Origin of the sequence: Paenibacillus sp. PvP094 (assembly GCF_040546835.1) — a bacterium.
GTDB lineage: Bacteria > Bacillota > Bacilli > Paenibacillales > Paenibacillaceae > Paenibacillus > Paenibacillus illinoisensis.
On sequence record NZ_JBEPOM010000001.1, the window covers coordinates 5,310,072 to 5,367,742 of the forward strand.

Consider the following 57,671-nt stretch of genomic DNA (forward strand, 5'->3'; position numbering starts at 1 on the left):
TGGAACCGACAATGTTGACGTTCACGCCGGTGTCCTTTCCTTTGGTTCCAATGACATATCCATTCCCGAATTGTTCTGATTCTACAATAACGCCGGATTTACTAGGGTGTGCCGCCTGACCGGTCGTATTCCAGAACACACTTTCAGTGGTTACCACCCCATGACGATTCGTTTCGGATGATCCATAATCCCGTGTAATGGCAGAGATCCCGTCCCCGTTAACGACCAGGTTATCGATCAGGTTCGCCATGCTTAAATACATATGAAAATCAGTCAATAATGAAGGCTTCTCAGAATACGAACTTTGCAGGACATTCCCGTTTGCAGAGAAGTTAGCATATGTGAAGCTATGTCTAGCTCCTATTGCCTTACTATTCTTAATGAGATTATCATTGCCAATAAATTGATATAAATAACCGTTTCCATTCGCCCCACGATACTGCGGGTACTGGATAGTTACATGATCCACAGTTACATTCTTCGTACGATCCAGAATAATCCCTTTGGATAACAGGTGATAATCTGCATTGCCAGCTGGTTTATAGGTGTTAATATTTCGAATCCAGCTGTTCGCCACTGCAATCACATTAACCGCTTTGGCATTATCGGCTTCATACCCAGCAGTCCCAACGACTTTGAAGTCATCTTCACCAAGCCCCGATTTCGCATTTTGAATATTTGCAATCGAGAAATCTTCCAAACCTACCTCAACAATCGGATCTGCGGTCTGACTAATCGTAATATCATCGCGCAGCTTCATTGGATAACGCGTCGGAATGTCTAGCGTGATCGTATGGTTCTCCGGATCTACGCCTACAATTTGGCGATAGAATAACGGTTCTACTTTCCCGAGACGTGACGACCACTTGTTTTGCATGCCAAGCTCACGCAAGAAACCCGGCGTCGTTTCGAATGAAATGACCACGTAATCATTCACCGCAAACCCGCTTGTGTCCTCAACGGGTAGCAGGACGGTTGGATCAGTAACGGATTTTCGAAGTTTCGTAGAAATTCCGGTTTTCTTCCAATCTCCGTTACCGATCCGGATAATATCCTTGTTTTTCATATTTTGCTGTGCATTATAGATATGAGTCTTGTTCATCCCGTCACCTTTCAGGACCACACGACTTGCAGGAATGTTTAGTGAATAATCCTTGCCATCCTGAGGGTTAACCTGATATGTACCCTTGGGAAGATACACGACACCCCCACCTAACGCAACAGCGGCATCAATTGCCTTTTGAATAGCCTGTGTTGCATCTCGATTCCCTGAAGGATCGGCAAAATAAGGTGATTTGGTAACGTCAATACGTTTGTTTTTAGCCGTTTTAGGTAGTTCTGTTTCTCCGCGCCGATAACCGGCATACGAAAAGTCATGCAGAAACCTTCCCTGTTCATCTTTAAATCCAGGATACCAATCTTTTGGATAGAGTCTGCTTCTGCCATCCGTACCCAGAGACAGATTCTCACCGACACGATCAATAGATGGCTGTGAGTCGCCCTCTGACGCTCGAACTTCCTGGGTTCCAGGTACAGACAATCCAACAGTCAACGTAAATGCCAACAATAAAAAAGGCCACTTTCTACGCATGCTTTCGTTCTCCTCCTTTTTGGATTTCAGAGTATGTTAGCGGTTTCAAGAAACCCTACAGTCACCTCCGATCCTGCTCAAACAAGAATCATGTGCATGCTAACTCAGCATGTCATAACCGATTGTAGAGCACGAGGGAACGAAATTACATGAACAAAAACGACACTTCAATGCCCACTTTATACAATATAAGGATTTATTTAGAGGATACAGCGCGATTATATCGCTCTAACGCCTGCTGTTGAATCTCAATCGCACGATCAATCTGTAATGACTTAATTTGCTCGACATACGTATCGAAAGCATCTATCGGCTCAATGCCAAAAATGATTTTAAGCGACATCTCGTCCACCACTTTGTTCACTTCTTGCATGATGACTGACATCTCCGTGCTTTCTTTCTCGGTTTTGGGCAGGGTTGGTACCTGATGCAGAACAGCATCCGTGCTGGACCATAACTGCACCGCCTCTTTCTGTTCCGGTAAAATATAATATTGTTCCATATATCGCGTATCCTGGACAAATGGACCGAAATAACTCGCTCTCGTGTACATCGCAAGCGCTTGTGCTGGCGACCACTTATCAGGGTTTTTCAAAATAGTCTCGGTATACGTCGGATACCCGTCCTTCATCTTAAAACTAACACCTTCAATACCAAAGTTGAACAGCAAATGTCCCTCAGGCCCATACCCGTAGTCCAACATCCGTGCTGCTTCTTCTACATGATGACTGTTGCTGGATATGGCGACTCCACTGGAACCGATAGCGGGAGCAAGTTGACCAAATTTCGGGCGATCTCCTTTGTTCATGACAGGATATGGCGCTGGCACAAGCTTTGCTTGGGGATCCGTCTCCTGCAAGATGGGTAGCCATGTACCAATTCCCGCCCCTGCATTCCAGATACTCGCGCCGCTGCGTCCTGTGGTCATGTTTGTATCCTGAGTCTCCGAATCGACGGCAGCCAGATTCTTGTCAATGAGACCCTCCGCATACCATTCACGAAATAAGGATAGGAACGCCTTATATTCAGGTTCTTGTGCCCCAAACTTAATTTGGCCATCGTCCACGTAGAACCCCTTTTTAATGCCAAAAGCGCCAATAAAACCGCCACCTTCAATACCGAACAACGGATTCGGAACACCTAGAAAAGTAAGCGGGGCGTCAGCTCCCTTTTTGTCCTTAAATGCCTGAAGTATCGTATGCCATTCGTCAATCGTGGTTGGCACATCAAGTCCAAGTTCATCCAGCCAGTCCTTCCGGATAATCGGGCCTTGATAGGTTCGCAGCTTATCATCTCCTTGAATAAAAGGAAACGCGTAATAACTTCCGTTCGCTGTGCGAATCTGCATATCAATGTCTGGATGCTCGGTCAGGTACTGTTTCAGATGAGGTGCGTATTGATCAATAACATCGTTTAATCGCAGAATATATCCATCTTTGATCGCTTTCTCCGGCCCACCGGGATAATTGCTCCACTCGTATTCAATCATATCCGGCAGTTCTCCGGACGTAAGCAGCACATTAATCGCTTCTTTGGCCTGATTGGCGGGAGGCCGGATGAATTGAAGGTTGACTCCGGTTCTCCGCTGCCACTCCTGAAAAAAAGGAACTTCATTGAAGCTGGACTTAATGCTCGCTGCATTGCCATTCAATTCTGCCCAGTAGGTTAATTTCCCATCGTCATTGGGTGAAGCAATTGAGACGGTCTGGTAATCTGATGAGCCGGAACGTTCATCCAGCTTGGCATCCGAATCTGTCCCGTTCTGATCGCAAGCAGTCAGCATGCCAAGCAGTAGGATGAATCCTGTCAACTTTGCTATGAATGCCAACTTCCTCTTTACGTTCATGTTCCGGTCTCCTTTCAAATCAATCAACTGATTTCTTTATATTTACCTGGCGTAATGCCTTCGTATTTCTTGAATACCCGGATGAAAGTTGCTGCATCGTTATACCCGACCATTCGGGATATTTCTGTAATGGATTCCTGTTTATGTTCAATCATTTCTTTAGCCTGTCGGATACGGCACTTATGAATGCAGTCCAGCAGACCCTCACCAGTCTGATTCTTGAAGAGTTTGGACAAGTAACTGCCCTTCAGCTCAAAATGTTCACCAATGGCGTTGACGTTCAAATTCACGTCTGTATAGTTATTCTCAATATACTGCGTGACTTGGGTACTGAGATGACGCAGGGAATCCTCACGTTCTTGTGATACATTCGTTGCGCGTTTGTCAGCGGCATAGGAACATACCTCCTCAAGCAAGTTCTGCAATGCCTCCTGCATCTCCTGAATGGTATCCCCAGCAATAATGTCCTCAATCCGATGCGGGTATTGGGTTAGCGTATGGTTATCCCTGTCTCCCAGATCATTGATAGCCTTGATCATTGTACCTACAAGGTTAAAAATCAGGCAACGTGCAAGTGTGAGCGACATAATCGGTTTATCAAAATTTCGCTCTGTAATCTCGTTCATATAAGCGCTGGCTTGGTCGGTATCTCCCGCTTTGATGAAATTAAGAAGCTGCTGTTCCACCTGAAGCGGATAGTAGTAGCCAAACGGGTCATCCGCCATCGCATCGCTGCGGACATCGCCATAGGTAATGATACCTTTTTTGCCAAGCACCATTTTGTATTCCATCGCGTCTACAGCTTCTTGGTATGCTTCGGCGATACCAATCCATGACGTATGGCGTCCACTGATGGAGATCGTCAATTCCATATCATAACGTTCCAGGAATCGCTGCGCATCTGCCGCAATGTGATGAAGATCCTGGTTCCAATCCGAAGAATCCGCTTTCATATTTACAAGGCAGACCATCATATCATCGACTTCTGCCACATATCCGACGTGCTGACACTCTGAAGCCAGTTCTTCAACCACATTGGAAATAATGAGATGGATTAACTTGTTTCGTTCGTTGATATCAATACCCGGCAGTTTTCCATAGAGATTCTCTTCATTCTCAATAACAAATAAGATAACAGCAAATTCACTTGAATACAGCGGCATATGAAAGGAACGGAATGCATCTTCATAGGGCACGAGCGTATCCTGTTTGCCTTTGAGAAGCCGATTAATCATATTGGAGCGCAGCACCTGCTGATGTTTCTGCAGCTGCTGAGCAATCTCATTCTTTTCTGATCGTGTGTTCATAATGACCTTCTGAATAAATCGAAGTTCGTTCCGATCAGCGGGTTCGTTCTGCGAATTTTTGTCTTTGAGTGATTCCACGAGCTGCTGGATTGGAGAGTAATTCCGGCGCATGAAGAACCAGGTCAGTACACCCGCACTAATGAGACTCACCACGATGCTGATATACGTAAAATTGCGGACATATACTGCCTTTTCCCAATACAGGCTGCTGGGAATAATCAATGCGTACTTCAGATCGGATACCGCAGAGTCCATGTAGAACATCTCCGACTTGCCTACCTTCGCGTTATCCAACTGAACCTGATTGCCATTCATGAATGGCTTCAATTCCTCTGACCCGGGATGATTGCTCATCAGAATCTCGTTATACTGATTCAGAATCAACAGCGTGGCATCACTAAAACCTGAAATGCTCTCAATTGCTTCCTGGAATCTTCGCGTATCCGCCATGACAACAACCGTACCGGTCTCCTGACCATTCAAATCATCAGGCAGGCGTGTAATGTATGCAATGGAAGACTCCGCCGGAGCTGCATTCTGATGTGGCAGTATGACGAATTGATTCGTCTCTGTACCCAGAATCTGATCCCGCCACGTTTCGAAAGACATTGCACCTGTGTTATGTATAGTATGAAATGCCGTTCGCATATCCCGAATATTACCTGAACGGAGAATGGATTGATCTTTTTTCCACACGACGTAGAATTCATCGATGGATGCGTAGGATGTTTTATAGAGACGGAGTTCCTTTACCAGTTGGTATGCCGTATACGGCGCCTCTTTGGCCGGCTGATTGGAATACATCAGCGTTTGTAGATTTGGGCTCCACGTCATCTCCATGTTTAACCGCTTCATCAGATCAACTTGTGTATCGATCGTATATCGCATCTGCTTCAATAAAGAATCGTTGGCCCGATGTATTTCACTCTTCAATGTCTCATTTGCTTGCATGTAAATAACCAAACTGATCAGAATCGGCACAATCAAAACAGCACTGTAAGAGACAAGCCAGGTCACAATTATGCTTTCTCGTTTTTGCCACAAATATCGAATGTTTAGCAACAACTCATCACCCAACTCTTCGTAGATTATCGATGTTTGGATCAGGAATTTATTATAACGGTCAGAGCGCGATTGGGATATAGATAAAAAGTTCAATTCGATTGACAAAAAGGATAGCAACCACCGATTTCCCCCGTCAAATCAAGCACAAATAGCCCGAATAGACTACTTTCGTCTATCGGGCATTCGGTATCAAGTGGAGAATGTTTTTAAATATTCTTATACATTTTTTAGAAAATACGATGCTTCCAACCGTTTAATTTGGCACTCGCCTCGACGTAGAAATAGTCACCGTAAATGAGGGAGACGTTTACGTTCTGACCTGCCGGTTTATGACCGGTTCCCTCGAGAAGCATACCTTCGTGCTCAGGAAGATCCCATGTTCCATAATGATCCCGCAGGGAACTCAGGATACGTTTGGCAACGGTAGCATAGAGTCTGCCTTCCGGATCAGGAAGTACATCTACAAGCTCAAGCAATCCGGAAGCAGCAATGGCACCAGCGGAGCTGTCTCGTGGGATCTGCTCCCTTTCTTCGGGCTCAGCACGGAAATCCCAATGTGGAACGCTATCCTGAGGCAGGCTGGAAATGAAGAAGTTCGCCACACGCTGTGCAGCATCCAGATATGCCGGGTCCTCTGTATACCGATACGTATTCGTTAATCCATATAAAGCCCACGCCGCTCCCCGACTCCATGCCGAATCCGGCGCCGCTCCCTGACCCCCTATCGCTTCTGCCCGTTCACCTGTCTCGGGATCGAATCGAATGATGTGATGCACAGAACCATCTTCCCGCACAAATTGCTTCATGACCATATCCGCATGAGCTTTGGCGATATGACTGAAACGAGGATCTCCACTTTCCTCAGATGCCCAGAAAAGCAAGGACAGGTTCATCATGGTATCGATGATCGACCAGCCCAGCATATCTCCATTCCAAGCCCGGATGAAGCTGCCTTTGGTATTGAAGCGGCCAGCCAGGAAGTTGGCGGCAAATAAGGCACGCCTTGCGGCATCGGCATCTCCGGTGAGCTTGTATTTGATGACAGCCGTAGGCAGGAAATGAAAGCCCACATCGTGATCAAAGTAGTTGTTTTCTAAAAAACGTTCCGATAGTCTCTCATCCCAATTCCATGCAGCCTCTTTATATTTCTCATCACCCGTCATATCGTACACAATCCATAATATGCCCGGCCAGAACCCCGAGGTCCACCAATCGATTCTCATGTCGTCATAGATGCCATTTGCTCCAGCGACATGCGGAGACTTTTCACCTATGGCAGCAAGCATCTGATCGGCTTTACTTTTAATCTGATCCCATACTTCCTTGTTCACTTCATTTAATACGCTCATGTAACCTCATACCTCCTTACCGTTCTTTAATTCTCTAATCTAACCTTTCAATGAACCAACCATGACACCTTTCACGAAAAAGCGCTGCAAAAACGGATAGATGCACAGGATTGGTATCGTCGCTACCATAATCGTTGCATACTTGATGGTTTCCCCGATCTGGAAACGATCCCCAGCCGATGCACCGGCTGACATGCTCTCTGTAGAATTGGCGATCAGAATCTCACGCAGCACCAATTGCAATGGGAACAGTTCTCGGCTTTTGATAAATACAGATGCATAGAACCACCCGTTCCACTTATCGACCGCGTAATACAGAATCATCACGGCAATTACTGGCATGGACAACGGAATAACAATACGGAACAAAATGGTGAAGTGATTGGCTCCATCAATCTTGGCCGACTCTTCCAGGCTGTCCGGTATGCCCATAAATGACGTTCGCATGATAATCAGGTTAAACGTGCTGATGGCAAAAGGCAAAATGGTCGACCACAATGTATCTAACAGGCCAACGCCTTTTACGACCAGGTACAGTGGAATCAACCCGCCGCCAAAGAACATCGTGAACACGATAAAGAACATGAACACCTTGTTCCACATCACGTTTTTACGGGATAGCACATATGCACCAAGCGCAGTCATGAACAGGTTGACGATAACGCCGAACACAAGAATAAACAATGTATTACGGAAACCTGTGGCTATACCTGGATTGGCAAGTACACTCTTGTACGCTTCCAGACTAAAGCCGACCGGCTTCCACAGGAGACCTTTGTTTGCTAACAGCTGCGCCGAGTCACTTAAGGATGCGAATAACACGTAGAGCAGCGGATACAATGTGACGATGACGAGCAGGATTAGAAACGTATAATTGAAGATTGTAAAGATTCGGTCAAACCAACCGCTTTCCTTTATCAAAGTTACCACCTCACCATAAGCTGTTTTGACTCACTCTGCGGCTGATATAGTTCGCCGAAATCAGAAGAACGAGATTGATCACCGAGTTAAATAGACCAACTGCCGAGCTGTAACTCCATCCGAACTCCAACAATCCCTTTCGATATACGAAGGAGGAGATTACGTCAGCCGTTTCATAGGTCACCGGATTATAAAGGAGAATGATTTTCTCAAACCCGACATTCAGCATATTACCCATCCGGAGAATGAACATGATCGTAATAATAGGCAGCAATCCGGGTAGCGTAATGTGAAACATTTGCTTGAGACGGCTTGCTCCGTCTATCTTAGCCGCTTCATACTGCTCCAGGTCGATGCTCATCAACGCAGCAATATAGATAATGGATTCCCAACCGATCCGCTGCCATATTTCAGACAGAACATAGATCGGACGGAACAGCTCCGGCTTTTGCAGCATCGCCTGACCGTCATATCCAAGCATCATGATCAGGCGGTTGATTAGACCATCCGCGTTCGTGAAGTCTGTAATAATACCGCATATGACGACGAGAGAGATGAAATAAGGCATATACGTTATCGTCTGAACGACCCGCTTGAACGTGCGCTTGCGTACTTCGTTAATTAGCAGCGCCAGAATAATCGGTGCGGGGAATTCAAAGACCAGTGTGTACAAACTGATAAGAAGGGTGTTCTTCAGAACACGCAAGAAATAATAACTGTTGAAAAACTCTTCAAAGTGTTTCAGCCCAACCCAATCACTCCCCAAAATGCCCTTCATCGGAGAATAATCTTTAAAGGCAATAATTGCGCCGTACATCGGACCGTAATGAAATATTAAATAATATCCAATAACGGGAATCATCATGATGTATAAATATTTGTTCATCATGAAGTCCCGCACGAACCGGCTTCTAAAGGATTGACGATTGCTCATGATGTACCTTTTCACCTCTTTTCAATCGGGAGGGCTAGAGCCCTCCCCTTTTACAATTACCGGTTGTTGTAGCGTTCGAGTGCTGCTGTCTGGATTTCAATCGCTCGATCCAGATGTAACGATTTCATTTTCGCGACATAGCTCTCGAATTGATCCACTGGTTCGTTACCCAGAATGATCTTGATGGTCATCTCATCAACGAGGGTGTTGATATCGTTCATGATGGTCGCGTATTCGGAGCTTTCTTCAGGTGTAGGTGTGATTGAAGGCAGATTATATTTGGCAGCCTGTGTATTCTTCCATACATCAATGGCATCACGCTGAGTCTGTAATGCAAAGAACTGCTCGGCATAACGTTTGTCTTGAACGAATGGACCGTTATAGCTGCTGCGGGCATATAGTGAAATCGCTTGTGCAGGAGCGAGTTTATCCGGATTCTTCAGCAGCAAATCCGTGAATTTCGGATAATCTCCTTCCAAGTTATAGCTGACACCCTCTTCACCAAAGTTGAAGAACATGTGCCCTTCCTCACTGTAACCGTAATCCAGCATGCGAACGGCAAGTTCCGGGTCCTTGGCTGCTGTTGTGATGGCAACCGTACCTTCCGAGGCATATCCCTGGTTAAGCTGGCCGAATTTAGGAATATCCCCTTTTTTTAGCACTGGATATGGTGCGGCGACCAGAACGGCATCCGGATCATTTGCTTCTACGAGCGGCTGCCATTTGCCGATACCTCCGCCTGCGTTACCGACACTAGCGCCCGTAGCACCCGAAGCGAGGTTACCGTCAACGGATTTGGTATCCGCTGTTGAGATGTTTTTATCAATCAAACCTTCTTTGTACCATTCCTGGAATAACGTCAAGTATTCTTTAAAGCCTTCTTCCGCAGGACCAAATTTGATCTGTCCGTCTTCCTGATAGAATCCGCGGTTTACACCGAAGGCGCCAAGGAAAGCACCATTACCGGAATCGTTAAAGAATCGAGGCTTACTTACAACAGAGAACGGAGCGGATGCGCCTTTTTTCTCTTTAAAAGCTCTCAGGGTTGTAGTCCACTCATCAATCGTTTCCGGAACCGGTAGTCCCAGCTCATCCAGCCAATCCTTACGAATGATTGGACCCTGGAAGACACGAAGGTACTCATCTCCCCGAATGAACGGGAATACATAATAGCTGCCACTGTCCGTTTTGACCATCTTGTCGATGTCCGGATTGTCCTGCAGGTATTTCTTCAGATTCGGAGCATACTGGTCAATTAGATCATTCAGCTTGAGGATGTAACCATCATTGATGGCTTTCTCCGGTCCACCAGGGAAATCTCCAATAAAATTGTACTCCAGCATGTCTGGCAAATCCCCGGATGCCAGCATTACGTTAAAAGATTCTCTGACCTGACCTGTCGGTGGTGCCGTGAATTTGAGTGGCACGCCGGTTTTTTCCTGCCATTTTTGAAAGAATGGAATTTCGCTGTGCGAATTTTTGACCCCGATCAAGTTTCCGTTAATTTCACCCCAGTACGTAAGCGTCTTATCCGTTTGAATTGGATAGGTTGTTGCTTCCGTTGATCCGCTTGGTGTCCCTTTTTCAGCATCGCCCGTTTTACTGTCTCCGGACGAACACCCCAGGATCGTTGTACCTAATAACAGAATCATCAAACTCGTAGATAACACTTTTCTTCTCATGGACCTTATCCTCCACCTTTTGGAAATGTCTGTGCTCTACCTCAGAGTAAGGGAGAGCGCATTGTAGCGATATTCGCAAAAGATGAAATGACATTTTGATTTCGTCAGAACCAAATGATCATTTAGCCAAAACGATAGACGAATTCTCTATATAATCATCTGCAATGCCTTTAATTTGCAGTGTTGGCGCGGGTTTGTGACTGTACTTATGACAGCACAAAAAAACAGACGATGAACACTGTTCATCGTCTGTAACGTGGGTGAATATGAGTGGATTGGAATATAACGAATATATTACGCCAGGGCTCGCTTTCTCATTTTTTAGTCCCAGACAACTTCGGTACCTGCGATAAAATCATGTAAGGCACGTTTGTCTTCACGTACAGCAACCATGATGACACTTGCAATAAAACCAATGCCAAAAGTTATTCCATATACAAGTCCTGCAACAACTACTCTCATCAGCATGGTTACAATTCCAGGGGGCTCATGTGTATCGTATCTTTGAATTCGAATTCCGCAGATGCGTTTTCCTAAGGTTCTCCCATACCAGAAAGCGGGTAATAAAATGGAATATAATGCACTTAATATTTTCGCTATAGGTTCATCGTTGTCAAAGTTTCCTGTAATGAGCCCTGCGATAACCATCAACGGCAGCGCAATAATGATACCATCCAAAATACTTGCACCGAGCCTTATCCAAAAACCAGCTTTATACAAGATGTTTCCTCCAAACTAGTTCAAATTGATAAAACTCCTTTACCAGGACATCAATTCAATCTATGTGCTTAAATCTCCAGATAGTATAAATAAACGCTCCCTTAAATCATCAAATAAAAAAGAAGCCATAATTAGCATATGGCCTCACATATATACGCTATGAATTTAAAATTACATATGGAACGCTTTCCAGAACGAACCCTCGGTATTAATGATATCCCTAATCTGCACAAAAGGAATTGTAAACGTCGGAAATCCAGCTGCATAGGGAGCGATCTCATAAGGATTGAAATACAGATGCAGCGCGTCTGCCGTCACAAAAAATGGCTGATCCGGACTAATTCCTTCATAGGTATCCGGAAATACATATGAATACTGAGGATCATTTTTGATCTGATCTCCTACGATCTGGCTTAATACTTTCACGTAGTCACTATTCGGCTTAAACAAGTCCTTTAATTCATACAGCTGCCCGCTGCTTAGATTAATAATGGCATAGATCATCGTAGGCATACCGTGTGCAGCACCAAATGGATAGTTATATCCCGTAAGCTGCAGCTGAAGCAGCTGTTGCTGATAAAATGTAATATCAAAATCCCCTGTGTAGCTGTAATCCAGCTTTTGGTCTGGAGGAATCGGTTTGACTTGAGACAAGTTCCTCAATTTCAAATTAAGTGCCAGTTGTGCGGCCTGGTCAGTTAAACCTTCCACCTGCGGATAATAAACCAGATAATCGATATTGGGTTTATACTTCTCTTCACGAACACGGTAAGGTGGCTGAAGGGGAACGATCGTATTTTGCCGCCAGATGATCTGTCCGGCTCGATTGACATACAAAAGACGCTGATCAACGTTTGCTTTGATCAAATCGGGCGCTACGACTTCAAGTGTACCGGAACCTTCTACACGGGGATATCCTGGTGCTGGGCGTCCGCTCAGGTCAAGCAGAACCGTCTGTCTTCCATCCGATGCAGAAGCGAGCCCCCCTTTGTAATCGCCTACATCCCGGTAAATAAACTCTGTAAGTCTCCTGCCATTAGCATCTGCAATCGCATACAATGAGCCAATGAAAGGTTGCTCCGGATCGATTGCCTGCCCCAACGCAAAACGCTGCTCCCCTAAATCTCGGATATCATTGTAAGCCGGTTGAATGACAAAAGCTCCTTGCGTGTTAATGACACCATAAGTGGATTTATAGTCCTCTGCTGTATTCACAATCGCGTGCCCACCATTGAAAGGAAGTGCTGCAGTAAATTCAGGTTCAATTCGGACCTGACCTCGTTCATCGATATATCCGTATTTTCCGGGTGTCTCCTTCTGGAAAGCAAGTAAACCGTCTCCTAGCGGTCCTACATACGCGTAAGGGTATGTCGCCAGTCGGTTTCCATTACGATCTATGAGTGCGAACTCATTGTCTTTGATCTGAACAACGGCTTTTCCGTTGCTGAAATCGTAGGCTGAGACGAATTGTGCTCGGATCACCTCATTGCCAGCAGCGTCCAGGTAGCCGTAACGACTGACATCTCCACCTGCCTGACCTCCGGAAGTATCATAGAAAAGCGCTCGCCCATCCTTCATATTTGCGATAAAGGGATAAGCCCGTTTCGTGAGCACATGACCTTGTTCATCGATCATTTTAAAGCCTTGAGCGTCAATCACAATTGCCCGATCTTCTTCGAATGAATTAATGGAATCATATACAGGCTGAACAACATACTGGCCATTCAGATTAATCACACCAGCCTTGCCATCTTTCACAACTACAGCCAGGCCATTCGGCTGAAAATCACGAGCGTCATCAAGTACGGGTTCCAGCCGGATCCGACCCTGTGCATCCATATAGCCCCACCGGGTTCCCTGGATCGTTCTTACCGAAATGGGGAATAACCAGGTGATTTCACGTACATGACTACCTCCCATACTTTGTTTAATCTGCTTCTCCAATTCAAGCAGCGCTTCCCGCGATGGGTAAGGCTCGTTGAAACTTAGCGCTTTCTGAACTGAAATCAGAGCAGCCGGTAATAACCCGGCGCGATACTGCGCGTCGGCAAGATAATACCAGTAAAAGGTGTAGTCCGGATAATGATGAGTTAATTGTTCGTAGTACTGCACAACCTTGGGAAAGTAATACATGTATACGTCTGTGGCAGGTACCCATTTCCCATTTTGCCACCGGATAATATCAACCTGATAAGCCTCCCCGGTATCATGTGTCCAAAGGGCTATCTCCACTTTCCCATCTCTTCCATGCTGACCGGGCATATCAATAATCTCGGCATGACTGAAATATAGATCAGCTGGTGCTACGTCCGTTAACCCTGCTTCTGTCCATTCATATACAGCAAGTTTGGACCAGATGGAACCGAGCTGCCATCCGACAATAAGATTGTTTCTTGCCGTGGATGTTACAGGTGCAGCTGTCAGCAAGGTTGCGTTATACCCCAGTCCTTTGGTGACCGACATCTTCGTCCATTGTCCTTGCACAAATTTCAAAATCAACAAGGTTAATTCTCCATCCAGTTTATATACCGCAGCGATCTCCGGCATACCGTCTCCGGTCAGATCTGCCGCGTAGATGGCTGGATGTTCCACAGGTTTAAGTATAGTGACGACATTAGCGCCGGCCGGAAGTTGTTGTTTTACGATTTGAGTTAACAGTGGCTCGCTCATCGACATGTCTGTTTCCTCCCTTATGACCGCATTCGCCTAATGGTATGCGTCATAAACCGGGATATGACATCTAAGCGAATATTACTACTGAATCGTGAGCAACAAGGTGTTTGGTATACGGAGTTGTATAAATCCAGTGAAGTAAACCAAGTAATGCTCTCTCCATAAAAAAAGATTTGCAGAGGCACTCGCTTCTGCAAATCTTTCGCAATGCTTCAGGATGTTTCCTGAATGCTTAGTTGTACATACTGGGTTAAGCGGCAATAATGGTTCAGCAGAAGCTCCTCGTTGCTATTACCAAGAGCCAGGCTGCGTCCTTCCGCAATCAATAGCCCTACAATTTCCTCAAGGAATGTCAGTTGAAACCGTTTGATCTCCACTAGAAACTGTTCTAACACGCCTACATCCTTCATGGTAAATTGGGATATTCCGCGCAGTAGCAATTCTTCTGCCCAGCCGCCGATCTGCTGCATGAACTGACTATAGTCTTCCAAGTCTACCCGTCCTTCCATAGCCTATATCCAATTTCAGGCTGATTACCCGTTGACCCTTCAAAAAGCTGATCGGGTAAAATTTGCTCTGTTCAACTCGAACAAAAGCATAAAAGTGTTCGAGCGAGGCGGCTCCGTATCCTGACTCGAGACGCTGGATCATCATGTGCCAGTCCATGGAGTAAGGAAGCGTCAGAGGAAGCAGTTCCCCTTCTTCCGTTTCAATGGAAAGGATAAGTTGTTGAGTTCGTTTGTCAAAGCTGTGATCTACGATCCGGGCAACCCGAAGAATGGCAAAACGCTCCTTCGGATTGGTAAATAGCTCAAATGTCCTTGAATCCTCAAGAAGTAGAGAAGGAACATTCTGCAAGTATTTACCCAGATTCACATCTTCCACTTTCGTTCGCGTCATAAGTTCCAGCTTCGCACCCTCCCCTGAAGAGAGCCTGCGGTCGTTGTTCACTTTTACCGTTTGGAACTGCAGCTCCTCCCCGGCAAATTGACGGAAGGTCACGTTGGTGTGCCAAGGCGTAAACGCCCCATAATGCTCTGCGTAGGAAAATGAATTGTCGTCATAGTAAACAGCTCGCACATCACTGTACGTGTATATTTCTTCGTCTTCAAAACAGTAGAAATAATACGTAATGCCCCGGTAACCGGACCTGGTTTCCCATGCATCTGCTCCTAAACCATACAGATGTAGCTGCGGAACTGTGTAATACTTACTGCGAAAACTGCCAATAAGCTGGCTCTGCATATAAGCTGAAGTACGCTCTAGCTCCAAGACCTGCAATGCGAGATACAACTTGGACACCCGATCAAGCATGGTATGCATGGAGAAACGAATATGTCGATTGAAAAATAGCTCTAATTCACCCTGAATTCCCCGTAAACTTCGTTCAACATCAGGGAGGTTACCACTATGCGCAGCTACAGCGAGTGTCTCCAGCTGGGCCATATAGGACTGTGGCAGCCTGGCAAGCCCCGTTTTTAACAGATCGGCAAGCATGCTCCGGCATTCACGGACGGTTTGAATGGAGAACTTGGTATCATATACTCGTCCACTCAAGACATTCTCATCGTCCACATGTTGTTGTCTGCGATATCGAAGCAAGGCTTCCAGCTTCGCCATATTTCCAGCCGTTTGTTTAACCTTACACAGCGCCTTTGCGAGACTGGGTTCCTGAGTGAATGAAACCTCGATGTTTTGTCTTACAAGTCGCACGGTAAGAAGGGAATCTTCCAGAACTTCGATCTGCTCGGGATACTTCAACCGGAACCAAACCTCTTCAATCATCGAGGAGCTATACGATTGGATTAACGTAGACAGGTCAGACTCTGTCATCCAGCGGAAACGGGATTCATCACCCGGTGTTAACTCCTTTGCATCCATAGCAATCGAACTGGAATTCGAGTTATTGTCAGTCGCTTCAGTTAATGGAACTGTCTCGGCCTGAATATCTTGCCCCGCAGCATTTTCATCCGTCTGATATTCACGCTGATAATACAGAATCGAGATCAGAACATGTTTGCAGATGTGCTCTGACGGACAGGAGCAATCCCAGTGATCGAGCGTACTTTCCAGCGTACAGAGAGTTCCATCACTCAACTGACAGCTGACTGAAGATTCATTCCACGTGTATTCCACACTCACATCGTTATCTATTTCTTTCAAAGACCTCTTGTACAATCCCTTATTTGCATGCCTTATGAGGTAGTCTTCCGTGCACAATTTGGAAAATGTCCTGAATTTATGTTCAAATTCACTCACGCAATCAACGCCCCGACGCTCTTAGGATATCGTAGAGCGTTTCACTGAAGACGCGTCCCGGAATCTGACCCAGAGCAATGCTTTTGTTATTGCTGTAGTAATAATTTCTCTTGTTCTCCGGTCTGAAGAAATGGAGAGATTCCAACGTAATATCGTCCATCCCCTCATAATACGTAATACTGGTACCGCTGAAACGCAGTTCAGCTACGTATTCATCGTACTCCTTGTAAAATTCATGATACCAGCCGCCGTCCATTGCCGGCCCTTTGATCCAACCGAATTTCTCCAGTGCTTTTGGGAAAGCGGTCGGTGAAAATTCCGATTCCGGAAGTCGGGAGTACTCCTCAAGCTTGGTGTCTTCTTCCTCAGGCAGGTGAATTTCTCGGTTAAGCTGCTCGAAAGGCTGCTTCACTTCGTAGTCTTCGAGCTGTGTTTTCCAGCCGTCCAGGGTGGATGCTTCAAGTTCAAGAGGGTGTATGAGTCCTACCTGTATATTCAGAGGCAGCTCATATTCATCCTCATCCACAGTATTAAAGGTGCCATCTTCCATGTAGCGGAATGTGCTATTCAGCTGACCATCTTCATATGTGCCCCAGATCAAACCTACAGCGAATTTTTGCATGATCACATTTTCAACAAAGAGTGCTTTCCACTCTTCAGCGGACCACAGACGCTGCTTGGACAATGATTCCTCCAGGCGCTGTGCCTGAATGCCCACCATTGTTTTGAGATCTTTCTTCAGCTGCGTAAAACGTGCTTTGGATTGCGCAGCGAGCTCTGCATCATCCTTCTGTGCTGGTGCGGGCAAGCTTTTCACTGTTTTACCCGTTTCTTCGTTCAGAACGACGACCTGCAAATCCCCATTCACTTTAATGAGGAATGAACGCTCACCGTAACTCAGCCTCATCGTTCCTGACTCGTCAAAACCAAGCGTAGTTACAAGCCGGTCTTCTAACTGTTCCGGTGTAAGTCCCAAGTTGTCGGCCGCAAGCTGCAGCGCTTCTTCTGCCGCGCCTTTCACCTGACGGTTCTTGACGCTGCGTTTAATTTTATCAATGGCCATGAGAGCAGATGGCTCTTTCAGGTAAGCGAGTACTTTCACAGCATCTGCCGCAATAGCTCCACGGCTGTTTTCGGTCCATTCCTTGATCTGAGGCGTCAGAATGTGAACGATTTGCACACTGCCAAAGAGCGCAGAGATATACATCACCCATTTCTCCTTCGCAGGTGCACCGTCCTGAATCCATAACTGGAGCAGCTCAGTCGCGAATCGAGATAACGATTCTCCGTCTACATACTCCCGCAGTTCATTCAGCCTTTCGTTCGGTGCAGATGTATGATCTACCGATTGGACCAGAATATATTGCTTGATTCGATCATCCAAAGGTTGATTGTCTTCGGAACGAATAAGAGAAGGCAAGTCCTTCAGGGATAACCAACTAAATCTAGCCAGCTTTTTGGCATCCGCCTGATCAGCAAGTGCAGCATGGGCATATTCCGGGCTTTGATCTGCGGTATCCAGCAGAATTTGAATCAAGTTCTTCCATTCCGCCGACTTCTCACCCTCGAGAAGCTCACGATATAGCTCTTTATTATGATCCAGGCTGCGTATGGCGCTTAGCGCCATTTCTTTCACGCTTGCTTTTTTCTCTGAACGATAGATCGTTGTAAACAGTTCCGGATCAGGTACACGATTGAATTCGGATAATGCGAGACTGTTGGCTTTTTTGGATGAATCCTGCAGTCCCGCGCGAATCGCCTCGGCCAGTTTCTCCGTCTTGAGTTCACTTCGCTCCTCGAAGGTAATCTCCAAAATTAAAATACGTGTGTCCGTTGGGAGCTTTTTATACTGTCCCAGAGCATAGTCGAGATTTTGCTGAATAATCCGGCGGTACTCATCCTGAGGCATTGCTTTGTACCTGTAATCCGTCATACCGTTTAGCGAGATCAGACTGGTCAACAGCTTATCCTGCAGTACCTCCGGATCTTGCCCATAATGCTGCAGAAGCTTCTCTCCGCTGAAAGCGTAGGAGCGATACATATCTGAGACGATATCCAGCGTCCAGTCCGGATAGGTAGCCAGAATTACAAACCGGCGCATTGCCTCTGAATCCACTGGCAGGAAGCTGATGGCAATCAGAGTCTGAATACGTTTTTTGTCACGATTCAGATTGTTAAACAGACTGCGGCTGTTGGAGTCTTTCCAGTAATCTTCAAATGATGTCTGACCTTCGAGATACCGTGCGATGGCAAGACCACTGCGACCACCATCTAATGGCTCCCGGAGTACTGCATAGACGGCTTGTTCAAGCGTACCGTCCGCATCAGGGATTTCTCTACCGTGATCTTCCAAAATCTTTTGGATAACCAACTTGAGGTAAGGGGTTTTGAGTATATGATAAGCTCGTATGGATTGTTCCGGATCACTCATAATGGCCGACTGAATTGACTGCCATGATATCGTATACATATTCAATTCGTTATTCATAAGCTCGATCAGTTGGTATGGTTCATCCAGAGGAAGCAGCCCAGCGAGCAGCCCGTCGGCATTTTTGGCTCTGGAATCCATGCTCATCAGATACATGCGCGTCTCAAACGGATAGATTTCATGCAGCTGAGTAATTGCCTCCAATAGAGCTTGACCTGTTTCGCCTTTGTTCTCGAGGAACCGGTCCTTCCCGCCATGGACATTGATCAGATACAACAACGAGCTGCTTATCAAGATCATGGTCTGATGGAACACATTCTGAGACAATTGTTCTTTTTTATTCAATGAAGTGTCCGGATAGAGCTCTTCCATCAGGCGATTTCGTTTTTGCTGAAGAAATTCCGGTTTCAGATCATGCACTGACCGATTAGATCGGCTCTGCATGGAGCACACAACCAGTGGCTCAATAAGCTTATGTAACGCCGGGCGGAGCTGCCCTGCATCATCAGCAACGACCAGTTGAAGTAACTCAGGCAGGTGATTGCTTAGTAATTGCAACTGTGCTGCCTGTGAAGGAACTCCGTTCAGCTTGGAATACAGTTTCAGGAGAAGCAAGGCGTCGATAATTTCCCGCTCATGGTTACCATATCCGTTGCCTTTTTTGGACTCAACAAATACCTGTACACGGCTTAGCCTGCTTTTGAGCTCATCTACAATTTCTTTTTCTCCGGCAAACTGACGTATTTTCTCCAATCGGGACAGCAGACCACCGATCCGATCTGGGCTTTTGCTCTTTCCACTCAAGCCGTAGGCTTCAGAGTCATTGCCGAGACATATGGTGAAGCCATCAGTAGCCCACGAATTGCGTCTGGAGTAGTGGGATTCCAGGTGAATGACAATAGCCCCTGCCCGGAAAAATATATCTCCATCATCTTTCTTGGCAAGCTTCATGAGCGCATCAATTGTATAGTAGACATAATGGCTGGAATTCCCTATCATTTCGGGAAACTTGTCCGTGTTTCCCAGCACATAATCAATGATTTCCTGACTCCGATCTGTTTTTAGGGAGTAATCCTTCGAGCACATCTCAGCAAACTTCTCAACTAACGCCTCAACAGCGCGATCTGTAGTAAGCATTACACATTCCTCCTTAAATTTTGAGTGAAAAACCTTGTTATTAACTCATTACGTGATAATCTCGCCGATCCAGTCTGCGAGCTCGTTAGGGGTAATTGCGGCGACATGCGCTCCCATATTGGTTAAGGTTTGTGCGGCATGTTTGTTATAGACGGTATCCCCATTAAAATCGAGTGCAGTGAGCACAAGCAGTTTACAACCGGCATCTATAATATCCTTACACGCTTTATACATTTGTTGGATCGGATATCCCTCTTCCAGATCACTTACAAGGATGTAGATCGTTTTGCCAGGATTATCAATCAAGGTCTCACCATAACGCAGAGCCTTGGTAATATGAGTGCCTCCGCCGAGCTGTACACTCATGAGCACGTCAACCGGATCATCCAACCTGTCACTTAGATCGACAACCTGGGTATCAAATATAAACAAGTGGGTGCGCAGCGCATTCAACCGATAGAAGATACTAGCCATTACTGAGCTGTAAATGACCGAGTCCATCATGCTGCCGCTCTCGTCAACAGCAATGATGACGTTCCATTTATTATGCGGCTGGATATTACCGTCGAAATAAAGACGATCAATCACCAACCTGCGGTTAGTTCGATCAACATTTTTCAGATTCTTGGTAATGGTTCGTTTGAAATTAAGATTACGCAGGGACTTTACGGAACTTGGTGTGTAACGGCTGCGTTTTCCCATGATGCTGGCTCTGGTCTGGGACTCCAGTTTACGCTGAAGGTCCTCAACTACAGTCCGTACGATCTCCTTCGCACTCCGCAGGACGTCCCCTTTCATTCGTCCTTTGAATTGCATGATGTTTTTCAGCAGGTTCATGTTGGGTTCGAGAGACTCAAGCAGTTTTTTGTCAGTTAACAGCTCCGTTAGACCATAACGATCCAGTGCCTGTTTCTCCAGCAGCTCCACGGTTGGCTTGGGGAATAATTCCCTGACCTTATGCAACCAGTTTGGAACCGTAAGATTAGAGGTGCCTCGTCCTCCTTCTTTTCGGTATCCCTGTTCTTCGCCATATTCCCGATTGTAGAGGTAACCCAGAATTTCATCGATTTCGGTATACTTGAAATGCTCCGCGTCGTATGCATCCGTATTCGATAACCCTTCTTCAGCAGATTCTCCCAAGATCAATCGCCATCGGTTCAGCGTTTCAGCCTGATTGGAATCAGGAAGGGACTTCAGGGGATCAGGAGTTCTCTCCCCTCTGTTCAGATCAGCTTCCATGTCTCAAACTCCTTCCGGATGGCTTCATCCCAGGATTTCACCTGAATCAGTGTGTGTTCGTCGATCCCCGGTATCGCCATCTCTTCAGATTGAACCTGATGCAGCTTCGCAACCCGATCCGCAATCAGTGTTGTCTCCATAGGTGTAAAGTAGGTGAATGCAAGCCTTAGTTCCGGGATCATCAACATAAATTCATCATGATCCAGCTGCTCTATCATGTAATTCAGCTCGGATAACAGCTGATCTTCATATAAAAATGCGTCTCGTGCCACGGAAAACACGCCCTGTAAATACAGCGCTGTCTGCCGCATTTGATCCGGCGTTCCGCGAATGTATCCCCGAGCACGATCAACGATCTCTTCCCTTGACCGATCACCAAGTCCCGAGGAAATGGCCAGGCATACACCTTCGAGTTGAGCCGGAAGGTTGTGATCTGCCAGCAGCTCATTCAGATGAGCTCTGAAGGTTTCATCGCGGTAACGTTCTTCGGAAGATTCCGCCAGCATCGCGAGCAGCTTCAGCCCCTGTATAACAGGCTGATGCTCATCAGGATTCGTTCTCGCGAGCTGAAGCAATTTGTCCACTGCGTTATTGTAGGCTTCGGCAACCAGCTCGGGAAGATGGCTGTCATCCGACAATCCAAGTAATCTTCGGTGCTGGTGAATTCGGTCCAGAATGTGCAGACTCCCGCATAGGGATAGGAAATTTCCATCTTTCCTCAGTGCTGAGCGGACCTGATCATACAATTGCGCTGCTGTATCCTGTAAACCCATAAGCAGAGCCTGGAGCATGGATCTAGCAAGCTCACCGCTATGATGATCCGGAATATCCTGCATGTGTTCTGCCATTTTTCGGGTTGCCGCTTCCTGAATGGTACCACCATAGAGTGAATTTTCGATTAATCTTGCTTCAATCCTTGATGAATAGGTATAGACCCAGGTTTCCCTGACCAAATTCATATCTCGCTGGGCAATCCAGTCTGGTCCGGATTGACGTTTCGCGAATTCGGGAACCAGATAGGTAATGCATTGGAACAATTGACTAAGCTGCCGATGCCCTGGTTTGGCATATAGATCAAGGACCTTCTTGTGCTGACCAGTCGTACGAATCTGCAGCTTCGATACCGCACAGCGGGCTTTGAAATCCTCAACAATCGGAATGTTGAATGAATTGGGGGCCACACTTCCTATGGCATCTCCGGTCAGAAGAAGCTGGAGCTCTTGCAGCGGTTTTTCTGTAGCCAGTGTAAGCTCACCTTTGACAAAGGAAGATGTTGCCGCGTCCATCAGTTCATAGACTCCGCCTTCTTTTTTATCCCGAAGCGCTGCAAGCCCCTGAACCATGCTGTATGCCTCAATCGCGTCACTGGTCGATACGTGCTCATGGCCCTTACGGAGTGCACGTGTAAGCTTGGACAGCAGATTTACTGCCGTTACGTTGTATGCGGTACTTTTCTTGCGGAGCAGCTCGCTCCATATCATGTCGTAGTAATTCACATATGGCATTCCACTCGCGTAACCATTCAGACGGTCCGCTTCTGCAAAGGTGTACACCATGGGATACATCTGCTGATGCACCGAATTCCTGGTTTCAGAGCTTATATTCTTCTTCCCAGGCTTCTCTGAAGACTTCTGCGAAGCCAAGTCTGTTTCCAAGCCCAGTAGCCCGTACGTATGGAATCCACCTGTAATGACGAGCACGCGATCATATTTCAAGGAAGCCTCACGTATGCAGCTTCGCATGTGTTCTTCTCTCGCAAGGTCACCGGAACGGTGTAACCGATCAGCTGTGTAACACATACGAGATAACGTACAATAAGTGAACACATCCTTTACAAATTCCTGTGTGGATTTCTCCAAGCCACCGATCTCAAACACTTTCTCCCATAGCTCGTCGAAGCTGCGGCAGTTCATTTTTTGACACAAACGGTTGATAAAATCCGAACTGGCCAGCAGCGTTTCATCCTGAACAGATATTTCATGCTGTTCCGCTTTCTCCTTGTTGGCGAAATGATAGTAATCGAGATCAATGAACTGTGCAGGAATGCCAAGCCTCGATGCCTCCCGTAACGCTACATATTCTGGGGAATAACGCAGCATCGGATAATAACACGCCGCGCGGTCATCCTCGCTCTCATAGGTATAATACAAACTGACTGGAGGGATCGTTGCTTCATCAGCCAACACGGAGAGAAATGGATTCCCGCTCTCGGGTCCTTCGATCAGAATACTGTCCGGCTTGTATTCCTCAATCAATTGCAACAAATGATAAGAGCAAACCGGGCTATGGTGCCTTATAGGAAAATAAACCGTACCATTATTCAGGTTATACACCTGAGACTCAAAGAGGGGTTGTAACTGGGTAACATCCGGCTCCACTTGTGGCGCTACCCGATCCATTTTTTCTCCTCGTAATAGTCCTTCCAAATTCCCTCTTCTTTGGAGCGCTCCTTCACAACCTTGGAGAAGTAGGCTTTGAGAACGGACAGATCCTTGTCATTTTCTTTGGCAATGGTTCCAAGCATGTTCTGAACCAGGCGATCCAATGCAATTCCCTTATCCTCGTAATAATATGAAGTCATTGCACTCTGTACGTATACGGAAACGGCTTCTGCAGTACTCATGGAAGCTTGGGGCGTGTCCAGCTTGTATCCCTCGCGGCTTATTCCGGTACGCAGCTCCATGAATGTCGTCGCAAGAAGCTCGACCACATCCGGATTAATTTCAATATCAATATCACTATGTAATAAAAGGCTTCGTGCCTGGGATTCAATAATTTTCGCTTCCATCTTCACACTGCTGATCGGCTTGATCGTTTCGAAGTTGAAACGGCGTTTCAGCGCACCACTCATCTCGTTAACACCCTTATCACGAATATTCGCTGTAGCAATAACGTTAAACCCCGGCTTGGCAAACAGCACGCCACCATCGAGCTCAGGAATACTCATGACTTTGTCGCTTAGAATACTGATCAGACTATCCTGCGCTTCAGCCGGACAACGTGTAATCTCTTCGAAACGGGTGATGATGCCTTTCTTCATGCCGCTGTATAACGGGGCTGGAACAAGAGCCGCTTCCGATGGACCTTTATCAAGCAGCATCGCATAATTCCAAGAATACTTGATCATGTCCTCCGTTGTGCCTGCCGTACCTTGAATGGTGTTCAGACTGGTTCCCGAGATCGCAGCTGTCAGCAGCTCACTGAGCATCGTCTTCGCCGTTCCCGGTTCTCCCACCAGCATTAAGCCGCGATTGCCCGCCAGCGTTACCACCGCACGTTCAATTAAGACGTCATTCCCATAGAATTTACGAGTAATCGGAATGGCTTCTCCATCCAACATGGCGGGTTTGTCCCTGCCAATAATGAAATCTCGCACATATGCGGGGGATAATAACCAGTTGGGGGGCCGTTTCCCCTTGTCTTCCTCCCGAAGTGCGCGTAATTCAGTCTCATATAATGTCTCAGCCGGCGGCTTAAGCATTTCCATCGTTATCCTTAATCTCCTTCCACAAAACAGATCGTATGTTCTTATTCCTCTTATTTTATCACAGTGGTTTCTGAACCACCTTAGAAACCGGGAAAAATGGTTGAAACGTCCCTCTTATCAGAACTCTGAACTAAGTCTATGGACATGGAATATAGCGCATTTATGTATTCATTAGACGACTAATACCCGTATTGAATCTATCAATAAAAAGACAAATAAAAAAACACAGACCGCCGGCCTGTGTTTCGTTCTCATTTAAGAGAAAATGTTTCCGCTAATGGGGAATCCATATGTTTCCTGCTTACATTCTTCTTCCACAGGACGCTGAATATAGCTCATACCATTCATGTCGTGTTAGTTCAATCCGGGTAGCATCACGGCAGGCTCGGATACGTTCCGGACGAATTGAACCAATCACAGGTTGAATGCCCGCGGGATGTTTCATTAACCAAGCGAGTACAATGGATTCAGCCGTTACGCCCCGTTCCCTGGCAACCTTATTCACGACCTGGACGGTATGTTCAATCTCGGGTCTCTGATCTTCGACTACCCTGCCCGTAAATCTCCCTTGCGCAAGTGGCCCCCAAGCCTGCAGCTGGATATTCTCGGCCTGACAATACTCCATCGTACCGTAAGGGAAGACTTGGTCCTTGGCTTGTGGACGGTTCACGGTAACCCCCGCTTCCACGAATCCGATTTTGTCCAAACTCATCTCGAGCTGGTTCACGATAAGTGGCACCGAACTATTGAGCTGCAGCAGACGAATCTGTTCCGAACCCATGTTGGATACACCAAAATGTCTGACTTTTCCGGATTGATGTAGTTTCGCCAGTGCTTCACCAATCTCCTGAGGGTGTGCGAGAGGGTCAGGACGATGAAGTAACAGAATGTCTAGGTACTCCACGCCGAGCCGGGATAAAATACCGTCAACACTAGCTTGAATATGCGCACCAGATGTATCGTAGCGCTGCGGACCCTCGTCTTCCAGGGCAAGACGTATGCCGCATTTGGATTGAATGATGATTTGATCTCGCAATCCCTTTTTCTCTGACAGAATTCGTCCAAATACATGCTCTGCTTTGCCACGTGTATAGATATCAGCCAGGTCATAATGATTAATACCGATCTCCAGAGCAGCCTCGACTGCCTCGTGACCTTCATGTACTAGATCATCGGTGATAGGAAGTCCGTCCCACTCGCCTCCAAATCGCATACAACCTAATACAAGCGGACTCGCTGGAATTTGGTGACGATTCAGAGGAAGCCGTGTTTCATTCATGATAGATTGCTCCTTACTTAGAAATTTTCACTAGTATTGATTCACTACTGCTTCTCTCTTCAGTCTGAATTTTCCTTCTCCTTCCAATAAAATCTTCCTCTCCATGGTTATGTCTTCTTCTCGGCTCCTCTACAGGAAAACCGATTTCAATGAAAACAAGGTTTCTACGATCTTCATATTGAATATATAGAGGGTGCAGGCATTAGGTATCAAGCCGCAGAAGCATACATATGATCCTTTTAGCAAAGGACTTCATATTTGAGCTCTTGGATGAGAGGAGAGAATTGAATTGAATACGAATGAAACGTCACAAACGGCATTCTTTACCAAGGAATTCACTCAAAACCCCTACCCCGTGTACGAAAAGTTGAGAGAAACAGACCCTGTTTTCAAGGTCATGTTTCCTCATGGCGAGTTCGGATGGATTATAACCCGGTATGAGGATGCGGTCGAAGTACTCAAGGATCAACGCTTCAGTAAGGATGTAGCCAAACGATATGGACCCGAAAATCAAACGGTTTTTGTGAATAACATGCTATTTTCTGACCCGCCGGATCACCGCCGCCTGAGAGGACTTGTACAGAAAGCGTTCACGCCCAAATTGGTTGCGGATATGAGAAGCCACATTCAGGACATCGCCGATGATCTGCTGAACAAAATAGGCTCCAGAGATAAAATGAATTTGATTGATGAGTATGCCTTTCCACTTCCGATTATTGTCATTAGTGAGATTCTGGGTGTACCTGTTGAGGATCAGGACAAGTTCCGCGTATGGTCCAATTCGATCATTGATGCATCAAGTTCGGATCACGCGGAGATGTTTGAACAGCATGCGAAGGAGTTTACCGAGTACCTGACCGACTGGTTTGCCAAAGTGCGCGAGAATCCAGGTAAAGACCTGATAAGCCAGCTTGTGATCGCAGAGGAATCCGGACAACAACTCACTGAAAATGAATTACTTGGTGTTGTCTCCCTGCTTATTATTGCTGGCCATGAAACCACGGTTAATTTGATTGGCAATGGTGTATTGGCCCTTCTCGAACACCCCGAGCAGCGAGATCTGCTGATTCAAAAGCCGGAGCTTATCCATAACGCAGTTGAAGAGATGCTGCGGTACAATGGCCCTGTAGAATTCAGTACGTCACGATGGGCGCTGGAGGATGTTGAATTCCGTGGACAGAACATTGCCAAAGGTGAGCTTGTGATTGTGGCGCTTGATTCTGCCAATCGGGATACTGAAAAATTCAAGGATGCCGATATCTTCGACATAACAAGGGAGAAAAGCCAGCATCTCGCTTTTGGTAAAGGCATTCATCTCTGTCTTGGAGCGCCTCTGGCACGTCTGGAAGGCGAAATCGCCATCAGTACATTGCTAGCCCGTTATCCTAAGATACAGCTTCAGACGGATGTTACTGAACTGGAGTGGAGACCCGGCATGATTGTTCGGGGACTGAAGGAACTCCCGGTTCAACTTAAATGATAAAATGATTCACACGTAATGAAAGAGAGGCACTCTACATCATGGAAATCAACACCATTATTTTAATCGTTGTATTACTTCTAATTGTAATACTACTCACCAGAGTAATCAGTCTGCAAAGCCAACTGAATGAACTTAAACGGGATGTGGAACGCATTGAGAATGGTGCTGGCATAACGCAACAAATGCCACGTTCCTCATTGAATTATCCTGTTTCATCATCTACCCAGTCATCTTCGTCCGAACATCCAACGGAGTGGTCAGAGCTGGATCAGGAATTGATCCTAATGATTCAACAAGGCAATAAGATTAAGGCCATCAAAAATCTTCGTGAAGCCAGAAACCTTTCTCTTAAAGAAGCCAAAGATTATGTAGACGCATTAGATCGTACTTCATCCTGATCTGCTTGCTTGTTAACTCTTGAAGCCGATGCTGCTAACGTTGCATCCGCAACGTGGTGACAAATATAAACTTGGAGAGGGAAGACAAAAAAGAGGCCCTGTGTATGACAGGCCTCTTTCTCTTTATGCGATATTATTGTGCAGTTACTGCGCCGTCAATCGGATACACAGCACCATTGATATAAGGAGCTTCATCACCCAACAGGAAGGCAACGAGATTCGCGATCTCTTCCGGCTTACCAAGACGTCCGGACGGAATGCTGTCCACGGTTGCTTTGAACACTTCCGGGTTGTCCTTGCCGAATTGAATGACCATTGGCGTCTCGATTGTTCCTGGTGCAATCGCATTGACACGAATATTGTCTTTGCCATACTCAATGGCTGCTGTACGGGTCAAACCAACTACACCGTGCTTGGTAGCCGCGTAAGGAGCAACTGCCGGAACACCGACAATACCTGCCGTTGAAGCCGTGTTCAGAATGGCACCGCCGCCCGTTTTCAGCATTTCGGTGATGACATATTTCAGTCCATAAAATACGCTTCTAAGATTAATATCGATAATCTGGTCGAACTGCTCAATTGTGTGTTCGATGAGCTTAATACCAGGCCCTGCGATCCCTGCGTTGTTGAAGAACATATCGATTCGTCCGAACTCTTCAACGGTTTTTTTGACATAATTCTCAACGTCACTCGCCTTGCTAACATCGGCCTGTACGAAAATGGCTTTGGCACCAAGCTTCTCAATCTGCTTCACTGTTGCTAGACCAGTCTCCTCGACGAGATCAACAACCACAATGGATGCGCCCTTTTCTGCCAGCTTCAGTGCAGCTGCTTGACCCAATCCACTTCCTGCTCCGGTAATAATGGCTACTTTACCTGTATGACTCATTCTGATCTCCTCCAGTTGTGTTAGTCATCTTGTCATCGGATCGGCTCATTGCGATAAAATGTAATTCAACAATTTGCGACATATGTAGGTTAAATCTGACATAAATCCTGCCTGACTTTATCTATTTTAATGGACTTACGACGTAAAAACAAACCATTTCATATAAGTACATACCATGATTTGGATCACAACCTTGCCATCTCGGGAAGGAGAGGATTCACCATTTGGTGAATTTACCCTCTCCATCCATGTGAGATGTACTATAGAGCAAGTAGATTACGCATTACACGCACATTATCTGAGCAAGTTGGTTTTGGCAAGCTCGATCAATTCATCGCCACGCCCGTTGAGCACCGCCTTCATCATCCACAACGTGAAACCTTCTGCCTGTTTTATATTAATCTTAGGAGGTAAGGACAGCTCCTGACGATTCACGACAGCATCGATCAGGACAGGTCCATCATGTTGAAGTGCACGTTCCACCGCTCCCTCCAGTTCTGCGGGGTCTTCTACCCGAATACCTTCGATGCCCATCGCTTGTGCAACCATGGCGAAGTTGGGATTCACGAGTTCGGTGCCAGATTCTAGGAATCCTGCCGCTTTCATCTCCAGCTCCACAAAGCTCAGCGCACCGTTGTTGAACACGACCACTTTGACCGGAAGATTATGCTGTTTGAGCGTCAGCAGGTCCCCCATTAACATCGCAAGCCCGCCATCTCCGGACAGTGAGATCACTTGTCTTCCCGGATTCGCTACCTGTGCACCTATCGCCTGTGGAAGTGCATTTGCCATGGTACCGTGATTGAATGAACCCAGTAATCTTCGGTTACTGCTCATCTCCAGGTAGCGTGCAGCCCATACCGTAGGTGTACCTACATCACAGGTGAAAATGGCATTCTCCCCAGCAGCATCACTGATTACTTTGGTTAGATACTGAGGATGAATCGGTTTCTTTCCAGGTTTACCGACAGCAAGTTCATCCAGCTCCTTACGTACCTTCAGATAATGGTCCACACTTTTACGCAGATGTTTGTCATGATGCTCGTGCGTCAGTAAAGGCATCAAAGCCTCAATGGTCGATTTGACATCTCCGCACAACCCATAGTCCAGCTTCGTACGCCGACCAAGATGGGATGACTGTATATCGACCTGAAGCACGATCGCATCCTCCGGATAGAATTGACGATAGGGGAAATCTGTTCCAAGCATTAACAAAACATCACAGTCCATCATGGCATGATAACCGGATGAGTACCCGATCAAGCCGGTCAAGCCGACTGAATAGGGATTGTCGTACTCCAGATACTCCTTACCACGCAAAGCGATAACCATTGGGGATTTCAGACGATCACACAGCTGCATGAGAGATTCCCGCGCACCAGCACATCCCGCACCACAGAGTAATGTGATTTTTTTGTCCTGATTCAGGTAATCGGCCAATTTCCGCAATTCCTGCTCAGAGGGGTGAACAACAGGCTGTGTCACATGGTAAACATGCTCGGGGACAGGCAGATTCGCTGCCTCAAGACCTGCCACGTCGCCTGGAAGAACAATGACTGATACGCCTGAACGCGAGACCGCAGTTTGTAGCGCCATCGTAACCGATCGAGGCATTTGCTTGGCAGTCGTAATGACCTCGCAATAATGACTGCATTCCTGGAAGAGATATTCCGGGTGAGTCGATTGAAAATAATCGCTTCCGATCTCATCACTAGGAATATGAGCAGCAAGAGCAAGTACAGGCACACGGTTTCGGTGACAATCGTACAAGCCGTTAATCAGATGCATGTTTCCTGGCCCGCTGCTGCCAGCACAGACTGCGATACTTCCACTGACCTGCGAATCAGCTCCAGCGGCAAATGCAGCTACCTCTTCATGACGAACATGAATCCATTCGATTTTACCCGACCGCCGGATGGAATCCAGTACGGCATTCAGAGAATCACCCACGATGCCATAAATTCGTTTAATTCCTGCATTTAATAATGCTTCTACCAGTACATCTGCGATTGTTTTTTTCATAGCTGATCTCCTTTAATCGCTTATTTTGAGTTATGTTTCCACCCGGTTAATATACCTATTCTAATACCCCAATCTTTCGAAAACCGAATCAAAATCATATGTATTTTTAGATATATAAAACAAAACACCCCTAAGCCATTCCGTCTACACGGAGCTAGATAGGGGTGTTTCAATGATTCTTTCTCAAACAAGATATAAATATATAAGTGTTTCAATTAACACATCTTTAACACATCTTCAAATTAAATAGCTGGCATCACGTTGCCGCCATTGACCGGGATATAGGCACCTGTAATAAATGAGGACAGATCCGAAGCCAAAAAGGCTACCGCATTGGCAATCTCCTGATCTTCACCCCTGCGTTTCAAAGGAACTGTACGCGTGTAACCCTCATCATGTCCAGGCTCGCTGTTACGATCACGATCGCTTATCGTCCAGCCTGGAGCGACTTGGTTGACGGTAATTTGATACTCTCCCACTTCCTTGGCAAGAACCCGATACAGTCCATCCATCCCACGTTTCCCAGCGGTATATGCCGATTGTGTCTCAAAGTTCTGCATGGCACATTCCGTGTTAATGCCGATAAATCGACCACCTCTAGCTTCCTTCATGTACGGAATGAATGCCTTGGCGAGATACACACTTTGTAGCACACAAGATTCGAACTGGCTGATGTAGTCTTCGGGAGATTGTTCGAGCACCGTGGTCCATTCATATTGAATAACTGCATTAGCCACCACAATGTCAACTCCAGCGACGCCAAGACCAGCCTGAATCTGATCCCGCATTTGCGTAGCCGTTTCCTGTTTCGTAATATCTCCCTGCACGATAACTGCCTGTCTACCACCAGCCTCAATCTCTTGCTTAAGTTCGAGAGCTTTCGTTTCATTGTTTATGTAATGCAGCGCGAGATCGGCACCACAACGAGCCAGCGTACGGGCGATGACTCTCCCGAGTTGTCCAGTGGAGCCAGTGACCAGCGCGGTCTTGCCTGTAAGATCCAATTGCATGGCGACAGCACCTCTCTGGTTCTATATCAATGAATGAAAACACTGCAAATGCAGCATGATGAACTAAAACGGTTTCGAAACGTGTCATTCCCTGACCTAATAATTAAAGGCTTATATCATATTCCGTGATTAATCAGATCAATTTCCTGAAAACGACTAACTTCCTTCTCCCAACGTTCCTCCACGTATTTGCGGTGAACCGGGTGCTCATTGTAAGCTTCATAAGCTGCTTGATCGGCGAAAACCATTGAGAAACCGTAGTCAAACTCATTTTTGGCGCTTACCTGACGCAGTACCTGAAAGTTCTCCACGCCCGGAATGACTGCAAGTGCATCCGCACTTTCCTTCAGAAAAGCTTCTGCCTCTGCTGTATCCTTGCCAGCGTAAAGTGTAAACGTAACCATATGTGTAATACTACTCATCTCTATTTCCTCCTCCAATATGATTTCACTCATGTTCTAGTTTACCTCTGAATGATATGTAAGCGCAATCCTTAATCAAATTTGTCAGCGTTTGGAGCCTTGGTAGACCTGCAAATGATGTTCAAGACATAGAAAAACCCCGGAAACGAATTCCCGAGGTTGATCTTGTCATCTATGGACAAACTAGTTTTTGAGGTTGTATTTACGGTTGAACTTGTCAACACGACCACCGATGTCCACGTTTCTTTGTTTACCAGTGAAGAAAGGGTGGGATGCGGAACTAGTGTCCACACGGATTACAGGGTAAGTGTTACCATCTTCCCATTCCATTGTCTCGTTCGAGAATTTAGTCGAAGAGCTCAGGAATTTGTAATCAGCACTTGCATCGTAAAAAATAACCGTTTGTGTCTTTGGATGGATATCAGCTTTTGGCATAATCTATTTACACTCCTTTAAATGGGTACTTCCTTGGATAGAACTAAATTTTATTATACTCTTTTTTTGGACAAAGTACCAGCAGGATTTGAAGAAACGATAAATATTTACCTATTCGCCACAATCTGCACCTGATCTCGTTCTAAGTTATTCCCTTCTCCAGTACATCCAGCATGTACTCCAGAGCCTCCAATTCATCTCTTCCTCGCGTCTGCAATCTGACTATACTGCCATGACGAATCGGAAGAAGCGCCATACCAAGCAGGCTTTTGACATCTACACGATGCTCATGCTCAGACTCAACAAACGACAATGAAATATCCGAGGCAAAACGTGACGCTTCAGAAGATATAGACATCAGATCATCCCGGTGAAAATCAGAGTGAATCGTAAATTCATGTGTTCTCACAACCTTCAGTTCCTTTCGCTAAGTAGCTTACCAACCAGAGTGGTTTGTATCCATTTATATATTAAAATCTTCATGAATTATACCATGTTATGGGAGCTTGTATAATCATTTATTTAGTAAAAATGAAAAAAAGAAGTCCCTGAATCGGGACTTCCTGAGTAGAGAATTACATGCCGTTGGGATAGACCATCACTTTAAGACTGCCGCTCTTATTGTTAAGCGCCCGTTCCATCGCTTGTTGAGTTTCATCCAATGAATAACGATCAGTGATCAAGGACAATACATCGTGCTGACCGGAGCTCAGGAACTCAATTCCAGCTGGATAGGTGTTGGCATAGCGGAATATCCCGTATATATCAACCTCGTTATCGGCGATAAAAGGAACATTCAGTGCGATCTCATCCTGTGCCGGCAGGCCCACAATGGCAAGTTTGCCTCCCCGCCGCAGTGAATACAATGCAGATTGGAGCGCTTTGGGGTTCCCTGCAGTTTCCCAAGCCGTATCCACACCGATTCCATTCGTTAACTCTCGAATGACCGTCTGTGCATCCTCGTTTCTCACATTGATCGTATGCGTGGCTCCCATACGCCGAGCAGCTTCAAGTCGAACTTCCTCCAGATCCGTAACGATAATTTTGTCGACTCCAAATGATTTTGCAGCAGCGACAGCCATCAGTCCAACAGGTCCCATGCCCATGATCGCCAGCGTGGTTCCTGGAGCAAGTTTACTACGACGCGCCGCGTGAATACCTACCGAAAAAGGCTCGTTCAAGGCAGCTTCCTCAAAGGACAGATGATCCGGGATTGGAAAAACCATATCCTCACGAATGGTCATGTATTGTACAAATGCACCATCAACAGGCGGGGTAGCAAGGAATTGTACATCTGGACACAGATTATAGCGACCTTCCTTACATGCCACGCAGCGTCCACAAGTAACGCCTGGTTCGATGGCAACCCGGTCACCCGCCTTCAAGCGTGATACGTTCGAGCCTACTGCAGCTACAATACCTGCACATTCATGCCCCAGAATAATGGGCTTTTCCACTACAAATCTGCCGATTCTTCCGTGTTCAAAATAATGCACATCCGACCCGCACACGCCCACTGCCATGACCTGAATCAGAACTTCGTCCTCGGCAGGCTTCGGTACAGCCTGTTCTTCGATGATGATTCGTCCAGGTTCAGTCATTACAGCTGCTTTCATAGTCTGGGGTAATTGATGCTGTCCCATTGGGTTTTCGCCTCCTCTTGGTTGCCAATGCTGCTCTTTCATTTAATAAAACAAGGTGTGTGTAGCTGAATTCTCTATTAATAAATGGTTCTTCCCTGCTCATCCTCAATACCACTCTTGCGATAGAAGTACGTATTAATCATGTCCCGCCATTCCTTGGCATGCTCGGCCTGATTGTCCTGACGCAGAGCTACGGTTTCGAAAATTTCCGGGTCCACTTTACCTTCGAGCTTACTCCAGGTTTCCGCTAAAGCTTGCGCCTGTTCCGCACCCTTGAAGTGTGTATCATAAATGTGCTGAATGACGGTCTTGCCAGAATGCAGCACATGCGTATAAGGAACATGGTGGAAGAATAACAGCAGCTCATCCGGACAGGTCGTGACATTTTCATATCGTTCCGCATTTTCAGTATGATACTGCGATGTATAACCTGTACCGCTCTGTACGGTCCGATCTACTCCAATGCCCTTACAATCCGCGAAGTGATACGTTCCCCACTTGGAATATTCATAACCGTCCACATTGGGGCCATAATGATGATCCGGATTAACCATCCAGCCTACTCCGAGCGGCGCCGTATAATTTTCGTAGATGCCCAGAGAGTCCAGAAGCATGCCAGAGATGAGACGAACAACCTCTTCGTCGTGCCCAAACGTGAGTCTAACCCATTCGTCCGCAATCTTTTCCGAAGACAGTTCGGGATTCCAGGCGAGTCTACCATAACCGTACAAATTGGCCTGAGCAAGTGGATGTCCTGTCCAGCATGCATCTGCACCAATATTCGAAACAGCAGCAAAACCGCTATGAGGTCTGTTGTACAGGGAACCATCCGCAATACGTTTAACTTCCGATCCTTGTCCCTTCGCATAGGTGTCGAAATCCAATACTTCTTTCCACTGTGGAATCAGATAACATAAATGCCGCTGCTGACCTGTATATTCCTGTGTGATCTGAAATTCGAGTACCTGATTGGTCTTATCCATCGCTCCGAACAGCGGAGATACAGCTTCCCTGACCTGAAAATCCATCGGACCATTTTTGATCTGCAAAATAACGTTATCTGCAAACCGGCCATCCAAAGGCTTAAAGTGGTCATAGGCAGCACGCGCACGGTCTGTGGAGCGATCACGCCAGTCCTGCTTGCAGTTGTAGACGAAACAGCGCCAAATAACCAATCCACCAAATGGACGAAGTGCTTCAGCTAGCATGTTCGCCCCGTCTGCGTGATCCCGATTGTACGTAAATGGACCTGGTCGATTTTCGGAATCCGCTTTGATCAGGTAACCACCAAAGTCAGGGATGGCCGCATACACTTTGGCAGTCTGAATGTTCCACCATTCTCGTACTTGCTCATCCAGGGGATCTGCGGTAAGCAATCCGCCGATCTCCATTGGGCTTGCGTAGTTGGCGCTTAAGTAAAGTCGGATGCCGTACGCTCTGAATGCAGAGGCCACACGAGCTACATCACTCAGAAAGCGTTCTGTCAGAAACAATGTTTCGCGCTGATGCACGTTGACATTGTTGATGGAGATGGCATTGATGCCAGTCGAAGCGAGCAATCGTGCATAATCCCGAATGCGTACGATATCTTGCGTGAATTCTCCATTTTCATAAAAGATGGATTTACCGGCATATCCGCGTTCAATGCTTCCATCCACGTTATCCCATTGATTAATCATCCGCAGCGCATTACGTGGCTGCTCAATCACATGACTCCATTTATTCGGGGATGTATCCGCCTCACTTGAACTCCCCTGTGCCAGTACCAGCTCTCTGAGCAAATGGAATGTACCATACAGTACACCTTGAGGTGTCTCAGCACCAATGAAGAGTCTGGCTAGTTCCTCGTCTTCACGGATGACGAAGCCTTCACCTTGAACAGCGGCACGTTCACTCTCGCTGAACGCCTCTGCAAGAAGTGAATTGCCTGCCCACGTACCAATCCAGATACCAGGATCATGGGAAGACTGTTTATCCGTAAGGTCGGTACCGGATAAGACTGTTATTGGTTTCTCACCGAACAATCTCTCCAATCCTAGTGTAAGCTCCTCCAGAGCTGTAGCAATGACTTCATGCTTCTCTATAGTATTTATACGTTTCACCCAAGCAGGAACCGTCTGACTTGCAGTACCCTTACGACTGTATTCACCAGAGAGATATCCAAGCCACGCATCATACTGCGGGCCAGCTAAGTTTTGTTGAACGATTGAACGATTCATCGTATCGCCTCCTTGCTAGCATAGATCTGTTCCAAACGTGTACCTTTGCCTTCCAACAGCCAAAGGATGGATGTTACTCCGCGCGGGTAATATTTGCTGCCTACGGCAACGCCCGACAGGATCTGGTCACTCCAGCACCAGTAAGACTCTTCGGGGTGCAGCAGCCAGTTCACATGCGCGGCATCGGATGCCTGCCCTGATTCATCCCATTCCATGCCCAGTATTTCTCTAGTGATAAACTGGGACAGATAGATTTTGCTTAACCACGAGTTATTACTTGTCGAGGACAGCTTCCATCCACCATCTTCGAATAGACAAGTACCTGGTACTAGAACGGTCTTCAAATGGGTTCGGAGTGCCTGCAGGTAAGAACCAAACCGGCCGTGTTCATCCAGTGCACCTTCACAGCCTGTAAAGTAAGGGAATACCAACCCCTCTATAGCCGGGATGATACGGGAATCGTTATTCTCTGCAATAACAGCCGGGATGTAGCCTCCTTCCGTCAACTGGGCTGCAACACTCGCGGCACAGCGATCAGCCTGACGTCCGGCCTGAAGGGATAAATCCGAGAGTTTCTCCGCGGCAAACAGCTTTTCAAGAGCCACATATACAGCCCAACATTTCCCTGCCAGATAAATATTGTTACGGGATTGACCGAGTGACACATCAAGGCTGTCATACGTCGTAATTTCTGCTCCGCCCTTCGTGCGGCTGCTATCCAGTCCCATCAGACCGTTACGCTGATCTTCATCCGGGTGATCCCGGTTCAGCAATGCTTTCGAAGCAATCCTGAATTACAGGTAGCATCTGCTTCACAAATTCCTGATCCTCGGTTTGTTCAATGTAGACGGTTGCACAGCACAGCCAGTTCACAAGCTCTTCATGACTCATCTGGGAAAAGCAATCATCTATTCCCACTAACTCATAGGCAGAATGTCCTGGACGGGAGAACACATTCGCCACACCAATATCATGGGTGAATGTCAAGCCACCTGGGTACAATTGATCTTCCCCGGGGAAGCGAACCTGATCGGTGTAGCTGTAACGTTTCACAAACCACTCAAGCTCGTTGCGTACGGTCCAAGGGTTCAGGGCAAGTTCAAAATATAACTGATCTGCTGTCAGATCAAGGGTGTTCATCATCCGGTACTCGCCTTCATTGACGATCCAGAACGGTTCTCCATCTGCGTCCAACAGCTGCGTGCTTGCATAATAACTATGAATGGAATGCGCGAGCATAAATGCCTGATCATCCGTCAGTGAGCTGGTACCCAGACGCTGTTCTGCTTCCACGCAAGATGATGTCAATGCGTCGAAACGGTCGAGGGCATACTGGCCAGCTTCCTGGATATCCGCGAAATATCGGGTATACCAGTACGTCGTATCCAAACCGGAAGTGACGATGCCACCGCGGTAAAAACAAACTGCGAAGTGATATGTACGTTTCTCTCCAGCAGGGACTTCCATAAGCAATGCAGCTGTGCGACCTAATCCAAAAGCCAGATTCTCCAAATGTTTTTCCTGCAGGATTTTATCTAACGTGAACCCAAGTGCAGGGTACAGTCCATCATCTGCAGACATAATCGCTGTAAGCCTTCCCTGTCCGACACCTGTGAGCTTTCCGCCCTCGGGTCCGCCGATCATGCGCATTGCCGAATACGGATCATTACCCTGGTATCCGAAATATGCTCTTCGTGACTGCTGTCCTTGCGTGTTATCAATCGTCATCTCCACGAGAACCGCTGGAACCAAGGCATCTTTTAATTGTTCAATATCACCATGCTTCGGTTCAGGTACAGGGCGAACTGGCGAATAGATCCGGAAAGTCAGATCTCCCGCTGTCCAGGTGTCTGTACCGGACTTGAATTCACGTGTAATTTCTTCATCACGAAATGCTGCAATGAGCGGACGCTTCGATCGGGTTGAAGTATGTGCCTGGGACTGAGCCAGTGTTTCGGCTCCCTCTTCTATTCCGCTTTCTGCATTGTCCAGTTTCTCTACATCGTAGCGCACACTCTCATCCTCGGTCGCTGCAAAAAAAGGCAGTGCCTCATAATGTTCGCCATCGCGAGATTGTAATCCTATATATATATTTTGGTCTGCAGGTTTTCCCAGCTCCAGGCCGAGTCCCCCCTTGGCACCTTTGTATCCAAGTGTAAAACTTGCAAAAGCTCCGATCGGTGAGTGGTGGGCGTTATAAAAGATTGATTTGGATGTGCTCATGAACGATGACCCCTCTCAATATGGTTTGCATACGTTTTCATAGCCTCATCCTAACATGCTCATTCCGCCCTAGACCATGGACAAATCAATCGGATATTTACCCAAATCAAGCTGAGCGTTTATAATGGATTAAAGCGATTACATTTAAATTTGATCACGCCAGCCATATAAGGCTGACTGCCCATATTAATAGTTTCTATTATAAAGGAGGTCTCCGATGTCTTCTACTTATTTGCCTCCCGCTCTGGGTGAAAGTGTACATGAGGTCTTCTACCCGGATGTACAGACCACCGTCAATCTCTTTGCCATTCATCTGCGGAGTGTTGGTGCGGACTGGAATTATCCGGCACATGAACACCCGCAGTATGAGCTGAACTATGTGACAGAAGGTGTGCAGCTCATGTCGGTGAACGGACAAATGTACACACAAAAGGCTGGCGAACTGCTCCTCATTCCTCCAGGAAGCGTTCATTCCAGCCAGAGCCAGGACGGTCAGGGATTTACCTATTTCTGCATGCACTTTGATATCGATGATCAGTTGTTCCTCTCCTTGCTTGCCCGAATCAAGCAGACCCTCTTCCATGCAGACAATCCGGTTACATTAAAAATTGAGCCGGTTCTGAGCAAATTAATGAATTCTGCAAATGAAGAATCGATACCGAATACAATGGTTCAGCGCATGCAGCTGCAATCCGCTGTATTCGAATTATTCGGGCACTTGTGGGAAGCCGTCTCTCAGGAGGCAGCGCATCTGTTCTCCGAAGGATATGAACGGATTGAGCTTGCTCATCAGATCCGGAATCGACTCCAAGGGCTGGTAAACCAGCAATTTAAGCAAGGCAATGAAACTGACAGCCACTATGGAATTGATGACATTGCTGCTGAACTGGGGATTAGCTCCTCTCATTGTAACCGTGTGTTCAAGCAGGTATTTGGTCAGTCTCCGCGCGTGGCGCTCTCCGAGATGGTTTTGCACGAAGCAAAGGTCCTGCTTGGTAATCCGAAACTGTCCGTTCAAAGTATTGCTGCAATGCTCGGTTACAAGGATATCGCTCACTTTAGCCGTCAATTCAAGCGTTGGTCAGGCATGTCACCGTCTCGATTCAGACAGGAACAGCTTGCTCCACAGTGAGTCTGTCAGAATGTAGAGCGAAATAGATGAATATGAAATCCCTCTGCTGATGCAGCAGTACTTATTGCAACAAACTATTTCAACAAACGCTTGATTGTCTTCAGCTTGCCATCGTACGGCGGGTACAAAATGGACAAATTCAGTTTGGTGCTCTTTTTGAGCACGCTTTTCATATGTGAGAAGGTTTCGAGGCTGTACCGCCCATGATAAGAGCCCATACCGGAATGTCCTACACCGCCAAATGGCAGCCGTGGATTCGCTACGTGAGTGATCGTATCATTAATACAGCCGCCTCCAAAAGAAACCTCGCTGAGCACTTTATCCTGAAGCTGTATGTCTGATGTGAACAAATAAAGTGCCAGCGGCTTCGGACGCTTCAAGATCGCCTCAATGGCTTCATCAATGCTGCGGTAACTGATTATAGGCAATATCGGTCCGAAGATCTCATCTTCCATGGTGGCTGCGTCCCAGGATTCAGCGTCAATCAGTGTCGGTGCAATGTAGCGATCCGCTTCATCAGAGTGACCGCCATAGATCACTTTGTCCTGGTCCCGTTCGATAAGCTTCGTTAATCTTCTGTAATGAGCCTGATTGACGATGCGCCCATAATCGGGATTATGCTGAATGTCTGTACCGAAGAAGGACTCCACAGCTGCTTTCATCTCCGAGATCAGCTGCTCCTTCACTCGTTCATGCACAAGCAAATAATCCGGAGCGATACAGGTCTGTCCCGTATTGAGCAGTTTACCCCATATAATGCGTTCAGCAGCAACTTTAATATCTGCTTTCTCGTCGACAATGACAGGACTTTTCCCACCAAGCTCCAGGGTAACAGGAACGAGGTTTTTGGCAGCAGCCTCCATGACGATTTTACCAACCGGCACACTGCCCGTAAAAAAAATGTAGTCAAACGGAGCATTAATCAGTGCTGTCGTTGTGTCCTTGGCGCCTTCTACGACTTGCACATAACCCGGCTCGAATACCGAGGCGATTATTTCACGAATAACGGCCGAAACGGCAGGTGTGTTTTCCGAGGCTTTGAGCACCGCGGTGTTCCCAGCGGCAATCGCACCAACCAGAGGTTCCATCAGGAGCTGAAACGGATAGTTGAAAGGTCCGATAATGAGCACGGATCCATATGGCTCAGGGATAATGTAACTTTTGGAGCCGATCAGAGCCATCTGCGTTTTTACTTTAACGGGTTTGACCCAATTTTTTATTTTTCGTATCGTGTGTTTGATGCTGTCCATCATAAAACCGATTTCGGTCGTGTAGGATTCAAACTCACTTTTACCCAAGTCCTGATGCAGCGCTTCGGTGAGTTTGGACTCATAGTTCTGAATAGCCTGCTTCAGCTGGGTTAAACGCTCAATTCTAGTCTCCGCTGAACGTGTGGCCCCGGAACGGAAAAACTGGTGCTGCTGCTCTAAAATCATCTTAACCGCATGACGATCTAATTCCTGCAAGGTGCTCATATCGTATATCTCCTCTACTTATATTGATGAAACGTTTAAACAAACCAACGTATTGAACGGAAGACTTTGGGCTTCATCGTTGTGATTCATTAGTTGTCTACAGACACTCTTTCTCCAACGCAGCAACCAGTTCTTTCAACAGTTCAACGGATGGCTTCAGGGAAGCGGAATAATACCGCTGGGTACCCTTCTGTTCCACGGATATAAGCCCTTTCTCAAGCAGTAACTTGAGATGGTGAGAGATGGCTGGTCTCGACAGACTGGATTGCTCTGTAATCTCGTTTACGGTCATCTGACCTCGCTCGGTTAGGATTAACAAAATATTTTGACGGTGGTTATCGCTTAGCACCTGGAATAATGGAATGCAGGACTGGAAAATACTTATCGCTTGTTGACCCATATGTTCACCTCAATCTGCTCAATCATTGTATACATTCATATGCATTGGTTTAAGAGTTTAAACCTATCGACCTATATTTTACATCTACTTCAGATAAAACTCAATTATTCATTCATTATTCCATTTGAAATGTAATAAAAGCGCTTCCATACTACCATACAAGTATGGTAGTATGTCATTGAAGGAGTTGAAGTTGTGGAATATATCCCCAAGTTTTCGTCCAAAGCCGGTTTGTCGTCTTCCATAAACGGTCTTTCGTCCAAGAATAAGCAAGCCTCCTCAACCCGGGATATCGTCTATGCTACATTGAAGCAATTGATTCTAAGTTTAAAATTGCCTCCCGGTACGGCTATCTCCGAGAAGGAAATATCGCTGGAGTTTCAGGTAAGCCGTACTCCTGTTCGAGAGAGTTTTGTAAGACTTGCACAGGAAGGTTTGCTTGAAGTGTATCCGCAGCGCGGTACATATGTTTCTCTTATACAGGTAGACCTCGTTGAAGAAGCACGCTTCATGCGTGAGCAGCTGGAACGGGCCGTGATCCGGCTTGCATGCGAGCATTTTCCGGATCAGGAGATGATTTTATTGGAGCAAAACCTTGCTCAGCAGAAAGCGTGTTTGCTGCAACCGGACGATGAACGAATGTTTCAACTGGATGAGGAATTCCATAGCACCCTTTTTGCAGGATGCAACAAAAGCAAAACATGGACCGTGATCCAGCAGATGAATGTACACCTCAATCGAAGCCGGATGCTTCGTTTGTCTTCGGATCATCAGTGGGATCATCTGATCCAGCAGCACCGGTCCATGGTGGAGGCCATTCAGCAGCATGATGCCCAGACGGCTGAACGAATTATGCAGGAACATCTTCACCTGACCGTCACAGATCTGGCCATCCTTCAGGATACATATCCTTCCTATTTTCAACAATGACATGTCTGGGTTTTTCTAATTACACTTGATGAGGTGAACGTGATGAAAATGGTTTTTCGCTGGTTTGGCGAAGGCAATGATACGGTAACGCTGGATCATATTCGGCAGATTCCGGGAGTGGAGGGCATTGTGTGGGCACTGCATGATGTTCCGGCAGGCGAAGAATGGCCCATGGACAAAATTCTGGCTGTCAAAGCGGCAGCCGATCGTGCAGGAATGCATTTGGATGTAGTAGAAAGTGTCAATATTCATGAAGATATCAAACTGGGCCTGCCTACTCGGGACAAATACATCGACAATTACAAAAAAACGATGGAAAAACTCGCTCAGGTCGGCGTAAAAGTAATCTGTTACAACTTTATGCCCATCTTCGACTGGCTGCGTACGGATCTTCATAAGGAAATGGAAGACGGATCCACTGCCCTCTTCTATGAAAGCAGCAAGCTCGCAGATATTGAACCACTGGAACTTGTGCGGCGCATAACCGAAAATTCCGCTTTAACGATGCCAGGCTGGGAACCGGAACGATTGCAGTACCTGACTGGTCTGTTCGAAGCTTATAAGGATGTGACCGAGGAAGATATGTGGGAGCATGCCCGATATTTTCTACAGGAGATCATTCCTACGGCTGAGCGGCTTGGCATTCGAATGGCGATCCACCCGGATGATCCGCCATGGCCTATTTTCGGTTTACCAAAGATCATTATCAGCCAGGATAACCTGCGTAGATATCTGAATCTTTATGATAGCCCTTACAACTCTGTAACCCTGTGCAGCGGATCTCTTGGAGCTAACCCGGATAACGATATTATTGGTATGATTCATGAATTCCGTGACCGGATTCCGTTTGCCCATATTCGTAATGTCAAAGTGTATGATAACGGTGACTTCATTGAGACTTCACATCGAAGCCAGGATGGGAACGTGGATATTGCAGGTGTAGTTGAAGCTTACCACGACATTGGATTTGAAGGTTATGCAAGACCCGATCACGGGCGTCACCTCTGGGGCGAACATTGCAGACCTGGTTATGGTCTATACGATCGTGCTTTGGGTATCATGTATCTCTGGGGTGTCTGGGATTCGCTACAAAGGAGGACAAAAGCATGAGTGACTATGTATTTGAAACATCTTCACGTCTGGAAGGCAAAACAGCGGTAATTACAGGTGGTGCCGGTGTCCTCTGCCGATCCATGGCCGAAGAACTTGCTCGTCACGGGGCCCGTGTGGCCATTCTCAATCGTACGGTTTCCAAAGGAGAAGAAGTTGTTGCCGCAATTGAAGCTGCTGGCGGAACCGCCATTGCCGTTGCTTGTGACGTAACCCAAGTGGACAGTGTGAAGGCCGCGGCGGCAACGGTACAGGAAAAGCTGGGTCCATGCGATATCCTGATTAATGGCGCAGGCGGTAATCACGCCAGTGCCAATACCACGAATGAAATTTTCAGATTGGAAGATCTCGAGCAGCCTGATGTCACCACGTTCTTTGACGTCAGTGTGGATGGGTTCCGTCAGGTCATGGATCTGAATTTTGTGGGCTCCCTTATTCCTACCCAGATCTTTGCAAGACAAATGATTGATCGTGATGTGCCTGCAACAGTCATTAATATCTCGTCGATGAGTGCACCTTCGCCGATGACCAAAGTGCCTGCGTACAGTGCAGCCAAGGCTGCAATTAACAATTTCACGCAATGGCTGGCAGTCCATCTTGCCGAATCGGGAATCCGGGTTAATGCCATTGCACCAGGATTTTTCCTTACGGAACAAAACCGGAATTTGCTGCTTCATCCAGATGGCTCTCCTACTGAACGTTCCAGCAAAATCATTGCACATACGCCAATGCGCCGGTTTGGGAAGCCTGAAGACCTGCTGGGCACGCTCATGTGGCTTGCGGATGAGAAGCAGTCTGCATTCGTCACCGGCACGGTTATCCCCGTTGACGGAGGATTTATGGCTTATGCTGGCGTCTAATGGCCTGATTGATCCTTCTATATAGGCTACCTTAATAATAAAGCGCTAAAATTAATTATTAACATGTAATAACGACCCGTAATCAGGAGTGTGTATCCTGGTTTCGGGTTTTTTCATTTTCCGAATAAGATCATCCAGCCGAGAGAAAAGCTTGTACTAGTCAACAATAACCATTGGCAGCTTGAAATGATGTTGAAGTACGCCAAGTGTAGGAAGGTGATACATACATGATGGAAGAAACATGGGTTGTGGCTGTACGCTCCATAATTGCTTTTTTGACCCTGATCATCTATACAAGAGTGCTCGGCAAACAACAAATGGGTAACCTTACGTATTTCGATTATATTAACGGTATTACCATTGGTTCCATTGCGGGAACCTTCGCTACTGATTTGTCTTCCAAGGCTTGGATTCATTTCGTCGCGCTAACCATTTTTACAATCATTACGATTATCTTTCAGTACATAACACTTAAAAATCGAACGATCTCCAAGCTGATGGATTCTGATCCTACCGTTGTCATACAGAACGGTAAAATCCTTGAACAGAACCTGCATAAAATGCGAGTGAAATTCGATGAATTGACCATGATGCTGCGTCAAAAAGACGTATTTGACATCACGACACTGGATTACGCAATTCTTGAACCGGACGGCAGTCTCTCCGTCGTTTTGAAACCCGAGAATCAACCAGTTACAGCCAAGGACATGCATATGCATCCTCCAAAAAGCAAACTGATGACCGAGCTCATTATTGATGGTGTCTTGATCAAGCAAAATCTGAAAGAGAGAAACAAGGACATGAATTGGCTAACTGAACAGTTAAAAAAGAAAAACATTACGATCCAGGACATTGCTTTTGCGGCAATCTTGCCTAACGATAAATTGTATGTCGATCTTTTCGAAGACCAATTCTCAGAAAAAACGGATATGGGTGATTATAAGGGACCCTTCTAATTTTCTTTTACTATCTGCATGGAGGCGGTTGAATGAAAACACGTTTCTGGTTGCTGTATGTACTACCCATATTATTGCTTGTTCTGTTTGTAGCCATCATGGCCACAGGGTCATTTCTCAAAAAACCATTTGGTACACAGGATCGCTTGCTTGAATCCGTACAAACCTTGGAAAAGCAAGTGGAGAAAAAACAGTGGACTGAGGCCAAGTCTCAAATTGAATATGCATTGCAAGCCTGGGACCGTATCGTCAATCGTATTCAGTTTAGTGTGGAACGTGAGACCATTTACGACATTCTGGGTACCCTTGCACGAATTAGGGGAGGCGTTGCCGCTGAAGATGATCAGGCGATTATGGAGGAGATTTATTATTTCTACGTTCTATGGGAGAATCTCGGAGATTAGTGGTATGCAAAATAACAAATGATGCAGAAAGGCACCTCCTTTATCGCAAAAGGAAGTGCCTTTTTGAACGCATTTAGGCGTTTCGCGAACGTACACCACGTGAACGTTGACTGCGAGATGTACCTTCTTTGCGGAAAAACAGACTCAGCGCCCCCTTTGCACACCACAGCGCAAACAAGGCAAAGAGTGTACCCCAGAACAGGGCTGGCAGGAACGTCTGTTGAGCCAGATTTGCTGCATCCCCTGCCCGTGAAGGCTGTGTCCAGGACATGAAACCGACATACATGGCACTAACCACAGACTCTTCCAGGGTCAAGAAAGCAAGTAACAGATAGTAGTACTTCACGATTTTGGCGCCAAAGATCATAATCACGACATTCAGAGCAATGAAGCCTGTAAGCCATAACATGCCGAATTCTCCTCGTACATATAACAAAAGAGAAACCAGTGCTACAGCGGTCATGATACCCAGCCCCCACATATGCAGCCCTTTGCGGTATAGATAAAATAACAACCATGCAAAAAGGGAGGCCGTGATATATCCTGCCAATGACACCAGAATTGATCTGCCTGGTGTTAACATAGATGAGTATGTGACACCGCTGTGATCAGCGTATAATTCGATTCGTAATACTTTTCCGGATAACAGCAGGGTCATTAAAGCATGGCCGAATTCATGAATCATTGTGTCCAGATTCCGGAACAACGAAGAAAACGGAATAAAACGTGTTAGAAAAACTGAAGCCACCAAAAACAATATGGTTTTGAGCCATTTATTCAATTCCGTGTTCCCTCCCCATCACCGACTAAACATGCCCATCGTTATACTACGTATCAGCCCTCTTCTCGTTTCTCATGGAAAAGTGGGCTGCACAATATTCCATCCACCAGCAGAAGCTGCGATTATGCCCAATGAAGAAAGAAGACAAATCATAACGTCCCTTCTCGACCTCGAGCGTAACGAGCAGCCGATTTCGCATATGCTTCAGTGCATATTGGACGAATTGATCAGCGGTTTCACTTTGCACTAGTGTAACATAAGCATATAACGAATGGTCTACCGGTTCATCTAGCGGACTCACTCCGGCACATGAAAACTCGGTCGCAACGCCAGCTTGCTGAAGCAAGGATAAGGCTTCGTGCAGCTCCGCATCTATTTCTACACCGTTCCACAATACCGTTTTCTTCGCAGACACGGTATATTTATCGCGTTCCGTCCAGTGCAGCAGCTCCTGCTTGCGTCTTCTCCATAGATGAGGCGGCTGCTGACTTAGCAATACTTCCTGTTCTTCACTTGGACCCATAAGCTTCTCCTCCTACCCCATTGGTCCTCCGATAGCATCTTACACAACGAAAAGAGCACATCGCTGTGCTCTTTTCGTGGCAAAAGGCAAAGGAATGGCACGGCCATTCCTCAGCATGTTGTACCATTGTACCTTTTTCGATGACTGGTATCAAATGGGTTTTCATTATTCATTCAGAGTCAGTTTGAGGGCCTCCAGGTTCTGCTTCATTACACCAATGTAGTCCAGACCCGCAGCAATCTCCTCTTCAGTTAATCCTTCAATCGGATTCAATACTGCTGTTTTAGCACCCACTTCACTGGCGATGGTCTCGGATACTTTGGAAGATACCAGTGTTTCGAAGAAAATCGTTTTGACCTGATGTTCCTTGGCAAAATCGATTACAGATGCCATCTGTGCTGCAGATGGCTCTTGCTCGGGAGACAACCCGGCGATAGGTACTTGCTGCAGTCCATACTGCTGTGCAAGATAGCCGAACGCTGCATGCTGTGTAATGAAATCTTTCCGTTTGCTGTCGGTTACAGCCGCTTTAAATTCTTGATCAAGTGTCTCCAGCTTAGCGATGTAAGCATCCGCATTTTGCTTGAATTGTTCGGCATGTTCCGGTGCAGCTTGTGCCAGTCCAGCTTCGATGTTCCGCACTTCCTGAACAGCCAGAACAGGTGATAACCAAACGTGCGGATCAAGTCCGCCATGATCATGTGAATGCCCTTCTTCTTTGCCGGCATCATGTTCATGGTCATGCTCTTCTGTAGCAGCTTCTTCCCCATGCTCGTGATCATGCTCTTCTGTCGTTGCTTCATCTGCATGATCATGGTCGTGTTCATCTGCACTAGAGTCCCCATGATGATGGCCGTCTTCTACGCCTTCAAGCAGATCAATGCCTTGGCTTGCTTCAACTTGTACCAGCTTGTCATTACTCAGACTATCCTTTACTTGATCAATCCATGATTCCATGCCAGCACCATTATAGACGAGTACATCTGCTGTCTCGATGCTTGCAATATCCTGAGGTGTTGGCTCCCAGTCATGAGGCTCCATACCAGCAGGAACGAGTGTATGTACATCAGCCAAATCTCCTGCTACATTTTTGGTGAACTCATACATCGGATAAAAGCTAACCTGTACGTTCAATTTTTTCTCAGTTGCCGCAGGAGTACTTGTTGAAGCTGCATCCGAATCGGATGCGGGTTTGGTTTGTCCGCAACCTGCTACAATAAGTGTGAGACTGAAAAGCAGCCCCATTGCTGATTTTTTACTGAATTTCATGTGGTGTATTCTCCCTTGATTGTATTAATATCCTTGCGCGCTGCTGTTTTACTTCCTTGCGGTACCGTTTACGATTGTATAGTTGAATCAGCTTTTGTGCTGATATTCCAGTCAATAGAAAGGCCAGCAAAATGAGTGCGATCGTCCCGCCTGGTGGTGTATTCAAATGGTAAGATGTCGTTAATCCGCCAAAAATGCCGATTAACCCGGTAATGACGGCAATGACCAATGCAGCAGCGAAGCTGCGAGAGATTCGAAGTGCCAGCGCAGCTGGCAGCACAATCAATGCGGATACAAGCAGTACGCCAATGATCGGCATGGCCGAAGCAACCGTCAGACCTATCATTACGGCGAAGGCAAACGATAAACCTCTGACCTGAACGCCCCCAATAGAGGCTGTCTCTTCATCAAATGTCAAATTATATAACGGTCTCCGTAGTACAATGAAAAAAACTAACCCTATGACGCATACAGCTGCCATCATCCATAACTGAGCATTGCTGACTGCAACGATGGAACCGAACAGATAGGAACTGAAGGTCTTGGACAAATTTGTTTTCAGACTCATAAGCACCACAGCCAGTGCCAGGCCTGAGGTCATGATAATCGCCACTGGCACTTCACTATATGTACGATAGCTTCTCCGCAGTTGTTCGACCAGTAACGCACCAATGACAGCAATTGCAAATCCGCAGATTACCGGGTTGAGATTCATGACCGAACCAAGGGCCACTCCCGCCAGAGAAACATGGGACAGCGTATCGGCCATCAGCACCTGCCTCCGAAGCATCAGGTAGACCCCAAGAATCGGAGCAATAATGCCAATCAGTCCGCCTGCCCAAAAGGCTCGCTGCATGAATTCGTACTCAAACACTGCCATTCCTCACTTTCTTGACGCTCCATGGTGATCGTCCGGTCCAATCGGTTGGCCATCTCTTCGAGGCCATGAGTCACCATAATAATGGTCAATCCATGGACATCTGCATAGTGTCGCATCAGATCATAGAAGCCTTCCCGGCTGCGGCGGTCCATGCCAGTTGTCGGCTCATCCAGAACTAGAACTTGGGGCTGTCCTGCCAGAGCTCTGGAGATGCAGATGCGCTGCTTCTGTCCACCCGACAGTTCGCCTACCCGTGTATTGCGATATTCCCACATGCCGACTTCCCGAAGACTGCGTTCGACTACGGCTTCCTGTTCGGGTGAGAATTTTCGGAATAGACCAAGCTTGCGATAACATCCCGATCGCACCAGTTCAATGACTGTACTGGGAAACCCACTGTTGAATGATGCCACCTGCTGGGGCACATATCCGATCTCCAGTTTGTTGCCATTGTTGTTCTGAATATTCATATGTACCGTGCCGCTCCAGGGCTGTAACAGCCCCAGCAGCAATTTCAGCATGGTTGTCTTCGCCGAACCATTAGGTCCGGTAACGCCTACAAACTCGCCCACATGAATATCCAGCGATAATTGATCAATGACGGGCTCTTTGCCATATCCAAAAACCACGTCGCGCATGGAAGATAGAATCATGGTAGGTCCTCTTTTCGTAAGTATTACGATTTAAAAACGACAAAAAAATTTATCTCGTTTCCCGGTGTATCGTCATTTTCTTCAATCGTGGTGAATATTTTTTCATTTCAAGACGCTCCGGGTGGTTACGTTTGTTCTTCGTCGTGGTATAGTTGCGATCCCCGCACTCTGTACAAGCTAAAGTTACAATGACTCTCATGGTTGTGACCTCCTATTGTTTAATCGTAATCATTACTGTTTAATGATACTATCCTATCCTTTTTCTATTGTCAACCCCATGATGGAAAGGGATCTTTCAGTTCACGCCAGTTAAGCTGCATCTCTTCTTCGGTAAGCAAAGTATTGTCCAATGTTCGCTCAATCTCTGCCCTGTCCATATCAATTCCGATAAATACCAATTTCGTTACCCGGTCTCCCCATGTATCATCCCAATCCGGAATGGCTGGCAACGTATCTCCAAAATGCATCTGCCGTTCCTCTTCGCTCATCGCACCCACCCATAAGCCAGCTGGTCCAAGTTGCTTGGAGGTGCCTGCGTGACTGAAGGAAATAGCCATATGGTTCCGTGTAGCCAGCCACATCAACCCCTTGGATCTGACAATACTCTCCGGCCACTTGGCAATCCAGCTCAGCAATCGTTCCGGATGAAACGGACGTTTCCGATGGTATACAAACGAGTGAATGCCATACTCTTCCGTTTCCGGGGTGTGCTCCTCCTTCATCAATTCGCGGATCCAGCCTGCAGACTGACTCGCTTTTTCAAAATCAAACCGTCCCGTGTTCAATATCTCCTTCGGATCAATCTGCCCGTGAGACGTTCGAATCAGCTTGGCTTCGGGTTGCATCGCATGCAGAGCCTTTTCCAGCTTGAGCAATTCCTCCTCAGAGACGAGATCACACTTGTTAAGAATCAGCACATCACAGAATTCAACCTGATCGGTCAATAGATGCACGATTCCCCGGACATCGCCCTCTCCTGCTTCCTGACCCCGATCCATTAATGTTTCTTTTGAATAAAAGTCCCGCCAGAACTGCGCCGCATCCACAACGGTTACCATGGTGTCGAGCCTAGTGAATTTCGTTAAATCAATTCCAAGTTCTTCATCGATATAGGTAAACGTCTGTGCAACGGGAATAGGCTCTCCAATACCCGTCGATTCAATCAGGATATAGTCAAAAGAACCATCCAGAGCGAGACGTTCCACTTCTTTCAGGAGATCTTCCCGAAGCGTGCAGCAGATACAGCCATTGGACATCTCCACAAGCTTCTCGTCAATACGTGATAATCCGCCTCCATCTCGAATTAACCCGGCATCAATGTTTACTTCACTCAGGTCGTTTACGATTACGGCGACTCTCATACCTTCCCGATTATGTATCACATGATTCAATAAGGTTGTTTTGCCTGCGCCCAGATATCCGCTTAATACGGTTACGGGTACCCGGGGATTCTCTTGTATTTCAGACAAGTCTATTCCTCCACTCCAAGGTTCTTTAATAAAAAGGAAGAACCAATATGTTTTTTGGGTTGATTGTTAATCGTAAATATTACGATTAACAATCAACACTATACTTAACTTAACTTTCGCTTGTCAACTTCTCGATTCAATACCAATGAATAAATCGTAAAATTTATGATTAAAAGACCAAACTGCGTATGTTGCTTAAGGTACAAGCATATAGATTACTAAAAGTCCGGTTGTGGAGGTCTGTTGTATGAAGCTTGCAGCCAATATGAAGCTCCTGTCCATCCTGGTTCCCTGCGCCTTTCTTGTTCCCGTGCTCATCACGATGTCCTCTGATCTGAAACAGGCGTGGAACAGCGAAGCTTTGCAAAATATAAAAACCGTATTCATCGGTATCTTCCTTGAAGCTGCCCCTTTTCTACTTATCGGTGTACTGCTCTCTTCACTCATGCAGTGGTTCGTGTCGGAAGAAATGGTACGCAAGCTTACACCAAAGAACCCTGTTGGTGGAGTATTAGTGGCTGGTTTACTCGGCATCATATTTCCCATCTGTGAATGTGGCATGATACCGGTTGTTCGCCGTTTGATGCATAAAGGCATGCCTGCATACATTGCAGTTACATTTATTCTTAGCGGCCCAGTAGTCAATCCGATCGTGTTTACCGCAACATTGCTCGCTTTTCCATCACATCCCGAAATCACGATTGCCCGCATGGGACTGGCCTTTTCCGTCGCGGCTTCAATTGGCTTGTTGGTATATTTGTTTGTACGGCAGAATCCTCTGCGCAAAGCTAAGGTTGCCGTGACAGAGGTCAAGACTCACTCCGCATTTAAAATGGCACACCCACCTAAGCACGAAGACCACGACCATAACCATGAGAAAAACTGGCGCAGCTTCTTTATCCATGCCGGAGATGAATTTGTCGATATGAGCAAGTATTTGGTCATTGGTGCATTGATTACAGCCTGCATACAGACGTTTATTAGTCGAAATGACTTGATTGCGCTGGGGAACGGACCGGTTGCCTCCTATGTATTTATGATGGGATTTGCTTATGTATTGTCTCTTTGTTCGACTTCCGATGCATTTGTGGCTTCTGCATTCTCGCATACCTTCGCTCTCGGTCCACTCGTTTCATTTCTTGTTCTGGGCCCTATGCTCGATTTCAAAAGCACACTGATGCTGCTGTCCACTTTCCGCACAAGGTTTGTCATTGGGTTAAGCATAGCCATTATTGTTCTCGTCTTCGCTGGATCTTGGCTGATTAACCTTCTGGTGTAGCGAATATGTTCATTTCATTGAGAATTGAAAAGAGGTGATTAGATGATTCAGCCTGCATCCTTTCACGCCTATAGTCACAATCCAAGGAGGCACTCCATCCAGTGGCATTCATTAATCCGTGCGGTATGGATTGGTGGTCTTGCTGTATACATCTTCCATTTGAAGGAGATTGATTCTTTACATTATTATCTGGCACCTACGATGCAGCGTTTGCTGTTATGCTGTCCCATACCACTCATGTTCATCGCGGTCATTATGGCTTGGCATGGACTGTTCGGTCATGGCCAGGTCCATTGCGATTGTGAACATCCACCTCCGTCTGGAGAGCTTCGAAGCTTGGTGACCTACGGCTTAATCCTGTTTCCACTGCTGCTCGGCTTTTTGCTGCCGGATCAGGCACTCGGCAGTTCCATGGCCAGTCAGAAAGGCATGTCGCTGTCTTACGCTCCTCCGGAAATTCGGCGTAAAGAACCTGCACCAGAAGAAGCTGCCAGCCTGAATATTCAAGATTTTGCCCAGAACCAATCATCTGCTGCATCTGGGTCAGCGAGTAAAGTCCAATTCATACCTCCTGATGAATACAGCCGTGAATTTGCTAAGCTAGCGGAAAGATTGTATGCAGAACCAGTTATCAAAGTCTATCCTGAGATTTTCTCGGAAACGCTTGGAACGATTGACATGTTTCAACGACAATTTGCAGGCAAGCCGATCTCCCTTACGGGCTTTGTCTATCGGGATGAAAGTATGGATCATGAATCACACTTTGCACTTGGGCGGTTCCTCGTCATGTGCTGTCCAGCAGATGCAGCGCCATTTGGCGTAATGATCCACATCCCTGAAGCCGATAGCTTCCCTACCGACAGCTGGGTACAGATTGATGGCAGCATCGGTTCTGCGCAGGTGAATGGCAAAGATACCATTGAGATCCGGGCAGCGAAAATTACTGCTGTTTCCGAGCCATCCACGCCTTATATTTATACCAATGCAGATTCCGTAATGGCTTATGATAAACTCAAAGGCAAATGAAAGGAAAGGTCTGGTATAAACCTAAGTTAAGGCCCAGACCGAGTCTCAGATTCATTGAACGAGAAAAAACCCGAAGCCATGAATCCACGGCTTCGGGTTTTGCAATTCAAGTCCAAGATATATTGTACTCGGGGGCTCTGATTGATTATTCTGTAACAATATCATGAACGAGCACAGGGGCATCGGCGTGATCAGCGATGGTAATGTTCTCTTTGATCTTCGCGATCACGTCTGCCACATCCTCACGATTGGCATGGATCGTTACCAGCGATTCACCAGCTTTGACCTTGTCGCCAACTTTTTTGTTCAGCATCAAGCCTACAGCAAGATCAATCTCGGATTCTTTGGTAGCACGACCTGCACCAAGCAGCATCGCAGCGGTTCCGATCTCATCCGCAACGATTCCAGCGACATAACCGTCCTGATCAGCTTCAACTTCGATCAGATATTTCGCCTGTGGCAAACGATCCGGATGGTCGACGACAGACGCATCGCCACCTTGGTTGGCCAGGAAATGCTTGAATTTCTCCAGTGCCTTCCCGTTCTGGATCACTTCTTTCAATTTCTCTTCCGCTTGTTCCAAGGAGTCTGCTTTGCCAGCAAGGAACACCATTTGACGTCCGAGTGCAAGACACAGTTCTTCCAGATCTTTCGGTCCTTTGCCCTGCAGCGTCAGAATCGCTTCTTTCACTTCAAGCGCGTTACCGATCGCAAAGCCCAGTGGTTGAGACATGTCGGAGATGACAGCCATCGTTTTACGCCCTACATTGTTACCGATGCTGACCATGGCATGTGCCAGTTCTTTTGCATCTTCCGTCGTTTTCATAAATGCACCCGCACCCGTTTTTACATCCAGTACGATGGCATCAGCACCTGCAGCAATTTTCTTGCTCATGATGGAGCTGGCGATGAGCGGAATGGAGTTAACTGTTGCTGTTACGTCACGGAGTGCATAGAGCTTCTTGTCAGCTGGGGTAAGGTTACCACTCTGACCGATAACTGCTACCTTATGTTCATTTACGAGTCTAATAAATTCTTCCTTTTCCAGCTCAACGTGGAAACCGGCAACGGACTCCAGTTTGTCTGTCGTTCCGCCGGTATGACCCAGGCCGCGTCCGGACATTTTCGCTACAGGAACATCCAGTGCGGCAACGAGCGGTGCCAGTACCAATGTCGTTGTATCACCGACGCCTCCGGTGGAGTGCTTGTCTACTTTGATGCCTTCAATGGCGGATAGATCGATTGTTTCCCCTGAATTAACCATCGACATCGTTAGATCCGCACGTTCCTTGTCCGTCATATCCTTGAAGAAAACGGCCATCGCCCAAGCGCTGACTTGATAATCCGGAATTTCTCCTTGGGTATAACCTTGAACAACAAAATCAATTTCAGCTGTTGTCAGTTCTTTTCCGTCACGTTTTTTGGCAATAATGTCTACCATTCTCATGATGATCTCTCCTTTGTTGTGGTGAGTGTTTACACGGTCACTCCGATGGCAGAACAACCTTCCGACCGCTGTTATCCCCGGATTTCTTGATTCCCTCCTTCAAAGGGGGAAATCCGGTGATAAAGGCGGACGCTTCGCTTCTTCAGGTTTATTCTGCCCTCTCCGTTATCGTGTAAATTTGTGTGTTATTGTGGTGGTGAAAAACTCGGAGACAAAGGCGAACGCTTCGCTTCTTCAGAATTGATTCCGGTGCCTCCACTACGTGCCTCACCAAAAGTTTCAATTCAAATCAATGGATATTAGCGTAATTTACAGCGTGATTGCTGTTTCCAGTGCAACGACCATCATGTCGTTGAATGTTTTTTGACGCTCATCGGCAGAGGTTTCTTCGCCGGTTAACAAGTGGTCGCTTACTGTCAGAATAGTCAATGCATTGACGCCAAACTTCGCTGCGATCGTGTACAGTGCTGTCGTTTCCATTTCCACGCCCAATACGCCGTGCTGCATCAATTTTTCGGTAACAGAGCGGTCGTCACGGTAGAACGAATCGGAACTGAATACGTTACCCACATGGATTTTCATGCCTTTTGCTGTCGCGCGGTCATACGCTTCTTTCAGCAAGGAGAACGTTGCGATTGGGGAGAAATCATACCCGCCAAACACAAGCTTGTTCATGCTGGAGTCTGTACAGGACGCTTGAGCTAAAACGACGTCACGAACACGCACGTGCTCCTGCATACCTCCACATGTTCCCACGCGAATGAGGTTTTTGACGCCATATTCGCTAATCAACTCATTGGCATAGATGGCGAACGATGGAATTCCCATGCCTGAACCCTGCACCGAAATGCGTTTTCCTTGATATGTACCCGTAAAGCCCAGCATTCCGCGAACTTCGTTATAACAAACGACATCTTCCAAATACGTATCCGCAATATATTTAGCGCGCAATGGATCTCCTGGCAAAAGGATCGTTTCTGCGATATCTCCGGGTTTGGCTCCAATATGTGTACTCATGGTTAAATCTCCTCCAGTTTATCCATTAATATAGTGATGCCAGGTCCCGGGCAGCCTAAGCTGCTCCGGTGAACCTGTCCAATTTATTTTAAAATCAAATACTGTACCTTGATTTCGGTAAACAACGGTAACCTATTTCAAATCTTTCAGGAAGCTTGTACCATACTCCGGCAATTGAACACCGAAGTTATCGGCTACCGTAGCACCAAGATCTGCAAATGTACTGCGCAGTTCAAGCTGCTTACCTTCAGTGAAGCGTGGGGAATACACAAGCAGTGGCACATACTCACGTGTATGATCCGTACCACGATACGTTGGGTCGTTACCGTGATCAGCTGTAATGATCAGCAGGTCATCGTTGGTCATTTTCCCAAAAATCTCTGGCAGACGCGCATCGTAATCCTCAAGTGCTTGAGCATATCCTTGTGGATCACGGCGATGACCGAACAATGCGTCGAAGTCTACCAGGTTCAGGAAGCTAAGCCCGGTGAATTCTTCATCCATCGTCTCGGACAATTTGTCCATGCCATCCATGTTGGACACTGTACGGACAGATTTGGTCACCCCTTCACCATCATAGATGTCTGCGATTTTACCAAGGGCAATGACATCAAATCCCCCGTCCTTAAGCTCATTCATCACCGTACGGCCGAATGGTTTGAGCGCATAGTCGTGACGATTCGCTGTACGTTTGAAGTTACCCACTTCCCCAACGAACGGACGAGCTATAATACGGCCCAGCATATATGGATCATCAAGCGTGATCTCCCGGCAGAATTCACAAATTTCGTACAGCTCTTTCAACGGCACCACATCTTCATGTGCTGCGATCTGAAGAACGGAATCCGCGGATGTATAGATAATCAGCGCTCCGGTTTTCACATGCTCTTCACCAAGCTCATCAATGATTTCCGTACCGCTGGCCGGTTTGTTTCCAATGACTTTGCGGCCTGTCTTCTCTTCGATTCGTTGAATCAGCTCATCCGGGAAGCCATTCTCAAATACGCGGAATGGCGTATCAATATAGAGGCCCATGATCTCCCAATGGCCTGTCATTGTGTCTTTGCCTCGGGACGCTTCCTGCATTTTGGTATAATACGCTTTGGGTGCATCCGAGACAGGAATGCCCTCAATTTCTTTAATGTTGGACAGTCCGAGACTTGCCATATTCGGCATGTTCAAACCTCCGCGTTCACGTGCAATGTGACCAAACGTATCCACATCGTAGTCATCGAATTCTGCCGCATCCGGTGCTTCACCGATACCTACAGAATCCATAACGATCAGATGTACTCTTTTGAATGTTGACATAACTTACGCACTCCTTCCAATTATCCGGCTTACAAGAACAGTCCGGCGATGATCGCAGACAGCACGCTGACAAGCGATGCACCGTAAA

The 57,671-nt window shown here is 46.7% G+C and carries 49 protein-coding genes (2 of these 49 cut by a window edge); 10 read left to right on the forward strand and 39 right to left on the reverse strand.

Translation table 11 applies throughout. The annotated features are described in order from the left end of the window. The 16 genes from ABIC22_RS24180 to ABIC22_RS24255 all read right to left on the reverse strand — a co-directional run. Positions 1-1,591, reverse strand: the 5' portion of a protein-coding gene (locus tag ABIC22_RS24180) for a discoidin domain-containing protein (RefSeq protein ID WP_354484385.1). 1,025 nt of this gene lie to the left of the window's left edge; only the first 1,591 of its 2,616 coding nucleotides appear in the window; its start codon is at positions 1,589-1,591; the stop codon falls past the left edge of the window. A 196-nt stretch (positions 1,592-1,787) separates the two neighbouring features. Next, positions 1,788-3,437 (reverse strand): extracellular solute-binding protein, encoded by a 1,650-nt coding sequence (locus ABIC22_RS24185; RefSeq protein WP_354484387.1) that lies wholly within the window; start codon positions 3,435-3,437, stop codon positions 1,788-1,790. A 23-nt stretch (positions 3,438-3,460) separates the two neighbouring features. Next, positions 3,461-5,761: a helix-turn-helix domain-containing protein gene (locus tag ABIC22_RS24190; RefSeq protein WP_354484389.1), complete on the reverse strand. Its 2,301-nt coding sequence runs from the start codon at positions 5,759-5,761 to the stop codon at positions 3,461-3,463. Positions 5,762-6,036: 275 nt separating this feature from the next. Then, entirely contained in the window at positions 6,037-7,158 is a 1,122-nt protein-coding gene (locus ABIC22_RS24195; RefSeq protein WP_354484391.1) for a glycoside hydrolase family 88 protein, read from the reverse strand. Positions 7,159-7,197: 39 nt separating this feature from the next. Then, positions 7,198-8,079 (reverse strand): carbohydrate ABC transporter permease, encoded by an 882-nt coding sequence (locus ABIC22_RS24200; protein WP_354484393.1) that lies wholly within the window; start codon positions 8,077-8,079, stop codon positions 7,198-7,200. A gap of 10 nt (positions 8,080-8,089) precedes the next feature. Then, positions 8,090-9,013 (reverse strand): ABC transporter permease, encoded by a 924-nt coding sequence (locus ABIC22_RS24205; protein WP_072732961.1) that lies wholly within the window; start codon positions 9,011-9,013, stop codon positions 8,090-8,092. Positions 9,014-9,069: 56 nt separating this feature from the next. After that, positions 9,070-10,695 (reverse strand): extracellular solute-binding protein, encoded by a 1,626-nt coding sequence (locus ABIC22_RS24210; RefSeq protein ID WP_354484395.1) that lies wholly within the window; start codon positions 10,693-10,695, stop codon positions 9,070-9,072. 321 nt (positions 10,696-11,016) lie between these two features. Then, positions 11,017-11,415 (reverse strand): RDD family protein, encoded by a 399-nt coding sequence (locus tag ABIC22_RS24215; protein WP_354484397.1) that lies wholly within the window; start codon positions 11,413-11,415, stop codon positions 11,017-11,019. A 171-nt stretch (positions 11,416-11,586) separates the two neighbouring features. Further along, positions 11,587-14,091: a WG repeat-containing protein gene (locus tag ABIC22_RS24220; RefSeq protein WP_354484399.1), complete on the reverse strand. Its 2,505-nt coding sequence runs from the start codon at positions 14,089-14,091 to the stop codon at positions 11,587-11,589. Between the two features lie 209 nt (positions 14,092-14,300). After that, complete coding sequence (locus ABIC22_RS24225) at positions 14,301-14,579, reverse strand: hypothetical protein (protein WP_354484400.1); 279 nt, start codon at positions 14,577-14,579, stop codon at positions 14,301-14,303. Next, a complete protein-coding gene (locus ABIC22_RS24230; RefSeq protein WP_354484402.1) occupies positions 14,566-16,251 on the reverse strand; it encodes a hypothetical protein in 1,686 nt (561 codons plus the stop codon). The genes ABIC22_RS24225 and ABIC22_RS24230 overlap by 14 nt, the downstream gene beginning before the upstream one ends. A 100-nt stretch (positions 16,252-16,351) precedes the next feature. Then, positions 16,352-19,912, reverse strand: coding sequence for a DUF4132 domain-containing protein (locus ABIC22_RS24235; protein ID WP_354484404.1), 3,561 nt, complete (start codon positions 19,910-19,912; stop codon positions 16,352-16,354). Between the two features lie 48 nt (positions 19,913-19,960). Further along, complete coding sequence (locus tag ABIC22_RS24240; RefSeq protein ID WP_127540054.1) at positions 19,961-21,151, reverse strand: VWA domain-containing protein; 1,191 nt, start codon at positions 21,149-21,151, stop codon at positions 19,961-19,963. Beyond that, positions 21,136-23,550 carry a DUF5682 family protein gene (locus ABIC22_RS24245; RefSeq protein ID WP_354484406.1) on the reverse strand — a complete coding sequence of 805 codons (2,415 nt, stop codon included), beginning with the start codon at positions 23,548-23,550 and terminating at the stop codon, positions 21,136-21,138. Before ABIC22_RS24245 ends, ABIC22_RS24240 begins: the two co-directional genes overlap by 16 nt. Further along, positions 23,538-24,638 (reverse strand): ATP-binding protein, encoded by a 1,101-nt coding sequence (locus ABIC22_RS24250; RefSeq protein WP_354484408.1) that lies wholly within the window; start codon positions 24,636-24,638, stop codon positions 23,538-23,540. The genes ABIC22_RS24245 and ABIC22_RS24250 overlap by 13 nt, the downstream gene beginning before the upstream one ends. 301 nt (positions 24,639-24,939) lie before the next feature. Beyond that, positions 24,940-25,917 carry an aldo/keto reductase gene (locus ABIC22_RS24255; protein WP_354484410.1) on the reverse strand — a complete coding sequence of 326 codons (978 nt, stop codon included), beginning with the start codon at positions 25,915-25,917 and terminating at the stop codon, positions 24,940-24,942. Between the two features lie 289 nt (positions 25,918-26,206). Here ABIC22_RS24255 and ABIC22_RS24260 point away from each other — a divergent pair, with 289 nt between their 5' ends. Next, the gene (locus ABIC22_RS24260; protein WP_154894285.1) at positions 26,207-27,397 is read left to right on the forward strand and encodes a cytochrome P450 family protein; all 1,191 of its coding nucleotides are present in this window, start codon (positions 26,207-26,209) and stop codon (positions 27,395-27,397) included. 41 nt (positions 27,398-27,438) lie between these two features. Then, the gene (locus ABIC22_RS24265; protein WP_354484412.1) at positions 27,439-27,798 is read left to right on the forward strand and encodes a ribosomal protein L7/L12; all 360 of its coding nucleotides are present in this window, start codon (positions 27,439-27,441) and stop codon (positions 27,796-27,798) included. Positions 27,799-27,931: 133 nt separating this feature from the next. On the opposite strand, the gene ABIC22_RS24270 is transcribed toward ABIC22_RS24265, so the two are convergent. The 10 genes from ABIC22_RS24270 to ABIC22_RS24310 all read right to left on the reverse strand — a co-directional run bounded on the left by ABIC22_RS24270 (position 27,932) and on the right by ABIC22_RS24310 (position 38,661). Beyond that, positions 27,932-28,687, reverse strand: coding sequence for an SDR family NAD(P)-dependent oxidoreductase (locus tag ABIC22_RS24270; protein WP_127540066.1), 756 nt, complete (start codon positions 28,685-28,687; stop codon positions 27,932-27,934). A gap of 294 nt (positions 28,688-28,981) precedes the next feature. Continuing rightward, positions 28,982-30,709, reverse strand: coding sequence for a ubiquinone-dependent pyruvate dehydrogenase (poxB, locus tag ABIC22_RS24275; RefSeq protein ID WP_154894287.1), 1,728 nt, complete (start codon positions 30,707-30,709; stop codon positions 28,982-28,984). A gap of 242 nt (positions 30,710-30,951) precedes the next feature. After that, positions 30,952-31,719: an SDR family NAD(P)-dependent oxidoreductase gene (locus tag ABIC22_RS24280; RefSeq protein WP_154894288.1), complete on the reverse strand. Its 768-nt coding sequence runs from the start codon at positions 31,717-31,719 to the stop codon at positions 30,952-30,954. Positions 31,720-31,835: 116 nt separating this feature from the next. After that, positions 31,836-32,141 (reverse strand): Dabb family protein, encoded by a 306-nt coding sequence (locus ABIC22_RS24285; protein ID WP_354484414.1) that lies wholly within the window; start codon positions 32,139-32,141, stop codon positions 31,836-31,838. Between the two features lie 183 nt (positions 32,142-32,324). After that, positions 32,325-32,576, reverse strand: coding sequence for a type B 50S ribosomal protein L31 (locus tag ABIC22_RS24290; protein ID WP_095357971.1), 252 nt, complete (start codon positions 32,574-32,576; stop codon positions 32,325-32,327). A 142-nt stretch (positions 32,577-32,718) separates the two neighbouring features. After that, positions 32,719-32,985, reverse strand: coding sequence for an HPr family phosphocarrier protein (locus ABIC22_RS24295; protein WP_354484416.1), 267 nt, complete (start codon positions 32,983-32,985; stop codon positions 32,719-32,721). 166 nt (positions 32,986-33,151) lie between these two features. Beyond that, positions 33,152-34,219, reverse strand: a complete 1,068-nt coding sequence (locus tag ABIC22_RS24300) for an NAD(P)-dependent alcohol dehydrogenase (RefSeq protein ID WP_354484418.1) — start codon at positions 34,217-34,219, stop codon at positions 33,152-33,154. A gap of 77 nt (positions 34,220-34,296) precedes the next feature. Beyond that, positions 34,297-36,438, reverse strand: a complete 2,142-nt coding sequence (locus ABIC22_RS24305; protein WP_354484420.1) for an alpha-glucuronidase family glycosyl hydrolase — start codon at positions 36,436-36,438, stop codon at positions 34,297-34,299. Continuing rightward, positions 36,435-37,211, reverse strand: coding sequence for a hypothetical protein (locus tag ABIC22_RS30155; protein WP_483312563.1), 777 nt, complete (start codon positions 37,209-37,211; stop codon positions 36,435-36,437). Before ABIC22_RS30155 ends, ABIC22_RS24305 begins: the two co-directional genes overlap by 4 nt. Then, positions 37,186-38,661 (reverse strand): glycoside hydrolase family 52 protein, encoded by a 1,476-nt coding sequence (locus ABIC22_RS24310; protein ID WP_483312564.1) that lies wholly within the window; start codon positions 38,659-38,661, stop codon positions 37,186-37,188. Before ABIC22_RS24310 ends, ABIC22_RS30155 begins: the two co-directional genes overlap by 26 nt. A 217-nt stretch (positions 38,662-38,878) precedes the next feature. Here ABIC22_RS24310 and ABIC22_RS24315 point away from each other — a divergent pair, with 217 nt between their 5' ends. Then, positions 38,879-39,793: an AraC family transcriptional regulator gene (locus ABIC22_RS24315; RefSeq protein ID WP_354484422.1), complete on the forward strand. Its 915-nt coding sequence runs from the start codon at positions 38,879-38,881 to the stop codon at positions 39,791-39,793. 74 nt (positions 39,794-39,867) lie between these two features. Here ABIC22_RS24315 and ABIC22_RS24320 read toward each other — a convergent pair whose 3' ends face one another. Continuing rightward, positions 39,868-41,268 (reverse strand): aldehyde dehydrogenase, encoded by a 1,401-nt coding sequence (locus ABIC22_RS24320; protein ID WP_354484424.1) that lies wholly within the window; start codon positions 41,266-41,268, stop codon positions 39,868-39,870. Positions 41,269-41,365: 97 nt separating this feature from the next. Then, the gene (locus ABIC22_RS24325; protein ID WP_095287060.1) at positions 41,366-41,668 is read right to left on the reverse strand and encodes an ArsR/SmtB family transcription factor; all 303 of its coding nucleotides are present in this window, start codon (positions 41,666-41,668) and stop codon (positions 41,366-41,368) included. Between the two features lie 243 nt (positions 41,669-41,911). Between ABIC22_RS24325 and ABIC22_RS24330 the strand changes: the two genes are divergently transcribed. The 5 genes from ABIC22_RS24330 (at position 41,912) to ABIC22_RS24350 (ending at position 45,928) form a co-directional block, all read left to right on the forward strand. Continuing rightward, on the forward strand, positions 41,912-42,598 hold the full coding sequence (locus ABIC22_RS24330; RefSeq protein WP_354486082.1) for a GntR family transcriptional regulator: 687 nt from the start codon (positions 41,912-41,914) through the stop codon (positions 42,596-42,598). Between the two features lie 42 nt (positions 42,599-42,640). Then, positions 42,641-43,708, forward strand: a complete 1,068-nt coding sequence (gene uxuA / locus ABIC22_RS24335) for a mannonate dehydratase (protein ID WP_354484426.1) — start codon at positions 42,641-42,643, stop codon at positions 43,706-43,708. Continuing rightward, positions 43,705-44,568 (forward strand): SDR family oxidoreductase, encoded by an 864-nt coding sequence (locus ABIC22_RS24340; RefSeq protein ID WP_127540088.1) that lies wholly within the window; start codon positions 43,705-43,707, stop codon positions 44,566-44,568. The genes uxuA and ABIC22_RS24340 overlap by 4 nt, the downstream gene beginning before the upstream one ends. Positions 44,569-44,795: 227 nt before the next feature. Next, a complete protein-coding gene (locus ABIC22_RS24345; RefSeq protein ID WP_127540090.1) occupies positions 44,796-45,524 on the forward strand; it encodes a DUF421 domain-containing protein in 729 nt (242 codons plus the stop codon). Positions 45,525-45,556: 32 nt separating this feature from the next. After that, positions 45,557-45,928, forward strand: coding sequence for a DUF4363 family protein (locus tag ABIC22_RS24350; protein ID WP_127540092.1), 372 nt, complete (start codon positions 45,557-45,559; stop codon positions 45,926-45,928). Between the two features lie 73 nt (positions 45,929-46,001). Here the strand turns inward: ABIC22_RS24350 and ABIC22_RS24355 are convergent, their stop codons facing one another. The 7 genes from ABIC22_RS24355 to ABIC22_RS24385 form a co-directional block, all read right to left on the reverse strand. Continuing rightward, the gene (locus ABIC22_RS24355; protein WP_127540094.1) at positions 46,002-46,709 is read right to left on the reverse strand and encodes a M50 family metallopeptidase; all 708 of its coding nucleotides are present in this window, start codon (positions 46,707-46,709) and stop codon (positions 46,002-46,004) included. 46 nt (positions 46,710-46,755) lie between these two features. Further along, positions 46,756-47,232 (reverse strand): hypothetical protein, encoded by a 477-nt coding sequence (locus tag ABIC22_RS24360; RefSeq protein ID WP_354484429.1) that lies wholly within the window; start codon positions 47,230-47,232, stop codon positions 46,756-46,758. Positions 47,233-47,397: 165 nt separating this feature from the next. Continuing rightward, positions 47,398-48,501 (reverse strand): metal ABC transporter substrate-binding protein, encoded by a 1,104-nt coding sequence (locus ABIC22_RS24365; RefSeq protein ID WP_354484431.1) that lies wholly within the window; start codon positions 48,499-48,501, stop codon positions 47,398-47,400. Next, positions 48,488-49,381: a metal ABC transporter permease gene (locus ABIC22_RS24370; RefSeq protein WP_354484432.1), complete on the reverse strand. Its 894-nt coding sequence runs from the start codon at positions 49,379-49,381 to the stop codon at positions 48,488-48,490. The genes ABIC22_RS24365 and ABIC22_RS24370 overlap by 14 nt, the downstream gene beginning before the upstream one ends. After that, a complete protein-coding gene (locus tag ABIC22_RS24375) occupies positions 49,327-50,034 on the reverse strand; it encodes a metal ABC transporter ATP-binding protein (RefSeq protein ID WP_354484434.1) in 708 nt (235 codons plus the stop codon). The genes ABIC22_RS24370 and ABIC22_RS24375 overlap by 55 nt, the downstream gene beginning before the upstream one ends. Before the next feature lie 49 nt (positions 50,035-50,083). Beyond that, the gene (rpmG, locus tag ABIC22_RS24380) at positions 50,084-50,233 is read right to left on the reverse strand and encodes a 50S ribosomal protein L33 (RefSeq protein ID WP_036613813.1); all 150 of its coding nucleotides are present in this window, start codon (positions 50,231-50,233) and stop codon (positions 50,084-50,086) included. A 70-nt stretch (positions 50,234-50,303) separates the two neighbouring features. Continuing rightward, positions 50,304-51,503 (reverse strand): GTP-binding protein, encoded by a 1,200-nt coding sequence (locus ABIC22_RS24385; protein WP_354484437.1) that lies wholly within the window; start codon positions 51,501-51,503, stop codon positions 50,304-50,306. A gap of 247 nt (positions 51,504-51,750) precedes the next feature. On the opposite strand from ABIC22_RS24385, the gene ABIC22_RS24390 reads away from it, so the two are divergent. Both ABIC22_RS24390 and ABIC22_RS24395 read left to right on the forward strand, forming a co-directional pair. Beyond that, positions 51,751-52,782 carry a permease gene (locus ABIC22_RS24390; RefSeq protein ID WP_354484439.1) on the forward strand — a complete coding sequence of 344 codons (1,032 nt, stop codon included), beginning with the start codon at positions 51,751-51,753 and terminating at the stop codon, positions 52,780-52,782. Positions 52,783-52,824: 42 nt separating this feature from the next. Continuing rightward, the gene (locus ABIC22_RS24395; protein ID WP_354484440.1) at positions 52,825-53,808 is read left to right on the forward strand and encodes a TIGR03943 family putative permease subunit; all 984 of its coding nucleotides are present in this window, start codon (positions 52,825-52,827) and stop codon (positions 53,806-53,808) included. Between the two features lie 145 nt (positions 53,809-53,953). On the opposite strand, the gene ABIC22_RS24400 is transcribed toward ABIC22_RS24395, so the two are convergent. The 4 genes from ABIC22_RS24400 to ABIC22_RS24415 all read right to left on the reverse strand — a co-directional run. Continuing rightward, positions 53,954-55,255 carry a pyrimidine-nucleoside phosphorylase gene (locus tag ABIC22_RS24400; RefSeq protein ID WP_127540112.1) on the reverse strand — a complete coding sequence of 434 codons (1,302 nt, stop codon included), beginning with the start codon at positions 55,253-55,255 and terminating at the stop codon, positions 53,954-53,956. A gap of 309 nt (positions 55,256-55,564) precedes the next feature. Continuing rightward, a complete protein-coding gene (deoD, locus tag ABIC22_RS24405; RefSeq protein ID WP_354484442.1) occupies positions 55,565-56,272 on the reverse strand; it encodes a purine-nucleoside phosphorylase in 708 nt (235 codons plus the stop codon). A 132-nt stretch (positions 56,273-56,404) separates the two neighbouring features. Then, the gene (gene deoB / locus ABIC22_RS24410; RefSeq protein WP_127540116.1) at positions 56,405-57,583 is read right to left on the reverse strand and encodes a phosphopentomutase; all 1,179 of its coding nucleotides are present in this window, start codon (positions 57,581-57,583) and stop codon (positions 56,405-56,407) included. Between the two features lie 29 nt (positions 57,584-57,612). Continuing rightward, on the reverse strand, positions 57,613-57,671 hold the end of the coding sequence (locus ABIC22_RS24415) for a NupC/NupG family nucleoside CNT transporter (RefSeq protein ID WP_154894304.1). Its footprint extends 1,132 nt past the window's final position; only the last 59 of its 1,191 coding nucleotides appear in the window; its start codon lies beyond the right edge, outside the window — the gene reads right to left on this strand; its stop codon occupies positions 57,613-57,615.

Bases quoted from the DNA above. Each gene is read 5' to 3' on its own strand.
- ABIC22_RS24185 (WP_354484387.1), bottom strand. From the start codon at position 3,437: ATGAACGTAAAGAGGAAGTTGGCATTCATAGCAAAGTTGACAGGATTC.
- ABIC22_RS24195 (WP_354484391.1), bottom strand. From the start codon at position 7,158: ATGAGCGTATTAAATGAAGTGAACAAGGAAGTATGGGATCAGATTAAA.
- ABIC22_RS24205 (WP_072732961.1), bottom strand. From the start codon at position 9,013: ATGAGCAATCGTCAATCCTTTAGAAGCCGGTTCGTGCGGGACTTCATG.
- ABIC22_RS24210 (WP_354484395.1), bottom strand. From the start codon at position 10,695: ATGAGAAGAAAAGTGTTATCTACGAGTTTGATGATTCTGTTATTAGGT.
- ABIC22_RS24220 (WP_354484399.1), bottom strand. From the start codon at position 14,091: ATGTCGATGAGCGAGCCACTGTTAACTCAAATCGTAAAACAACAACTT.
- ABIC22_RS24235 (WP_354484404.1), bottom strand. From the start codon at position 19,912: ATGCTTACTACAGATCGCGCTGTTGAGGCGTTAGTTGAGAAGTTTGCT.
- ABIC22_RS24240 (WP_127540054.1), bottom strand. From the start codon at position 21,151: ATGGAAGCTGATCTGAACAGAGGGGAGAGAACTCCTGATCCCCTGAAG.
- ABIC22_RS24245 (WP_354484406.1), bottom strand. From the start codon at position 23,550: ATGGATCGGGTAGCGCCACAAGTGGAGCCGGATGTTACCCAGTTACAA.
- ABIC22_RS24250 (WP_354484408.1), bottom strand. From the start codon at position 24,638: ATGGAAATGCTTAAGCCGCCGGCTGAGACATTATATGAGACTGAATTA.
- ABIC22_RS24255 (WP_354484410.1), bottom strand. From the start codon at position 25,917: ATGAATGAAACACGGCTTCCTCTGAATCGTCACCAAATTCCAGCGAGT.
- ABIC22_RS24265 (WP_354484412.1), top strand. From the start codon at position 27,439: ATGGAAATCAACACCATTATTTTAATCGTTGTATTACTTCTAATTGTA.
- ABIC22_RS24270 (WP_127540066.1), bottom strand. From the start codon at position 28,687: ATGAGTCATACAGGTAAAGTAGCCATTATTACCGGAGCAGGAAGTGGA.
- poxB (WP_154894287.1), bottom strand. From the start codon at position 30,709: ATGAAAAAAACAATCGCAGATGTACTGGTAGAAGCATTATTAAATGCA.
- ABIC22_RS24280 (WP_154894288.1), bottom strand. From the start codon at position 31,719: ATGCAATTGGATCTTACAGGCAAGACCGCGCTGGTCACTGGCTCCACT.
- ABIC22_RS24285 (WP_354484414.1), bottom strand. From the start codon at position 32,141: ATGAGTAGTATTACACATATGGTTACGTTTACACTTTACGCTGGCAAG.
- ABIC22_RS24290 (WP_095357971.1), bottom strand. From the start codon at position 32,576: ATGCCAAAAGCTGATATCCATCCAAAGACACAAACGGTTATTTTTTAC.
- ABIC22_RS24300 (WP_354484418.1), bottom strand. From the start codon at position 34,219: ATGGGACAGCATCAATTACCCCAGACTATGAAAGCAGCTGTAATGACT.
- ABIC22_RS24305 (WP_354484420.1), bottom strand. From the start codon at position 36,438: ATGAATCGTTCAATCGTTCAACAAAACTTAGCTGGCCCGCAGTATGAT.
- ABIC22_RS24310 (WP_483312564.1), bottom strand. From the start codon at position 38,661: ATGAGCACATCCAAATCAATCTTTTATAACGCCCACCACTCACCGATC.
- ABIC22_RS24315 (WP_354484422.1), top strand. From the start codon at position 38,879: ATGTCTTCTACTTATTTGCCTCCCGCTCTGGGTGAAAGTGTACATGAG.
- ABIC22_RS24320 (WP_354484424.1), bottom strand. From the start codon at position 41,268: ATGAGCACCTTGCAGGAATTAGATCGTCATGCGGTTAAGATGATTTTA.
- ABIC22_RS24325 (WP_095287060.1), bottom strand. From the start codon at position 41,668: ATGGGTCAACAAGCGATAAGTATTTTCCAGTCCTGCATTCCATTATTC.
- uxuA (WP_354484426.1), top strand. From the start codon at position 42,641: ATGAAAATGGTTTTTCGCTGGTTTGGCGAAGGCAATGATACGGTAACG.
- ABIC22_RS24340 (WP_127540088.1), top strand. From the start codon at position 43,705: ATGAGTGACTATGTATTTGAAACATCTTCACGTCTGGAAGGCAAAACA.
- ABIC22_RS24345 (WP_127540090.1), top strand. From the start codon at position 44,796: ATGATGGAAGAAACATGGGTTGTGGCTGTACGCTCCATAATTGCTTTT.
- ABIC22_RS24350 (WP_127540092.1), top strand. From the start codon at position 45,557: ATGAAAACACGTTTCTGGTTGCTGTATGTACTACCCATATTATTGCTT.
- ABIC22_RS24360 (WP_354484429.1), bottom strand. From the start codon at position 47,232: ATGGGTCCAAGTGAAGAACAGGAAGTATTGCTAAGTCAGCAGCCGCCT.
- ABIC22_RS24365 (WP_354484431.1), bottom strand. From the start codon at position 48,501: ATGAAATTCAGTAAAAAATCAGCAATGGGGCTGCTTTTCAGTCTCACA.
- ABIC22_RS24370 (WP_354484432.1), bottom strand. From the start codon at position 49,381: ATGGCAGTGTTTGAGTACGAATTCATGCAGCGAGCCTTTTGGGCAGGC.
- ABIC22_RS24375 (WP_354484434.1), bottom strand. From the start codon at position 50,034: ATGATTCTATCTTCCATGCGCGACGTGGTTTTTGGATATGGCAAAGAG.
- rpmG (WP_036613813.1), bottom strand. From the start codon at position 50,233: ATGAGAGTCATTGTAACTTTAGCTTGTACAGAGTGCGGGGATCGCAAC.
- ABIC22_RS24390 (WP_354484439.1), top strand. From the start codon at position 51,751: ATGAAGCTTGCAGCCAATATGAAGCTCCTGTCCATCCTGGTTCCCTGC.
- ABIC22_RS24395 (WP_354484440.1), top strand. From the start codon at position 52,825: ATGATTCAGCCTGCATCCTTTCACGCCTATAGTCACAATCCAAGGAGG.
- ABIC22_RS24400 (WP_127540112.1), bottom strand. From the start codon at position 55,255: ATGAGAATGGTAGACATTATTGCCAAAAAACGTGACGGAAAAGAACTG.
- deoD (WP_354484442.1), bottom strand. From the start codon at position 56,272: ATGAGTACACATATTGGAGCCAAACCCGGAGATATCGCAGAAACGATC.
- deoB (WP_127540116.1), bottom strand. From the start codon at position 57,583: ATGTCAACATTCAAAAGAGTACATCTGATCGTTATGGATTCTGTAGGT.